This window comes from Vibrio hippocampi (assembly GCF_921292975.1).
GTDB lineage: Bacteria > Pseudomonadota > Gammaproteobacteria > Enterobacterales > Vibrionaceae > Vibrio > Vibrio hippocampi.
In genome coordinates this window covers 115,344-173,014 of record NZ_CAKLCM010000002.1, presented here as the reverse complement: position 1 = coordinate 173,014, position 57,671 = coordinate 115,344, and the positions used below count along the sequence as shown (strand labels likewise).

49 protein-coding genes are annotated in these 57,671 nt (G+C 46.4%); 15 read left to right on the top strand and 34 right to left on the bottom strand.

Annotated features, from left to right (window positions below; all coding sequences use genetic code 11):
* Positions 1-4: 4 nt before the first annotated feature.
* Genes arsC through L9Q39_RS03250 form a run of 3 tightly spaced genes read left to right on the top strand, consistent with a single transcriptional unit; the run spans position 5 to position 1,406 of the window.
* Positions 5-352 (top strand): arsenate reductase (glutaredoxin), encoded by a 348-nt coding sequence (gene arsC / locus L9Q39_RS03260; protein ID WP_237483693.1) that lies wholly within the window; start codon positions 5-7, stop codon positions 350-352.
* Complete coding sequence (gene wrbA / locus L9Q39_RS03255; RefSeq protein ID WP_237483692.1) at positions 349-993, top strand: NAD(P)H:quinone oxidoreductase; 645 nt, start codon at positions 349-351, stop codon at positions 991-993. The genes arsC and wrbA overlap by 4 nt, the downstream gene beginning before the upstream one ends.
* Positions 990-1,406, top strand: a complete 417-nt coding sequence (locus tag L9Q39_RS03250; protein ID WP_237483691.1) for a DUF2069 domain-containing protein — start codon at positions 990-992, stop codon at positions 1,404-1,406. Before wrbA ends, L9Q39_RS03250 begins: the two co-directional genes overlap by 4 nt.
* A gap of 30 nt (positions 1,407-1,436) precedes the next feature.
* On the opposite strand, the gene L9Q39_RS03245 is transcribed toward L9Q39_RS03250, so the two are convergent.
* Positions 1,437-2,675 (bottom strand): DUF2066 domain-containing protein, encoded by a 1,239-nt coding sequence (locus L9Q39_RS03245; protein WP_237483690.1) that lies wholly within the window; start codon positions 2,673-2,675, stop codon positions 1,437-1,439.
* Between the two features lie 348 nt (positions 2,676-3,023).
* Between L9Q39_RS03245 and L9Q39_RS03240 the strand changes: the two genes are divergently transcribed.
* Positions 3,024-4,265 (top strand): uracil-xanthine permease family protein, encoded by a 1,242-nt coding sequence (locus L9Q39_RS03240; protein ID WP_237483689.1) that lies wholly within the window; start codon positions 3,024-3,026, stop codon positions 4,263-4,265.
* Between the two features lie 145 nt (positions 4,266-4,410).
* Here the strand turns inward: L9Q39_RS03240 and upp are convergent, their stop codons facing one another.
* Positions 4,411-5,037 (bottom strand): uracil phosphoribosyltransferase, encoded by a 627-nt coding sequence (gene upp, locus L9Q39_RS03235; RefSeq protein ID WP_237483688.1) that lies wholly within the window; start codon positions 5,035-5,037, stop codon positions 4,411-4,413.
* Between the two features lie 281 nt (positions 5,038-5,318).
* On the opposite strand from upp, the gene purM reads away from it, so the two are divergent.
* Together purM and purN are read left to right on the top strand one after the other, a co-directional pair.
* Entirely contained in the window at positions 5,319-6,359 is a 1,041-nt protein-coding gene (gene purM, locus L9Q39_RS03230) for a phosphoribosylformylglycinamidine cyclo-ligase (RefSeq protein WP_237483687.1), read from the top strand.
* Positions 6,360-6,362: 3 nt separating this feature from the next.
* Positions 6,363-7,001, top strand: coding sequence for a phosphoribosylglycinamide formyltransferase (gene purN / locus L9Q39_RS03225; protein ID WP_237483686.1), 639 nt, complete (start codon positions 6,363-6,365; stop codon positions 6,999-7,001).
* Between the two features lie 166 nt (positions 7,002-7,167).
* Here the strand turns inward: purN and L9Q39_RS03220 are convergent, their stop codons facing one another.
* On the bottom strand, positions 7,168-8,010 hold the full coding sequence (locus L9Q39_RS03220) for a class II glutamine amidotransferase (protein ID WP_237483685.1): 843 nt from the start codon (positions 8,008-8,010) through the stop codon (positions 7,168-7,170).
* 46 nt (positions 8,011-8,056) lie between these two features.
* Positions 8,057-8,635 carry a D-sedoheptulose 7-phosphate isomerase gene (gene lpcA / locus L9Q39_RS03215; protein WP_237483684.1) on the bottom strand — a complete coding sequence of 193 codons (579 nt, stop codon included), beginning with the start codon at positions 8,633-8,635 and terminating at the stop codon, positions 8,057-8,059.
* Between the two features lie 426 nt (positions 8,636-9,061).
* On the opposite strand from lpcA, the gene fadE reads away from it, so the two are divergent.
* The gene (gene fadE, locus L9Q39_RS03210; protein WP_237483683.1) at positions 9,062-11,515 is read left to right on the top strand and encodes an acyl-CoA dehydrogenase FadE; all 2,454 of its coding nucleotides are present in this window, start codon (positions 9,062-9,064) and stop codon (positions 11,513-11,515) included.
* A gap of 204 nt (positions 11,516-11,719) precedes the next feature.
* On the opposite strand, the gene L9Q39_RS03205 is transcribed toward fadE, so the two are convergent.
* Both L9Q39_RS03205 and dnaQ read right to left on the bottom strand, forming a co-directional pair.
* Positions 11,720-12,964: a TIGR03503 family protein gene (locus L9Q39_RS03205; RefSeq protein ID WP_237483682.1), complete on the bottom strand. Its 1,245-nt coding sequence runs from the start codon at positions 12,962-12,964 to the stop codon at positions 11,720-11,722.
* A gap of 9 nt (positions 12,965-12,973) precedes the next feature.
* Positions 12,974-13,720: a DNA polymerase III subunit epsilon gene (gene dnaQ, locus L9Q39_RS03200; protein WP_237483681.1), complete on the bottom strand. Its 747-nt coding sequence runs from the start codon at positions 13,718-13,720 to the stop codon at positions 12,974-12,976.
* A 57-nt stretch (positions 13,721-13,777) separates the two neighbouring features.
* Between dnaQ and rnhA the strand changes: the two genes are divergently transcribed.
* Complete coding sequence (gene rnhA, locus L9Q39_RS03195; RefSeq protein ID WP_237483680.1) at positions 13,778-14,242, top strand: ribonuclease HI; 465 nt, start codon at positions 13,778-13,780, stop codon at positions 14,240-14,242.
* Here the strand turns inward: rnhA and L9Q39_RS03190 are convergent.
* Entirely contained in the window at positions 14,235-14,978 is a 744-nt protein-coding gene (locus L9Q39_RS03190) for a class I SAM-dependent methyltransferase (RefSeq protein WP_237483679.1), read from the bottom strand. The two genes, rnhA and L9Q39_RS03190, sit on opposite strands and share 8 nt — an antisense overlap.
* A gap of 38 nt (positions 14,979-15,016) precedes the next feature.
* On the opposite strand from L9Q39_RS03190, the gene gloB reads away from it, so the two are divergent.
* Positions 15,017-15,775: a hydroxyacylglutathione hydrolase gene (gene gloB, locus L9Q39_RS03185; RefSeq protein WP_237483678.1), complete on the top strand. Its 759-nt coding sequence runs from the start codon at positions 15,017-15,019 to the stop codon at positions 15,773-15,775.
* A gap of 77 nt (positions 15,776-15,852) precedes the next feature.
* Positions 15,853-17,448 carry a LysM peptidoglycan-binding domain-containing protein gene (locus L9Q39_RS03180; protein WP_237483677.1) on the top strand — a complete coding sequence of 532 codons (1,596 nt, stop codon included), beginning with the start codon at positions 15,853-15,855 and terminating at the stop codon, positions 17,446-17,448.
* A gap of 148 nt (positions 17,449-17,596) precedes the next feature.
* On the opposite strand, the gene L9Q39_RS03175 is transcribed toward L9Q39_RS03180, so the two are convergent.
* The 21 genes from L9Q39_RS03175 to rpsB all read right to left on the bottom strand — a co-directional run bounded on the left by L9Q39_RS03175 (position 17,597) and on the right by rpsB (position 40,615).
* Positions 17,597-18,439 carry an endonuclease/exonuclease/phosphatase family protein gene (locus L9Q39_RS03175; RefSeq protein WP_237483676.1) on the bottom strand — a complete coding sequence of 281 codons (843 nt, stop codon included), beginning with the start codon at positions 18,437-18,439 and terminating at the stop codon, positions 17,597-17,599.
* Positions 18,440-18,514: 75 nt separating this feature from the next.
* The gene (gene glnB / locus L9Q39_RS03170; RefSeq protein WP_237483675.1) at positions 18,515-18,853 is read right to left on the bottom strand and encodes a nitrogen regulatory protein P-II; all 339 of its coding nucleotides are present in this window, start codon (positions 18,851-18,853) and stop codon (positions 18,515-18,517) included.
* Between the two features lie 272 nt (positions 18,854-19,125).
* Positions 19,126-19,428, bottom strand: coding sequence for a c-type cytochrome (locus L9Q39_RS03165; protein WP_237485491.1), 303 nt, complete (start codon positions 19,426-19,428; stop codon positions 19,126-19,128).
* 130 nt (positions 19,429-19,558) lie between these two features.
* A complete protein-coding gene (gene tilS / locus L9Q39_RS03160; protein WP_237483674.1) occupies positions 19,559-20,893 on the bottom strand; it encodes a tRNA lysidine(34) synthetase TilS in 1,335 nt (444 codons plus the stop codon).
* Between the two features lie 188 nt (positions 20,894-21,081).
* The gene (gene accA / locus L9Q39_RS03155; protein ID WP_237483673.1) at positions 21,082-22,041 is read right to left on the bottom strand and encodes an acetyl-CoA carboxylase carboxyl transferase subunit alpha; all 960 of its coding nucleotides are present in this window, start codon (positions 22,039-22,041) and stop codon (positions 21,082-21,084) included.
* Positions 22,042-22,086: 45 nt separating this feature from the next.
* The gene (dnaE, locus tag L9Q39_RS03150) at positions 22,087-25,566 is read right to left on the bottom strand and encodes a DNA polymerase III subunit alpha (protein WP_237483672.1); all 3,480 of its coding nucleotides are present in this window, start codon (positions 25,564-25,566) and stop codon (positions 22,087-22,089) included.
* 59 nt (positions 25,567-25,625) lie between these two features.
* Positions 25,626-26,255 carry a ribonuclease HII gene (gene rnhB, locus L9Q39_RS03145; protein WP_237483671.1) on the bottom strand — a complete coding sequence of 210 codons (630 nt, stop codon included), beginning with the start codon at positions 26,253-26,255 and terminating at the stop codon, positions 25,626-25,628.
* Positions 26,252-27,394 (bottom strand): lipid-A-disaccharide synthase, encoded by a 1,143-nt coding sequence (lpxB, locus tag L9Q39_RS03140; protein ID WP_237483670.1) that lies wholly within the window; start codon positions 27,392-27,394, stop codon positions 26,252-26,254. Before lpxB ends, rnhB begins: the two co-directional genes overlap by 4 nt.
* Positions 27,395-27,501: 107 nt before the next feature.
* Complete coding sequence (gene lpxA / locus L9Q39_RS03135; protein ID WP_237483669.1) at positions 27,502-28,290, bottom strand: acyl-ACP--UDP-N-acetylglucosamine O-acyltransferase; 789 nt, start codon at positions 28,288-28,290, stop codon at positions 27,502-27,504.
* A 1-nt stretch (position 28,291) separates the two neighbouring features.
* Positions 28,292-28,723 carry a 3-hydroxyacyl-ACP dehydratase FabZ gene (fabZ, locus tag L9Q39_RS03130; protein WP_435532823.1) on the bottom strand — a complete coding sequence of 144 codons (432 nt, stop codon included), beginning with the start codon at positions 28,721-28,723 and terminating at the stop codon, positions 28,292-28,294.
* 190 nt (positions 28,724-28,913) lie between these two features.
* On the bottom strand, positions 28,914-29,945 hold the full coding sequence (lpxD, locus tag L9Q39_RS03125) for a UDP-3-O-(3-hydroxymyristoyl)glucosamine N-acyltransferase (RefSeq protein ID WP_237483667.1): 1,032 nt from the start codon (positions 29,943-29,945) through the stop codon (positions 28,914-28,916).
* 17 nt (positions 29,946-29,962) lie between these two features.
* On the bottom strand, positions 29,963-30,460 hold the full coding sequence (locus L9Q39_RS03120) for an OmpH family outer membrane protein (RefSeq protein WP_435532822.1): 498 nt from the start codon (positions 30,458-30,460) through the stop codon (positions 29,963-29,965).
* Between the two features lie 48 nt (positions 30,461-30,508).
* Positions 30,509-32,944 (bottom strand): outer membrane protein assembly factor BamA, encoded by a 2,436-nt coding sequence (gene bamA / locus L9Q39_RS03115; protein ID WP_237483665.1) that lies wholly within the window; start codon positions 32,942-32,944, stop codon positions 30,509-30,511.
* Between the two features lie 47 nt (positions 32,945-32,991).
* Positions 32,992-34,350, bottom strand: a complete 1,359-nt coding sequence (rseP, locus tag L9Q39_RS03110; RefSeq protein WP_237483664.1) for a sigma E protease regulator RseP — start codon at positions 34,348-34,350, stop codon at positions 32,992-32,994.
* A 14-nt stretch (positions 34,351-34,364) separates the two neighbouring features.
* Positions 34,365-35,564, bottom strand: coding sequence for a 1-deoxy-D-xylulose-5-phosphate reductoisomerase (gene ispC / locus L9Q39_RS03105; protein ID WP_237483663.1), 1,200 nt, complete (start codon positions 35,562-35,564; stop codon positions 34,365-34,367).
* 58 nt (positions 35,565-35,622) lie between these two features.
* On the bottom strand, positions 35,623-36,465 hold the full coding sequence (locus L9Q39_RS03100) for a phosphatidate cytidylyltransferase (RefSeq protein ID WP_237483662.1): 843 nt from the start codon (positions 36,463-36,465) through the stop codon (positions 35,623-35,625).
* A gap of 12 nt (positions 36,466-36,477) precedes the next feature.
* The gene (gene uppS / locus L9Q39_RS03095) at positions 36,478-37,233 is read right to left on the bottom strand and encodes an undecaprenyl pyrophosphate synthase (RefSeq protein WP_237483661.1); all 756 of its coding nucleotides are present in this window, start codon (positions 37,231-37,233) and stop codon (positions 36,478-36,480) included.
* Between the two features lie 96 nt (positions 37,234-37,329).
* Entirely contained in the window at positions 37,330-37,887 is a 558-nt protein-coding gene (gene frr, locus L9Q39_RS03090; RefSeq protein WP_237483660.1) for a ribosome recycling factor, read from the bottom strand.
* A 78-nt stretch (positions 37,888-37,965) separates the two neighbouring features.
* Positions 37,966-38,697 carry a UMP kinase gene (gene pyrH / locus L9Q39_RS03085; protein WP_237483659.1) on the bottom strand — a complete coding sequence of 244 codons (732 nt, stop codon included), beginning with the start codon at positions 38,695-38,697 and terminating at the stop codon, positions 37,966-37,968.
* 219 nt (positions 38,698-38,916) lie between these two features.
* On the bottom strand, positions 38,917-39,759 hold the full coding sequence (gene tsf, locus L9Q39_RS03080; protein ID WP_237483658.1) for a translation elongation factor Ts: 843 nt from the start codon (positions 39,757-39,759) through the stop codon (positions 38,917-38,919).
* Between the two features lie 124 nt (positions 39,760-39,883).
* Entirely contained in the window at positions 39,884-40,615 is a 732-nt protein-coding gene (gene rpsB / locus L9Q39_RS03075) for a 30S ribosomal protein S2 (protein ID WP_237483657.1), read from the bottom strand.
* A 558-nt stretch (positions 40,616-41,173) separates the two neighbouring features.
* On the opposite strand from rpsB, the gene map reads away from it, so the two are divergent.
* From map to L9Q39_RS03060, 3 genes are all read left to right on the top strand, one after another.
* Positions 41,174-42,052, top strand: a complete 879-nt coding sequence (gene map / locus L9Q39_RS03070; RefSeq protein WP_237483656.1) for a type I methionyl aminopeptidase — start codon at positions 41,174-41,176, stop codon at positions 42,050-42,052.
* Positions 42,053-42,302: 250 nt separating this feature from the next.
* Positions 42,303-44,927 (top strand): bifunctional uridylyltransferase/uridylyl-removing protein GlnD, encoded by a 2,625-nt coding sequence (gene glnD / locus L9Q39_RS03065; RefSeq protein WP_237483655.1) that lies wholly within the window; start codon positions 42,303-42,305, stop codon positions 44,925-44,927.
* A 199-nt stretch (positions 44,928-45,126) separates the two neighbouring features.
* Complete coding sequence (locus tag L9Q39_RS03060; RefSeq protein ID WP_237483654.1) at positions 45,127-45,510, top strand: DUF3461 family protein; 384 nt, start codon at positions 45,127-45,129, stop codon at positions 45,508-45,510.
* Positions 45,511-45,574: 64 nt separating this feature from the next.
* On the opposite strand, the gene L9Q39_RS03055 is transcribed toward L9Q39_RS03060, so the two are convergent.
* Entirely contained in the window at positions 45,575-47,161 is a 1,587-nt protein-coding gene (locus L9Q39_RS03055; RefSeq protein WP_237483653.1) for an AbgT family transporter, read from the bottom strand.
* A gap of 384 nt (positions 47,162-47,545) precedes the next feature.
* On the opposite strand from L9Q39_RS03055, the gene tsaA reads away from it, so the two are divergent.
* Positions 47,546-48,250, top strand: a complete 705-nt coding sequence (gene tsaA, locus L9Q39_RS03050; protein WP_237483652.1) for a tRNA (N6-threonylcarbamoyladenosine(37)-N6)-methyltransferase TrmO — start codon at positions 47,546-47,548, stop codon at positions 48,248-48,250.
* Positions 48,251-48,358: 108 nt separating this feature from the next.
* On the top strand, positions 48,359-50,077 hold the full coding sequence (locus L9Q39_RS03045) for a proline--tRNA ligase (RefSeq protein WP_237483651.1): 1,719 nt from the start codon (positions 48,359-48,361) through the stop codon (positions 50,075-50,077).
* A 76-nt stretch (positions 50,078-50,153) separates the two neighbouring features.
* On the opposite strand, the gene L9Q39_RS03040 is transcribed toward L9Q39_RS03045, so the two are convergent.
* From L9Q39_RS03040 to purL, 5 genes are all read right to left on the bottom strand, one after another.
* The gene (locus L9Q39_RS03040) at positions 50,154-50,498 is read right to left on the bottom strand and encodes a DUF4870 family protein (protein ID WP_237483650.1); all 345 of its coding nucleotides are present in this window, start codon (positions 50,496-50,498) and stop codon (positions 50,154-50,156) included.
* A 198-nt stretch (positions 50,499-50,696) separates the two neighbouring features.
* Complete coding sequence (locus tag L9Q39_RS03035) at positions 50,697-52,385, bottom strand: glycoside hydrolase family 9 protein (protein ID WP_237483649.1); 1,689 nt, start codon at positions 52,383-52,385, stop codon at positions 50,697-50,699.
* Positions 52,386-52,519: 134 nt separating this feature from the next.
* The gene (locus tag L9Q39_RS03030; protein ID WP_237483648.1) at positions 52,520-53,014 is read right to left on the bottom strand and encodes an HAD family hydrolase; all 495 of its coding nucleotides are present in this window, start codon (positions 53,012-53,014) and stop codon (positions 52,520-52,522) included.
* A gap of 38 nt (positions 53,015-53,052) precedes the next feature.
* Positions 53,053-53,343, bottom strand: a complete 291-nt coding sequence (locus L9Q39_RS03025; protein WP_237483647.1) for a putative quinol monooxygenase — start codon at positions 53,341-53,343, stop codon at positions 53,053-53,055.
* A 420-nt stretch (positions 53,344-53,763) separates the two neighbouring features.
* Complete coding sequence (purL, locus tag L9Q39_RS03020; protein ID WP_237483646.1) at positions 53,764-57,663, bottom strand: phosphoribosylformylglycinamidine synthase; 3,900 nt, start codon at positions 57,661-57,663, stop codon at positions 53,764-53,766.
* Positions 57,664-57,671: the final 8 nt, after the last annotated feature.

Genomic DNA, 57,671 nt, shown 5'->3' with positions numbered 1-57,671 from the left:
GTTTATGTCGGTCACTATTTACCATAACCCGCGCTGCTCAAAAAGTCGTGAAACCTTAGCACTTGTTGAAGATAAAGGTTTCTCTCCAGAGATCGTTAAATATCTCGATACACCGCCAACGGTTGAACAACTGCAAACCTTGTTTCAACAGCTTGAGCTGACGGCGGTTCGTGACATGATGCGTACCAAAGAAGCCCTCTATAAAGAACTGCAACTGGCGCAAGCCTCTGATGAAGCGCTATTTGCCGCCATGGCCGCCAATCCTAAATTAATTGAGCGTCCAATCGTGGTTCATCAAGGTAAAGCCAAGCTAGGTCGCCCTCCTGAGCAAGTGCTTGAGATTTTGGTATGAGTCCATGCCGAGTATTGGTGCTGTATTACAGTCGCCATGGCAGTACCCAACAACTCGCAAGAGCCATCGCAAGAGGCGTCGAATCTGTCGAGGGTTGCCAAGCGATGCTGCGCACGGTTCCCGAGATAGCGCTTGCGGATAAAGTAGTTGCAGAGAAAGAAGTGGCTGAGGGAGAGACGCGTCGCACGTCGTCCGATGATGCTTGCGTCACGCTGGATGAACTGAAACAGTGTGACGGTTTAGCCATGGGCAGCCCGGTTTGGTTTGGTAATATGGCCGCACCGCTGAAACACTTTTGGGATCAAACCACCACGCTGTGGGTCTCTGGTGACCTAATTGACAAGCCCGCTTGTGTGTTTACCTCTTCCTCATCACTGCATGGGGGACAAGAAAGTGTCCAGCAAAGTTTGTTACTTCCTCTGCTGCATCACGGCATGCTAATTATGGGCATTCCATACAGTGAACCAGAACTGCACCACACTCACTCCGGTGGCACACCTTATGGCGCTTCGCACGTTGCAACCGCAGAACAAGGTTCAGCGCTCACTGCGGAAGAAAAGCGACTGGCGCAAGCACTAGGCGCACGTTTGGCCAATACCGCGCTTAAGCTTCGCCAAACGACGATTAAGGGGGATCGATGATCCTAAATAACGTCAAATATCTTCGACACCTCGCCCTATGGAGTCATGTCGCCCTGCTGGCTTGGGTCATCATCTGGCACGGTTATCTCTCGCCGCATCCACATGTCAATGCAGTGGGAATGACTATCGCTTGGGCACTGCCTCTGCTGTTACCACTACCGGGCATGCTGAAAGCAAAACCCTATACTCATGCCTGGGCCAACTTTATCTTGATGCTCTACTTTCTGCATGGCTTTACCCTGCTTTGGGTCAACGAAGGAGAAAGAGGACTAGCAGCGGTGGAATTACTGCTGACGACGATGTCTTTTGTCTGCAATATTCTCTATGCACGAACCAAAGGTAAAGAGCTAGGCTTAAAGTTGCCAAGGCTATCTAAGGTCGAAAAGCAAGAAAAAGCCACATTTGAAGAGTAAAAAAAGGGACGATAATTCGTCCCTTTTCTATTATTTAACGTTAAATATCAAGCTCGGTACCGCAACCAATCCTGAACTCTGCGATTCGTTTGGTAAGCCGTTTACGTCTTTTGATGCGGTTTGGTTTTCTGACACAGGTAACGTGTCACTGTTTACTTCTGTCTCACCAGCAGAGAGCGAAGCGTCAGTCGCGGCAGAGTCCGAACTCTGACCTTCAAGGGCGGGAGCGGAAGTTTCACCGGAAACTCCATTACTCTCCCCTAAAGGCGCAACAATGGACTCACTTTCCAATTCCACCATGCCCGATTTAAGCACTTCCTGCTTAAAAGACTCGACTGAACCAATCAAATAGACACGCACAATAACTGTATCACCACGCACCTCGGCGATTTCTGCTTTTGCTGTAGAGGAAAATTGTGTCAGTTGTCTTTCGAGATTAAAGAATGAAGAAGCGTCACTCATTTGATTAAACTGAACCGCAATCATCCCAGCACTTTCGCCTGATACCACTGGACTCGCATGTTGGTTGGCGAAATAGTCACTTATCTGATCGATAACCAGTGCCATTGCGTCTTCACCTGAAACTTTAGCTTGTATCGGTTGCTGCTGAGATTGAAGCAACTGCTGCGGCGTTTGATCATACAGCGTCCAACGCAAACCCGAGCTATCGGCTCTTATTACCGCCACCGCATCCACTGGGTATCTTTGCGTTGCGCTTGCCACTGGATTGACAAATCCACCCCATAAATCCGTCGCCTGCACGCCGGTCATGTCATCAAAGTCACCAATCGGCAAAGTTACTGGCAAGCCCCGACGCTGCGCCTCTTGTTTGAGGTCTGCAATCAAAGTCGAATCACTGTGTTCCCATAAAATCTCGCGATCATAACCGGAATCTTGCACCAGCCATACCATGACGTTTTTACGCTCTGCCGGCCAAGTAGATTGCTCTGCTTGTTTTAGCAGCACCTGAATTTGATCGCTATTAAACCGGACGCGCAGCGCTTGCTGACCTTGCTTTTGGGTATAGCCCAGCTGGCTGATATAACGTGAACTTTGGCCTAACGCTTTCTTGATCACCGCGTTACTTGCAATGTTTTGATTACCACTGGCGCGTACCAATACTTCTGTCATGCCTTGCTGACGTGCCACTTCATCGGAATTTGGCGCCTCTGGCTCAACAATCACAACCGTGGAGTACACATCTACGTTGGTTAGTGCCAATGCTGGTAGTGAAGTCAAAGCCACCAACAACCAAGTTAAATTACGCATAAGGTTCCTAAATCACCAAGATATAAGTAGAAATGATAAGCAAGTCTACACCACTGAGCAAGCCAACATGTTCAAGCTTGTGTGATTTATCGCTCACTAAACCAGTAATAACCCACTGAAAAGGCAATTCGTTAGGCGTATTTTTTCGCCGTATTGACGCGGTGTCTTTCTCTCTCACGGTGCGACGCAAATCGCACCGATTCATTTTTGGCAATATTGTTGAACATTCTGTCATTTATTTTCAATTTCCGAATCAAAATCAATCGCGCAAACGTTTCAAGGTGTTAAAATAGCGCCAATTTGTCCAAATTTCGTGGGCAATATCATTAACAACATGGATATTGAATTATGAAGACGATCATTCAAGGTTCTCAAATGCTGTTTGTCGCATTTGGCTCCTTGGTTCTTGTACCGCTATTGACTGGCCTTGACCCTAACGTTGCACTATTTGGCGCAGGTGTCGGTACCTTGTTATTCCAACTAATGACCAAACGAAGTGTGCCCATCTTTCTCGCTTCCTCTTTTGCCTTTATTGCACCCATTATGTTTGGTGTGCAAACTTGGGGCGTAGGCGCAACTATGGGTGGTCTTATGGCTGCTGGTGTGGTTTATGTCATTCTTGGTGCAGTGATCAAAGTGAAAGGGGTGGCAATCATTCATAAACTGCTACCACCGGTTGTTGTGGGTCCCGTTATCATGGTGATTGGTCTTGGACTTGCGCCAGTCGCAGTAAACATGGCGCTAGGTAAAACCGGTGACGGTGCGGTTCAGTTAGTGAATGGCGATGCGGCACTATGGATTTCTGGCATCTCTCTACTGGTCACGATTGGTGTGAGCGTATTTGCTCGCGGTTTCCTAAAGCTACTGCCAATTGTGAGTGGTATCGCCTCAGGCTATGTGACGGCACTGTTTTTCGGTGTGGTTGATTTTACTCCGATATATGAAGCCGCTTGGCTTGCACTGCCAAACTTCACCGCTCCAGAATTCAATATCAATGCTATTTTGTTCATGTTGCCTGTAGCGATCGCACCCGCGGTTGAACACGTGGGTGATATGTTGGCAATCTCAAATGTAACGGGTAAAGACTATCTGAAGAAACCGGGTCTTCACCGTACTATTGCTGGTGACGGGGTTGCGACTATCGCCGCTTCTATGATGGGCGCGCCACCTAACACAACTTATAGTGAAGTTACCGGTGCAGTTATGCTGACTAAAGCATTCAACCCTGTGATTATGACTTGGGCTGCCGTTACCGCTATCGTACTTGCATTGGTAGGTAAACTGGGCGCGATTCTACAGACCATTCCTGTACCAGTCATGGGCGGCATCATGATTCTGCTATTTGGTTCTATTGCGACCGTCGGTCTAAATACTCTGATTAAGAACCATGTTGACCTGCATAAATCACGCAACCTTGTGATTGTGGCAATTACCCTTGTGTTTGGTATTGGTGGGATGGCATTTGGCATCGGCGAATTCAGTCTACAAGGTGTCAGCCTTTGCGGTATCGTGGCGATTCTCCTCAACCTGATCCTACCGCACGATCTTGGCGAAAATCGCGTTGTTGATAACACGCAAATCGAAGATTAATCTCGAACTCAGCAAATAAAAAATGGCTGCCTATTTGGGCAGCCATTTTTATTCGTATCTTGCGCTTAATCGTCTAACGGATAAGCACCTGACTTATAAACCGTCGCTATTATTTACACAATCGCTATTATTTATACAGTCACTATTATTGAGTACCGAAGATCTTATCGCCCGCATCACCAAGACCAGGAACGATATAGCCTTTGTCATTGAGGCATTCATCGATAGCCGCTGTGTACATCTCTACGTCTGGGTGCGCTTTCTCTAACGCTTCAATCCCTTCTGGAGCCGCCACTAGCACTAATACTTTGATCTGCTTACAGCCTTTTTCTTTCAATAGATCGATAGTGGCGATCATTGAGCCGCCAGTGGCTAACATTGGGTCCACAACCAGTGCGATACGCTCATCAATGTTCGACGCAAGCTTGTTAAAGTATGGAACAGGCTCTAGCGTTTCTTCGTCACGGTAGATACCCACGACACTGATACGCGCACTTGGCACATGCTCAAGTACACCATCCATCATGCCAAGACCAGCACGCAAGATAGGAACCACCGTTACTTTTTTACCTTTGATCTGATCCACTTCAACGGGACCATTCCAGCCATTAATGGTGACTTTTTCAGTTTCAAAGTCAGCGGTTGCTTCGTAGGTTAAGAGGCTACCTACTTCTGTCGCTAATTCACGAAAACGTTTGGTGCTGATGTCTCCTTCGCGCATTAAGCCAAGTTTGTGCTTAACGAGGGGATGTTTTACTTCAACAACTTTCATGTCCTACTCCGGGAAATATTTTACAAAACTTGAGGATTATATACCCAAACTTACTCAAGATGCGAATTTCAGCGAAATTTGCTTGGTTTATAAACAGTAAAACCGCTTGAAGATTAAGTGGTTCTTAATGGAAAGTCATTCACGCCAGCGACTAGCGAAGCAAACGTTACCTTGGCACGATATTAGTTTGAATTTTCTTACGCAAACGTTTTCCTTTTTAGTTAAACCCCTGTTAGAATAGCGCCGCTTTTCACATCCATTTAGATATCGAGGACTGTCCCGTGAGCGGAAATAACACTTCCCTAAGCTATAAAGACGCTGGTGTAGACATTGATGCAGGCAACGCATTAGTAGACCGTATTAAAGGCGCGGTTAAGCGCACTCGTCGCCCTGAAGTGATGGGAGGCATCGGTGGTTTTGGTGCTTTATGTGAGCTGCCAACTAAATACAAGCAACCTGTTCTCGTATCTGGCACTGACGGTGTTGGAACGAAGCTGCGTCTTGCTCTTGATATGAACAAACACGACACCATTGGTATCGATCTAGTGGCAATGTGTGTTAATGACCTGATTGTTCAAGGTGGCGAGCCGCTATTTTTCCTAGACTACTATGCAACAGGAAAACTAGACGTAGATACTGCGGCTGACGTAGTCACAGGTATCGCAGAAGGCTGTGTACAGGCAGGTTGTTCGCTCATCGGTGGCGAAACCGCTGAAATGCCAGGTATGTACGAAGGCGAAGATTACGACGTAGCCGGTTTCTGTGTTGGCGTTGTGGAAAAAGAAAATATCATCGACGGCACCAAAGTCGCCGCGGGTGATGCACTTATCGCGGTTGGTTCAAGCGGCCCTCACTCAAACGGTTACTCACTTATCCGTAAGATCCTAGAAGTATCGGGCGCAGATAAGAACGAAGTTTTGGGTGAGCGTACCATTGGTGAACACCTATTAGAACCAACCAAAATTTACATTAAGTCAGCACTTAAAATGATCGAGCAGCATGATATCCACGCTATCTCGCACATCACTGGTGGCGGTTTCTGGGAAAACATCCCTCGTGTACTTCCAGAAGGTACTAAAGCCGTTATTGATGGCAACAGCTGGGAATGGCCAGCGATCTTTAATTGGCTGCAAGAGAAAGGCAACGTAGACACATTCGAAATGTATCGCACCTTTAACTGTGGTGTTGGTCTTATCGTTGCCCTGCCAAAAGATCAGGCACAAGCCGCCGTCGACCTGCTCAACGCAGAAGGTGAAAATGCTTGGATCATTGGTGACATTGCAACTGCCGAAGCTGGCGAAGAGCAAGTAGAGATCAATTAATCAATGAAGAATATCGTTGTTCTAGTCTCGGGAAACGGAACCAATTTACAGGCCATTATTGATGCTTGTGAATCGACAATAGAAAACGCAAAGGTAAGCGCTGTATTCTCAAATAAAGAGTCAGCGTTTGCACTGGAACGTGCCAAAAAGGTGGGCGCTGAAGCCGCTTTCCTTGACCCTAAGCTTAGTGAGACCAGAGAAGCCTTTGATGAAGCATTAATGCGCCGCATTGATGCTCATGAACCTGACTTGGTGGTACTAGCGGGTTATATGCGTATTTTAAGTGGCGACTTTGTGCGTCACTACATGGGGCGTATGCTTAACATTCACCCATCGCTATTACCCAAGTATCCGGGGCTTCATACTCACCAGCGTGCAATCGACAACTGCGATGAACATCATGGAACCACCATCCATTTTGTGACCGAAAAGCTCGATGGCGGTCCTATTGTGTTGCAAGCTAAGGTGCCAGTATTTGATGATGACACCGTGGAAACACTAGAACAGCGTATTCAAACTCAAGAACACCAGATTTACCCACTCGTGGTGAAATGGTTTGTTGAGGAGCGATTGACTATGGTCGATGGCAAAGCTTGTCTTGATGGTAATGAACTTGGTCCACAAGGTCATGCTAGCAACTGATTAGCTATTCGCTGAATCGCATCATTTTATTAAAAAAGCGATAACCCAAGGGTTATCGCTTTTTGTTTATTTGGTTGTTTGTTTATTTGGTTGTTTATTGTTGGGAGAGTTTGCTTGTGAGAGTGCTGACTACTTATTGAAGTGCTGACTTGTAGAAGCGCAACCGTTACAACTTTTCGGTCGGAGCCTGATTACCCGGTTTCGCTGCTGCAAAGGCGACATCTTTTAGCTGTTCAACATTGCTCAATACCAAATCGCCGTGATGGAACAGGTTAAATTCCCTCGGCTTCATTCGGCTCCAAGATTCATTACCCGTTAAAGGCTGGGTAGCAATCACGGACACCACATCGTTGGAAGTGGTTTCCTCTTGAAAGTTAATCGTGACATCTTCATCAAGCAGCGTCGCTTTGCCAAATGGGGCTCGGCGCGTGATCCAGTAGAGATGATTGGTACAATACGTCATCACATACTCCCCATCACTGAGCAGCATGTTATAGACGCCCATATCGTGCAACTCATCACAGCAGGTCGCAACATATTGGAACATGGCTAACATATCCGTTGGCGGCTCTGGGAACTTTTGCTCTAGCTTATTTAGCAACCAACAGAAAGAGAGTTCGCTATCGGTCTGCCCTACTGGGCGGAAACGTCCCGTTTCCAGAGAATGATAATCGGATAATTGACCATTGTGCGCCAAGGTCCAATAACGCCCCCACAACTCCCGTGTAAATGGGTGGGTGTTTTCTAAATTCACCTTGCCTCGGTTGGCTTGACGAATATGACTGACCACGGATCGGCTTTTTATGGGGTACTTTTGTACCAACTCTGCGATTTCAGAATCACAGCTCGGATTAGGATCTTTAAAGGTTCTAAAGCCTTTTCCTTCATAGAAAGTGATGCCCCAGCCATCCTTGTGTGGACCTGTATTGCCACCCCTTTGAATAAGACCAGTAAAACTAAAACAAATATCGGTTGGCACATTTGCACTCATGCCAAGCAATTCACACATGGTGGACTCTACTCTTGTTATTTAGGATTAAAATAGACAGAAGCGATTACGCTTCCATCTCTTTTTCGACTAACTGAATAATGATATGGATAATTTTGATATGGATCTCTTGAATGCGATCTGCATAACCAAAATGAGGAACACGAATTTCGATGTCCGCCGTACCTGCCATTTTGCCGCCATCTTTACCCGTTAACGCGATGGTTTTCATCCCTTTCGCCTTGGCCGCTTCAATCGCTTTTAAAATGTTGCCCGAATTTCCAGACGTCGATAAACCAAACAGTACATCACCAGAACGACCCACCGCTTCAACATAGCGAGAAAATACATAGTCGTAACCGAAGTCATTACTCACACAAGACAGGTGACTGGGATCAGAAATCGCAATACCAGCGTAACCTGGACGGTTTTCACGGTAACGACCCGTCAGTTCTTCCGCAAAGTGCATCGCATCGCAGTGAGAGCCGCCGTTACCACAAGAAAGGACTTTACCTTCTTGTTTAAACGAGTCAGCAATCGTTTTTGCTGCTGCTTCGATTTGAGCGATATTGTGGTCATCACTAAGAAATTTATTTAGAACTTCAGCGGCTTCTGTTAGCTCACTTCTAATCAAGTCTTGGTACATAGCATTATTCTCATTTTATTCCGTGGGTGAGTCGACTGATCATTGAATGACTCGATATCCATTCGTAATCGCCACCATTATCAACGAATCCAGTTAGCTCTCTAATGGCGACGTCTCAAATGACGACGTATGTCGCTCAACCCTTTCATTTAAGGCTTTACCGAGTGTACCCAGAAAACAAAGACCCTGTCGAGTGACTTGGTGTGGCTTTCATACCTAAGCAGATTATTTTTATTAAATCGAGCTTTGATGGCTATCCAATCTTTTTATCTTGTCGGTAAAACGAGATCGCACATTGTAATTTTAAACATAAATTTTACATTTATAGAGTATTTAATTTACAATTGCACTGGTTAGACCTCTTACCTTACAAGAAAAATAATCGGTCAACACTATCAGTCCTAAACGTGATTAAAAGGAAACATTATGGATATGCTGCTCGCACTGATACTCCTGACGGGTGCTTTTGCCGTCAGTCTCTACCGACGATCTTCACTGCCTATTACACTGGCGCTCACCACCTTCGCCATGATTGTTGGCACGTTACTGGGTGGCTTTGCGATGTTCTCTTGGCTACTTTATATCGCGATCGTTGCCATCGCCTGTGTGCCTCCCATTCGACAAGCGCTTGTCACTCAAAGGGCATTGACGATGTTTAGGAAAGTGTTACCCGCTATGTCAAAAACTGAAAAAGAGGCACTCGAGGCGGGTACGGTTTGGTGGGAAGCGGAGTTGTTTACCGGTAAGCCTCAATGGCAAAAACTGCAACAGATATCGCGGGCCAAACTCAGCGAAGAGGAACAGGCTTTCTTAGATGGCCCCGTCAATACGGTGTGTGAGATGGTCAATGACTATCAAGTTACCCATGATCTCGCTGATTTACCTCCCGAAGTTTGGCAGTATCTGAAACAACATAAATTCTTCGCCATGATCATTAAAAAACAATATGGTGGTTTGGAGTTTTCTGCCTACGCTCAGTCTTTGGTACTGCAAAAGCTCACCGGTGTCTCTAGCGTATTAGCTTCGACCGTTGGGGTACCAAACTCACTCGGTCCGGGCGAATTGCTACAGCATTATGGAACACAGCAGCAGAAAGACTACTACTTGCCGCGCCTTGCGGTCGGCAAAGAAATCCCCTGCTTTGCATTAACCAGCCCTGAAGCTGGCTCAGATGCAGGCGCGATCCCAGACTTTGGCATTGTGTGTGAGGGGACTTGGGAGGGCAAAACCGTCTTGGGTATGAAGCTCACCTGGAACAAACGCTACATCACCCTTGCCCCTGTCGCTACTGTTTTGGGGTTAGCGTTTAAACTAAGAGATCCGGACAAACTGATTGGTGATACCGACGATCTTGGCATCACTTGCGCGCTGATCCCAACCCACCTTAAAGGGGTAGAGATTGGTCACCGCCACTTCCCGCTTAATGTGCCGTTCCAAAACGGTCCCACTCGCGCCAATGAACTTTTTGTACCATTAGACTTTATTATTGGCGGCGCGGAAATGGCTGGGCAAGGTTGGCGTATGTTAGTGGAGTGTCTCTCTGTGGGTCGCGGTATTACCTTACCGTCCAATACCACCGGAGGGTTAAAATCAGCCGCTTTGGCAACGGGTGCCTATGCCCGTATCCGCCGTCAATTCAAGCAGCCTATTGGCAAGATGGAGGGTATTGAAGAACCACTGGCACGAATTGGTGGCAATGCTTACATGATGGATGCGGCGAGTGAACTGACCGTCACAGGTATCGACCTTGGCGAAAAACCGTCAGTCATCTCTGCGATCGTCAAATACCACTGTACTCACCGAAGCCAGCGCGGGATTATCGACGCGATGGATATTGTCGGCGGCAAAGGCATTTGTCTGGGTCCATCCAACTTCCTCGCGAGAGGCTATCAAGGCTCGCCTATTGCCATTACCGTTGAGGGTGCCAACATTCTCACTCGCTCGATGATCATCTTTGGTCAAGGCGCGATACGTTGCCATCCTTTTGTACTGAAAGAGATGCAAGCCGCACACTCCAGCAGCGCAACGGCAATGAGCGATTTTGATCAAGCCTTGGCGGGTCATATCCATTTTGTGTTGAGCAACTTTGTCACCAGCTTGTGGCTTGGAGTGACCGATGGTCGCGGCTCCGCGACACCACATCGTGATGCCACGGCACGCTACTATCAACAGCTCAACCGCTATAGCGCCAACCTCGCCCTACTGGCTGATATTTCCATGGCAGTACTGGGCGGATCGTTGAAGAAAAGGGAACGACTCTCCGCTCGATTGGGAGATATTCTGAGTCAGATGTATCTTTGCAGTGCGGCGTTAAAGCGTTTTGATAATGAAGGTCGCAATAGTGAAGACTTGCCACTACTACATTGGTCAATGCAAGACAGCTTGTTGCAAATTGAGCAAGCATTGGATGAATTTACCACCAACTTCCCCAATCGTGTTATCGGTAAACTGCTACGCTTAGTCACTTTACCCCTTGGTAAAACAAGAAAAGCGCCATCGGATAAACTCGATAGCCTAGTGGCTCGCATACTGCAAACTCCTTGCGCCGCACGTAGCCGATTGGGACGCGGTCAGTATCTTGAACCCACCGAGCACAACCCAGTTGGTCGCATTGAACAAGCGCTGCATGTCATCCTCGAAGCCGAGCCTATCTTCTTACGAGCTTGTAAAGAACTTGATATCCGACGCCCATTTACCCAACTGGATAAGTTTGCCGACGAGGCGTTACAACAAGGCGTGATCGACCAAGAAGAAGCGAAACGACTGGTTGAAGCGGAAGCTCATCGACTCTACACCATCAACGTCGACGACTTTGCACCGCAAGAGTTAGCGGCAAACCCCGTTTATCCAAGTCCAAGAGCGATGGATGAAGTGGCTTAATTTTAATCTTAATATATTGAAGGTTTTAGGCTTTAGGGTATAGATATCTAGGGTCTAGGCTCTAGGGTCTAGGCTCTAGGGTCTAGGCTCTAGGGTCTAGGCTCTAGGCCCTAGGCTCTAGGCCCTAGAGTCTAGGGGACCCCGTTAACTTTTGCGGGGTCATATCAGCCTAGCACCTAGCACCTAGCACCTCAACCCTACCCCCTAACCCGGCATCTTCAATTGCATTTCCGGGACACTGGCTTTTACCGCCAGTTTTCGTCTAATTATCCACCAAATCAGACCGACTAACAGCAGAACAACTAAATTACCGACAGCGATCATCAATACCGCTTTCTTCTTGGCACTGTCTCTATGCGCTAAGATCTGCGCTTCTTGCTGTGCCTTTCTTCTGGCTTCCAGTGCTTCTAAGCGCATTTTCTCTGCTTGCTCTAGACCAAGATCACCGACAATACTAAAGCTGCGATTGAGTAAATCAAAAGTGAGCGCTCTGCCTGTCTTAGCTTCATTGGCAAATACTTCTCCAGACCAGTAATAGGTGCCTATTTTATTTAGGTCAACGAACTCAGACACCACTTCTTCTAATTCTTGTTTTGACTGACGCTGCACGTATTGTTGCGTTTTATCTGGTGAGGTCAACACAATTGAGGTCGCTAGGCTGCCCTCTTCTATTGCACCGGGTTCACCACGCACTATCACCTTATGGGGAGCATCGTCTTTAGCCTGAATAAAATGGCTAACAATCGGTGTGGGGTAGACGAACACTTGTTGCTCTGTTGCGCGTAAAAACACACCATTACCAGTGCTAATGTGGACTCGGTAGCGTCCCGGCTCAATCGAAATTGGGAGTTCAATAGTAAAATGACCATCTCCCGCCCTCTCATCTAACCCTTTACCATCATCATGAAAAACCCCTAGTTCAGTCGGTACTGAGCTCTCGGAGTAAGCAGTACCCTCTTGGTTTTCAAAATAGCGAGTTAACACCACTTTTAGAGTGGTATGGTCAAGAAGGTTCGGCACTAAAAGCGCCTGTCCATCCGATTCTAGATTGGCAGTAAACTTGAGGCGTTCTCCCTGATATAAGCGCTCTGGTAAGCGCTGAGCATTGAGAGACAATTCTGAAATAAGACGAATGCTATTTTTAGGGGACACCTTACCAATCGCCTGCCAAGGCCCCGGCATTGGGTTAACAATCGTGATAATATCGGCCGCCTTCTCCTCCATCCAAGTGACATGCTCTGGATGATGTGAAGAATAGTACTTTTCTCCATCAGGTCGAACTAAGGTGACCGGACCAGAGCCTTGCTCTCTATAGATTAAAAAGCTGATCTGCTTGACCGTTTCATCGACTCGAAAGCGATTGTCTAAAAAAGGCATCGTCGATTCACTTGCACTGGCTCCCGACACAACAACGAGCCACAAAGCTAATCTCAACAACACCTTTATCATGCTAATCTCCTACTGGCGCCATAAACAGCTGCCGGCTTTTTCGACAATATCTAAACGCGAATTATGCGCTTCTATTTCATCGGCAGTAGCATGCAAAACCTTTAATGATTTTCTTTCAGTTGCGAGGCGTTTAATGTTTTCTGCGCCGCCATCCGAGTCAGACGACTGACCCGCATTAAATTGCAATGCGGTTTGACCACCGGTCATTGCCAGATAAACATCCGCCAAAATTTCCGCATCGAGCAATGCGCCGTGAAGCACACGAGCCGAGGTATCAATAGTGTAATGTTTCGCAAGCGCATCAAGGTTTTTGCGGGCGGGCATGTTGGGCATGCGCTTCGCCATCGCGAGCGTATCGGTCACTTTGCAATATTGCTCGGTGTTACCGATTGAGCTATCTAAAAGGGCAAACTCTTGATCCATAAAGCCCACATCGAAGGGCGCGTTATGGGCGACTAATTCGGCACCATCAATAAATTCGATAAACTCCTGATGCACTTGCTTATATTCTGGTTTATCCAGCAAGAACTGATCGGTAATACCGTGAACATCAATCGCATCGGGCTGAATTTCACGATCCGGTTTTAGGTAAACATGAAAGTGACGACCGGTTAGCTTACGGTTGATGATCTCTACCGCACCAATTTCAATAATCCGATGCCCCTGATAATGCGGGCCACCCTCACGGTTCATACCTGTTGTCTCGGTATCGAGAACGATTATTCTGCGCTGCTGCGAATTCTGGCTAGTATTCATGTTATTTTGTGTGTCAGACTATAAAGATAAATTTTAGAAAGCATATAGTAGCAAATCATGACGAAGCAGGTTGAAATTTTCACTGATGGTTCTTGTTTAGGTAATCCCGGTCCTGGCGGATATGGCGTTGTCCTTCGCTATAAAGGGACAGAAAAAACCCTAGCCAAAGGCTACACCCTGACGACGAACAACCGCATGGAGATGTTGGCGACCATCGTCGCACTGAAAGCACTCAAAGAACCCTGTCAGGTTATTTTAACCACGGACAGCCAATATGTTCGCCAAGGCATCACCCAGTGGATCCATAACTGGAAGAAGCGTGGTTGGAAAACAGCGGACAAAAAACCGGTAAAAAATGCCGACTTGTGGCAAGCGCTCGATACCGAAACGGCTCGCCATAACGTTGATTGGCGCTGGGTAAAAGGACACGCTGGACATAGGGAAAATGAAATGTGTGATGAACTCGCACGTACCGCCGCAGAAAACCCGACCGAAGAAGATACCGGCTACCAACCTAGCTAGAGCGTTTATGGGTTTCTGAGGTTCGATAATTGACACTCACGGGTGTCAATTTTTTCTTTAGTTGCCAATGGGGTTTAATCGGCTTCAACGGATAGGTGCGCTTACGCGCAACAATAAAATACAGACTCCCCATAGGAGATGCCCAATCACCTAGACTGCCTTCCAGCCAAGTCCATAAGGCTCTATTACGCTTCATGGGAAACTGCGCATAACTATCACAATGGATCACTTGATAGTTCAGTAAACCCAGCCAGTCTTTGATGCGATTGGTGGTAAACATTCTTCCGCACCAAGGTAGATTCTTTTTACGCCAAGGCATGAGACTCGACAAGCCAACCAAACTGAATGGATTAAAGCCAGTGATGATCAGATAACCATCATCGATCATCACTCGGTCAACCTCTCGTAATAGTCGGTGTGGGTCGTCAATAAACTCCAACTGATGAGAGAGGATCACCACATCAAAACTCTTTTCTAAAAATGGCAATTGATAGCGGTCAGCGATAACATTGTGAAGTGGGTTTTTGGTATCCAGATTGACCTGATGCTGTATATTGCAGTTACAACTGACTAACTCGCAACTTAGGCCGCCCAACTTTAATAGATGGTAACCAAACAGTTTTGGACACCACTCATCAAGTCGGGTTTGAATAGATTCAGAGACCCATTGACCATGAGCAAGCTCATCCCAAGAGTGGGGATGGACAATTTTTTTCTTGCTGAGCGCTGGCTTCATAGACTGGCGACCTTCCAAATCAAGATGGAGAGACAACAATGTTACATATCAAAAGCATACCCGCATTTGATGATAATTACATCTGGCTAATTCAAAATAACCAGAACTTATGCGCTGTTGTTGATCCAGGTGATGCTGCACCTGTTTTAGACTACCTGCAGTCGCACAAATTGGAACTTACCACCATTTTAGTGACTCATCATCACAACGACCATACGGGGGGGATTGAAGCCCTACGTAGAAAATTCCCATCAGTGTGCGTAGTGGGTCCAGAGGTGTCGCCTTACCCAAGACTTACCCATCGGGTGTGCGAAGGTCATAAAATAAACCTGTTTAATCATGAGTTACTGGTTATTGATCTACCCGGACATACCCTTGACCACATTGGCTACGTTGGTGACGGTAAGCTTTTTTGTGGCGATGCCCTATTCTCGGCTGGGTGCGGTCGAATCTTTGAAGGTACAGCGGAGCAGATGTATCACTCGTTGCAAAAATTGGCGCTGCTGGATGAAGAGACTCAAGTATTCTGCGCCCATGAATATACGCTCAGTAATCTTGCGTTTGCGCTCGCGGTTGAACCTCACAATGTAGAACTTCAACGGTATCGTGATGATGCTAATCAAAAACGGGCACATGGACTGGCTACGCTACCGAGCACCATTGGGCTGGAGAAACGCATCAATCCATTCCTGCGAACCGAGCAAGCAGAAGTGATGCAATCGGTTGCAACAAGAGTGAGCAATAATAATCCCTTATCAACTTTTACCGCTCTGAGGGAGTGGAAAAATGAGTTTTAATGTATTTTTGCTTGAATTTTGCCCAACCGACTTAGTATCATGCACCCCCATACAAGTAAGAGGTTGTAGCAAACACAATGCATAAGAAACACAGTTGGGCACTCGCCCTGTTGTTGGCGGGATGCCAATTAACCCAGCCAGAATCAAGCAGTACCACAACAGAGCCGACCAACTCTCCTGCAGAAACAGTGTCTACAACACCGCCTGTTTCAGCACCTTCGGATACCGCTGAAATCAAGGATGACAAAACTCAAAGCGCCATTAAGGAAGTAAAGAAAACCACGCCTCAAGATCAGGAAGATGTTTGGCAACGTATCGCTATGCAATTAGAGATGCAGATCCCAGACAACAAAAAGGTCGATTACTACCGTAAATGGTATATCAAGCACCCACAACACCTTAAAACAGTCTCTGAGCGTGCTAAGCCATTCCTTTATCTGATCACTGAAGAAATCGAAGCGCGTGGTCTTCCGATGGAACTGGCACTGCTACCCGTGGTAGAAAGTTCATTCGATGCGTTTGCTTATTCTCACGGCAGCGCTGCCGGTCTTTGGCAGTTTGTTCCAGCAACGGGGAAAGCCTTTGGTCTTGAGCAGACCTATTGGTATGACGGCCGTCGCGACGTCACCGCTTCGACTGAAGCCGCCCTCGACTATCTGACCCAATTAAACCGCCGCTTTGATGGCAACTGGCATCATGCGATTGCCGCATACAACAGTGGAGGTGGTCGAGTATCGAGTGCCATCCGTAAGAATAAAAAAGCCGGTAAACCGACGGACTTCTTCTCACTTGATCTGCCGAAAGAGACCAGCAGCTATGTTCCTAAATTACTGGCACTTGCCGATATCCTAGCTCACCGTGACAAGTATGGTGTTGATATTCCGGCGATCCCTAACCATCAAGCGCTAGCAACCGTTGACCCTCAAGAGCAACTGGATCTTGCTATTGCGGCAAAATACGCAGGGATAAGCACTAAGGAACTACAGAGCTATAACCCGGCTTATAACCAATGGGCAACCGCGCCGAGTGGTCGTCAGTCTTTACTGCTGCCCGTCGCCAGTGTCGATAACTTTAACAAAGAGCTAGAGAAAAACCGAGGTCAAGGTCTGAAACTGGCTCGCTATAAGGTGAAGTCAGGGGATTCATTAAGTGTGATTGCGGCACGCCACAACACCACTGTGAATGTGATCAAAACGGCGAATGGTCTAAAGAATAACAACATTCGTATCGGTCAACATTTGCTTATCCCAAACTCCGCACATGACAACTCAAGCTACAGTCTAACGGCGTCGAACCGACTAGCAAAAACCCAGTCGAAGACGCAAGGCAACTACAAAATTAACCACAAAGTAAAAAGTGGCGAGAGCTTGTGGACCATCGCCAAGGCCAACAAAGTCTCTTATCAATCGCTCGCAAAGTGGAATGGTATGGGACCACGCGATACATTGCGCATCGGTCAAGAGTTAGTGATCTGGAAGAGCGCCAGTGACGGTGCCATCATTCGCACTATTTTTTACTCAGTAAGAAATGGCGATACGGTGAGTGGTATTGCGCACAAGTTTAAAGTTCGCACTAATGACGTTGTGAAATGGAACAGCCTTGAGAAGCAGAAGTATCTTAAGCCTGGGCAAAAACTTAAGTTGTACGTGGATGTCACCAAGACCAGCGCGTAACCGCTAGAAATAAAAAAAGGCGATGTCTGAACAGACATCGCCTTTTTTATTGCCTCAACTTTTTATCCAATTAACATTTATTCTATTAACGTCTTTATGCTATTCATGTGTTTATTCTACTCATGTTTTTATTCTGCGGTCGAACGCGTTATTGGATGGAGAACTCGGCGACCAGAGGATTATGATCGGAAGCTTGAGTCTCCGGCGCGACAGAGTGGCTGAGTGTCATGCCGCGATAGTAAACATGATCTAACGGTCTGTTGTAAAAGCGGGTGCGGTTATCTTGAGCAAACGAGACTTCTTGCAACTGCAACAAAGAAACGACTTCATCAATCACATCTTGCCTCGCTTCACTCCAAGAGTTGAAATCCCCAGCAATCAACAGTGGACCTTGATGCTGCTGTAAATCGTGTATCAGCGAAGAGAGTTGCTGCTGATACTCTTCGGTTCCTAGGGTGAAGTTAATCGCATGGAGGTTCACTGTTTTTAGAGTCTGGCCGTTACTTAAACGATACTCTGCGTACAGTCCTGATTTGGGTAACCTTAACCAAGGTTCAATCTGCAAATTGGCGCATGCGGTGACCGGCATGACTCGGCTAAGATTTAATACCCCAGACGAGATATCAAAAGCCTTAAAAGCGCTAACTTGATTGCTGCTCCAATCCGACTTTTTTATCCAGCTCAGCAGTTGATCATCCAATTTGGCTTCCTGAAGCAGAACCAATGTCTTATCCACGGAAAGCTGGCTAAGCATCTCAAACAGTTGTGGGCGGTTTTGCTTGTAGATATTCCAGACTAACACCCGTAAAACACCCTGCTCATCCAGAACTAGCGGCGAATCGTTGTGAAAACATTTTAATTGGGTATCGACCATTTGCTGCTCGATCGAGGTGATTTCCGGCTGCTCATCAACAGAAAAGACCCATTGAAAGCTGCCAAGCGCAATGCCTAATGTGGCAACGGCGGCCGACCCAAACCATTTCAACTTCATAGTTATTCTCTTCAAAGCAAAAAAAAGAGCAGTCACCTACTCCTTTTTCAATTCTGATTACCGATTACCGATTGATTAAATCGCGTCTTCGTCTTCTTCACCCGTACGGATACGGATAACACGCTCAACGTCAGTGATAAAGATTTTGCCATCACCGATTTTGCCCGTTTGCGCCGTTTCGATAATAGTTTCAACGCACTGATCAACCACATCACTAGCAACGACGATCTCTAGCTTCACTTTAGGAAGGAAATCGACCATGTACTCTGCGCCACGATAAAGCTCGGTGTGACCTTTTTGACGACCAAAGCCTTTGACTTCTGATACCGTCATACCTGTAATACCGACTTCCGCTAGCGCCTCGCGCACGTCATCAAGTTTGAACGGCTTGATAATAGCTTCAATTTTTTTCATGTTAATCCCTTACATTAATGCTCTATCAGGCTATTATCTGGCAGCGATGCGAAACAATCAACGAAAACACGACCTATTAAAAAAAAAGTGAGGATAACCCCACTTTGTTGCTTGAATATAAGCTCAACACTAGAGCAATCGCATTATCTTATTGAGTTTATTGTCATTTCACTCAGGCAAGCCTGATTGGCTGCCATCGCTCCATGTGGCTGTAGATGATGTCTTCGCTGCTATTTCTTCGCACCAGCGCTGCTTATTTAATGCTAGCGCTTCTACTTCATATTGGCGTAGTAAGCCGCCAAGTTAGCGATGTCCTGATCACTTAACATGGAAGCTTGCGCTTGCATCAAGACCGATAATCCACCGTTACGCTCTTTGCTCTTGTAAGCATTCATCGATGAAATAAGATACTGCTCGTTCTGTCCCTTAAGGTTCGGATAGCCTGGAATAATGGCAATGCCGTCCGTACCATGACAGGCGGCGCATACCGCAGATTTAGCCTTTCCAGCAGCAGCATCTCCGGCAGCCATCGCTGGCATGCCGACAAGACTCACTATGAGCGCAGTGCTCAACATTAATCGTTTTTTCATTGCTTCTCCTTGCTTTATTTTCGTTTATTCTCTACTTCAATCCCGCGCCTAAGGCATCAATGACTGTCGATTTATACGCTAAACCGAAGCGTTAGTATCAGCTCGAGTATCCATTCTAAGTAGCGACAGGCTTATCCCACAGCAATTGGTAATCCTCACCATAATAGTCTTTATCAACAAACAGACCCGCAACTGCGACCACTTTATCTTGATGCATCACAATCGGTATTCTTCGCCTTTGCCAACTTGGTACTCCTAATTCTTGATAGAGTTTCTTCATCTTGCGCGAACCCACTCTCCCATAAGGATGGGCAGAAAGTCCCTCAGGTTCAAATATGACTTGCAAAGAGTGAGGCAGGTTCTGCCTGCTGATTGATAGCACCGAAGATATTGGTTTATCCAATGAAGACAACGATAAAGTACCTAGAGCGTCTGGTAACGCGAGACAAGCGTCGAGCGTCAACGCCCCTTGCCATTGTGATACATCATGATGATTCGATACCCAAAACAGTCGCTGCTTAAAACGACGAACGCTTCCTTGTGCCAACTGCAGTTCTGGATTGGCATCATCTCTAGCACAAGCGACTTCAAACCAAAGCTTGTTTAATTGAATCTCTGAGGGCAGCCATTGCGTATGCTGCTCAAGCCAAAGTCGAATAAGGTAGTCACGTTTTAGCTGAGAATAAGCGGCAAGTTCCACGATACTCAAGCCACCAAGTTCATCACATAGTTTTGTGAGTTCTGGCTGCAAAAGCTCGGTCAGCAATTGCTCTTGGGCGGCGCATAATCGGGCGCTTCTCGCTACCGATGAGGTAAAGCTTGGCCAGCGCTGCTTGATTGATGGGATCACTTCCTGTCGTAAGAAGTTACGGTCAAAACGGGTGTCTTGATTACTCTCATCTTCCACCCACTCAAGTTTTTCTGAAATCGCGTAGCGCTCGATGTCACGCCTTGATACAGCAAGCAGAGGTCTGAGAATATAGCCCAACCCAAAGGGCATGCTTTGCGCCATCGAAGAGAGTCCTTTGGGACCACTACCTCGCTTTAAGGCAAGAAGAAAGGTCTCGGTTTGGTCATCGAGGTGCTGACCGGTGACGAGTACGTCGCCGGGTTCGATATAGTCATTGAGCGCCTGATAGCGAGCATGGCGTGCAACCTGCTCTAGGCTTTCACCCGCTTTAGACTTCACCTCTACCAAGCGATAATCAAAGGCGATGCCTTCTTTTTGCGACCAACGTTGGCACTGGGTTTGCCACTGATCCGCATTTGAACTCAAGCCATGATGAATATGCACAGCGATAATATTGCGCTCTGGATAATCGCTTTGAAAACGCCCTAAAAGGTGCAGTAACACGCGCGAATCCATGCCACCACTCAGTCCCAATACCACTTTGTTGTGGGCATTGAGGTGCTGAGTCAGTGAAGATTCGAACTGTTGATAAATATCCATAAAGTAGTGACGCTACCGACTAAGCAAAATTGCACATAGAATGAAGGCATTATGAGCCAAAACGGCACAAATTGGCTAGCAAACGGTAAAAAAATAAGGTGAGTTTGCACTCACCTTATCTCTATCGACTGATTCGATCATCGCTTATCCCGCTCATTAAAGCGCGATAACGCAGAGTTTTTATCGAATTAGCAGTAACCGTAGCTCATCAAACGCTGGTAGCGACGCTCAAGCAGCGCTTCCTCTTCAAGCTGATCCAGCTCATCAAGTTGACGCAGCAATGTCGCTTTCATGTTTTCAGCCATCTGCACAGGATCGCGATGTGCGCCACCTAAAGGCTCTTCGATGATCTCGTCAATCAACTCCAGCTCTTTCAGTCTTGGCGCAACTAAACCCATCGCCTCTGCCGCCTGCGATGCTTTATCAGAATCACGCCAAAGAATAGACGCACAACCTTCAGGAGAGATCACTGAGTAGGTTGAATACTGAAGCATGTTCACATAGTCACCAACGCCGATTGCCAATGCGCCACCAGAGCCGCCTTCACCAACAACGTTAACAATCACAGGTACTTTAAGCCCCGACATGACCTTTAGGTTTTTTGCAATCGCCTCAGACTGTCCACGCTCTTCTGCGCCAACACCTGGGTAAGCACCTGCGGTATCAATAAAGGTGATGATTGGCATCTTGAAACGTTCTGCCATCTCCATCAGACGCAACGCTTTACGATAGCCTTCAGGCTTAGGCATACCAAAGTTACGCTTTACTTTTTCTTTGGTTTCACGACCTTTCTGGTGACCAATAATCATCACTGGACGACCGTCAAGACGAGCAATGCCGCCAACGATGGCTTTATCATCAGCAAATGCGCGATCACCCGCTAGCTCATCGAACTCCGTGAACACGTTCTCGACATAATCTAGGGTGTAAGGACGCTGAGGATGACGGGCAAGTTGTGCCACTTGCCAAGCGCCTAGGTCACTAAAGATTTTCTTTTTAAGCTCTAAGCTTTTCTTCTCTAGTTGTGCTATCTCTTTGTCCAGATCAATTGCACTGTCACCACCGTGGCGAGTCACGTCACGTAGTGCTTCAATCTTTGCTTCTAGCTCTGCAATTGGCTTTTCAAATTCAAGAAAGTTCAAGCTCATCAATGAATCCTTTTCGATTCAGCCTTGGCGTTTAGCTAAGGCTGATTAGTTAAATTCGAGTTCTACCTGGTCTTTACCAAGTAACTGTTGTAATTCTTCTAGCAACGCGTCGTTCGGTGTCACGCGCCACTCTGTCCCTAATGTCAATTTCGCTCGTGCATCCACGCGCTGATAGTAAATATGTACCGGCACTGTTCCTGCTTTGTGCGGGGTAAGTATCTCGGTAAATCGCTCATAAAACGAACCCGTTATCTGCGATTCATGGAGAGAGATAGAAAGCCCACGAGTAAATTTTTCTCTCGCGCTGCCCAAATCCATCACTTCGCGGGCAGACATTTTAAGCCCACCATTGAAGTCATCAAAGCTGACCTGTCCAGATACCACCAAAATTTTATCTTTTTCAAGTAGATCGGCGTATTTATCTAGGGCATCGGAGAACAACATAACCTCCATTCTGCCAGAACGATCATCTAGGGTCATCAAGCCGATACGTGTCCCACGTTTGGTGGTCATCACGCGAGCTGCAATCACTAAACCCGCGACAGTGAGCGATTGATCTCGGCGTGTTGGCGTCGCATCCTTTAATCGGCAACTTGTATATTTTGTCAGCTCTCTAAGATAGGCGTTTATAGGGTGTCCCGTCAAATAGAGACCGAGGGTTTCTCGCTCTCCCTCTAACCAAACTTTCTCTGGCCAAGCAGGTACTTGAGTATATTTGTGCTCAACTTCCTCTGGCGCATCCGTTAGCACACCAAACATGTCGGTTTGCCCGGAGGCTTCAGCTTGGTGGTGTTGACTCGCCGCTTTTACCGCATCGGCAAGTGAAGCCATCAACGCGGCACGGTGCGGTCCTAATCGGTCAAGTGCACCCGCCAAAATCAATTTTTCGATCACGCGTTTATTGACTTTCTTGATGTCAATTCGCGCACAAAAATCAAACAGATCTCTGAAGTAGCCACCTTTGTTGCGCGCTTCGATAATCACGTCAATCGGACCTTCGCCCACACCCTTGATGGCACCAATGCCGTAAACAATCTCGCCATCTTCATTGACGTTAAAGCGATACAGCCCAGCGTTAATATCCGGTGGCAATACTTTTAGCTTCATGCGCAGACATTCGTCCACTAAACCCACCACCTTTTCGGTGTTGTCCATATCCGCTGTCATTACCGCCGCCATAAACTCGGCAGGATAATGGGTCTTAAGCCATAAAGTCTGATAAGAGACGAGCGCGTAAGCCGCTGAGTGCGATTTGTTAAAGCCGTAGCCGGCGAACTTCTCAACCAAGTCGAAGATCTTCATCGCCAGTTCGCCATCAACGCCGTTATTCACCGCGCCATCTTCAAAGGTAGCACGTTGCTTAGCCATCTCTTCCGGTTTTTTCTTACCCATTGCACGACGAAGCATGTCGGCACCACCCAAGGTGTAGCCGGATAGCACCTGCGCAATCTGCATTACCTGCTCTTGATATAAGATAATGCCGTAAGTAGGATCGAGGATCTCTTGTAAGGAGTCGTGCTGCCACTTCTCATCCGGATACGATATCGCTTCGCGACCGTGTTTACGGTCGATAAAGTTATCCACCATGCCGGATTGCAGAGGACCGGGACGGAATAAGGCCACCAATGCGATGATATCTTCAAAACAGTCAGGCTGCAGGCGCTTAATCAGGTCCTTCATCCCTCGGGATTCAAGCTGGAACACCGCTGTCGTTTCCGAGTTTTGCAACAATTTGAATGACGCAGTGTCTTCCAGTGGAATTGACTCAATACGCACGGGCTCTTTGCCCTCGCGTTCCAGTCTTGGGTTAATCAAGCCCAACGCCCAATCAATAATGGTGAGCGTTCTTAGACCTAAGAAGTCGAACTTAACCAAACCTGCGGTTTCTACATCGTTTTTATCAAACTGAGTCACTGGGAAGTGACCTTCAGAATCGGCATAGATCGGAGCAAAGTCGGTAATCGTGGTCGGAGAAATAACCACACCACCCGCGTGCTTGCCCGCATTACGCGTACAACCTTCAAGAATACGACACATGTCAATCAGATCGCGAACTTCTTCATCGCCATCATAGAGCTGAGCTAATGCGGGCTCTGCCTTAAAGGCTTTTTCAAGCGTCATGCCCGGATCGGGCGGAATCAACTTCGAAATACGATCAACAAAACCAAACGGATGACCCAGTACACGACCCACATCGCGGATCACCGCTTTAGCGGCCATCGTACCAAAGGTGATGATCTGCGATACCGCATCACGCCCATACATCTCGGCAACGTGGTCAATCACCTGATCGCGTTTATCCATACAGAAATCGACGTCGAAGTCGGGCATAGAAACACGTTCAGGGTTGAGGAAACGTTCAAACAGTAAGTCATATTCCAGCGGATCAAGATCGGTGATTTTAAGCGCATACGCCACCAATGAGCCTGCACCTGAACCACGCCCCGGACCCACGGGAATAAAGTTATCTTTTGACCACTGGATAAACTCCATAACGATCAGGAAGTAACCTGGAAATCCCATCTGGTTAATAACGTCGAGTTCTATCTGTAGACGTTCATCATATTCTGGACGTTTTTCGGCACGTTGTTGCTCATCAGGGAACAGGAACTCAAGACGCTCTTCCAGACCTTCACGAGACTTCATCACAAGGAAGTCGGTCTCTGCCATTCCATCCGTTGGGAAAGCGGGTAGGAAGTATTCTCCTAAGCGAACAGTAACATTACAGCGCTTAGCGATTTCAACTGAGTTTTGTAGCGCCTCAGGGATATCAGCAAACAACTCACACATCTCTTGCTCACTGCGCAGATATTGTTGATTACTGTAGCGCTTGGGACGTCTTGGGTCGTCAATGGTATAGCCGTCATGAATTGCCACGCGGATTTCATGGGCATCAAACAACGTTTTATCAACAAACACGACCTCATTGGTCGCCACCACAGGTAAATCCGTTTGCTGAGCCAGTTCAATGGCAAAGTGCAGGTAACTCTCTTCATCAGGGCGACCCGTGCGCACTAACTCGATATAGAAACGGTCTGGGAAATGGGTTTGATAAAAACTGACGCATTGACGAGCTAAACCACTATTGCCTTTTAGAAGTGCTTTGCCCACTTCACCGTCTTTGGCACCAGAAAGTACGATTAGCCCTTCGGATAGCTCGGCTAACCAAGCTTTATCAATCACGGGCTGATGCTGTACGTGACCTCTCAGGTACGCTTTGGAAATCAATAACGTTAGGTTGTTGTAACCCGTGTTATCCATCGCGAGAACGGTTAACCGAGTCAACTCTTCACCCAGTTCATCAGACTGCATGGCGAAGTCAGCACCAATGATCGGCTTCACCCCTGAAGAGTGAGCGTTACCGTAAAACTTCACCAAGCCACAGAGGTTGGTGAAGTCGGTCAGTGCCATGGCGGGCATCCCCATTTCAGCCACTTTATTGACCAACGGCGGCACTTTGGAGAGACCGTCGACCATAGAAAAGTCACTGTGTACGCGAAGATGTATGAACTTTGGGTCTGACATAAATGGATCCTAACTTGTCACGACGAATATTGAGCAAAGGGTGTGGCGATCAACGAGCACTAAACATCTAACCCTAACGCTCTTTTTACCGGTTTAAAACTTTTACGATGCTGGTCAATCACGCCATGTTTTTCTATTGCCTCAAAGTGAGCTTTGGTTGGGTAGCCTTTGTGCTGGGCAAAGCCAAATTCTGGATGCTGTTTATCGAGCTCTTCCATCTCTTGGTCACGCACTACCTTAGCGATGATAGAGGCCGCGCTGATCTCAGCCACTCGCATGTCCCCTTTCACCACCGCGCTGGCTGCCATCGGCAGATCAGGCGTGCGATTACCATCAATCAAAACATACTGTGGCTGGATAGTTAAACCCGCTACGGCGCGCTGCATTGCTACCATGGTTGCCTGAAGGATATTGAGTTGATCGATCTCCTCTGGGGAGCAGCGACCCACTGCCCAAGCCAGCGCTTTCTGTTTGATCTCTGGGTAAAGCGCTAACCGTTTTTTTTCAGAGAGTTTCTTGGAGTCATTCAGCCCTTCAATCGGGTTTGCTGGGTCTAAAATCACCGCGGCGGTCACCACGTCGCCCACTAAAGGACCGCGCCCCACCTCATCCACTCCAGCAAATAATTGATGGCCTTGTGGGTACTCAAAAGGAGGAAGTTCTTTTACGGGTGTTTTTTTCGTTGTCATAATTTATCAATCAATTTTAAAACTGCGCTCGCGGCTTGTTCGTCGGCATTTTTGCGGATCCAGTGATGCATTTCAGTAAATCGCTCAATGATGGCGCTGTTGTCACTCTGCATCAAACGGCTAAGTTCTTGATATAGGTTATCGGCAGTGCATTGCTCCAAAAGGAACTCTTTGACTATCTCTTCATCCGCCAAAATATTAGGCAGTGACACATATTTCGTCTTTACCAAACGCTTAACAAGAAACGCAGTGATCGCATTCACGTTGTAGCCCACGACCATTGGACGCTTGAGTAACATACATTCAAGCGCAACCGTACCGGAGGCCAATAACACATAATCCGCCGCCGTGATCACGTTGCGTGCGGTATCTTCTACGATATGAAAATCCAATTCTGGTGCATGCTGTTGCCAAGCTTCGACAAACTGCTGTTTGCGTTTGCTGTTCACTGCGGCAACCAAAAAGCCCAGTTCTGGGTTGTCTTGATGGAGTTTCTTACAGGTTTCGATAAACGGCTGAGACAGCAATTTTAATTCATTGCCTCGACTGCCGGGCAGTACCGCTAACCATTGCTTGTCATCATCAATGCCCAGTAACTCTCGAGCCGGTGACTTTTCTGATTGCAATGGAATGGCATCCGCTAGCGTATGACCTATAAACTCACAAGGCACATTAAACTTATCATAGAACGCTTTTTCAAAGGGTAGAAACGCCAGCACTAAATTGGTGGCTTCTGCGATACCATAGATGCGTTTCTGCCGCCATGCCCAAACGGATGGACTCACATAGTGAACCGTTTTGGTCCCAGATTTCTTTAGGTCCTTCTCTAGCCGCAGATTGAAATCAGGCGCGTCAATACCGACAAACACGTCTACTGGGTTTTGAGTGAAATAGTTAACCAATTCCGCTTTGACGTGGAACAAACGACGCAGTCGCCCAAGAACTTCGACGATGCCCATCACCGCAAGCTCTTCCATATCAAACAGTGACTCGCAGCCTTGAGCGATCATTTTTGGACCCCCAATGCCGACAAATTCCGCATCGGGATAACGGGCTTTCACCGCTTTGATAAAACCCTCGCCAAGGGTATCTCCAGAAAGCTCTCCGGCTACTATGCCAATACGTAAAGGTTGCCCCATATTGTCGTCCTAATATCCTAAATGCCGATGGCTTACCGTTGTCCTAAAAACACAAAAAGACCGCTCTTTGATGAGAGCGATCTTTATGGGATGAACTCAGCCAAGTATTAACGAATAATACCACGCTCAGAAGTATCTAGCAGGTCAATAAAACGTTGTACTGATGACCACTCTTGAGCCAGCTCGATCAAGACTTCACGCGCTTCGGCTAACGTTTTACCTGAACGATAGATCTCTTTGTACGCTTTCTGTAGTGCACGGATTTCAGGCTTTTCGAAACCATTGCGTTTTAAGCCAACAAGGTTGAGACCAAATGGCGTCGCATGGTTGCCTTGCGCCAAGACGTAAGGAGGAACATCTTGCACCACTGCTGAGCAGCCACCGACATAAGCGTAAGCACCGACATAGCAGAATGGATGGATAGCAGACAACGCCATCACGCCAGCATGATCACCGACCGTGACATGACCGCCAAGAATCGCGTTATTACCAATGTGGGTATGGTTACCAACAATCACATCATGAGCGATGTGGGCATTGACGCACAGTAGGTTATCGTCACCCACCACGGTTTGGCTCTTATCTTGTGTTGTTCCACGGTGGATCTGCACACTTTCTCGAATCACGTTGCGATCGCCAACGATCACAGTGGTCTTTTCACCACCGTACTTCTTGTCTTGGTTTTCTTCGCCAATCACAGCCTGTGGGAAGATGCGGTTATCTTTACCGATTTTGGTGTGACCTTTGATCACGACATGAGACATGATTTCGGTGCCTTCACCAATCTCAACATGCTCTGTAATGTAAGTGAATGGACCAACAACGACATTAGCGCCAATCTTCGCGCCAGGCTCAACAACGGCACTTGGGTGGATCTTCGCGGATTCATGAATCATATTAAAACTCTCGACGTGCACACTTAAGCTCAGCTGAACATACTACTTCACCATCAACCTTGGCAACACCGTTAAAGGCTGCAATACCGCGACGCTCTTTCAAAAATTCCACTTCAATCACCATTTGATCACCCGGGGTGACGGGTTTACGGAATTTGGCGTTGTCGACACTGGCAAAATAGTACAGCTCATTTTCGGCTGGGGCACCGAAAGATTTAAATGCGAGTAAGCCAGTGGCTTGCGCCATCGCTTCAAGAATCAGTACGCCAGGAAATACTGGCAGTTGCGGAAAGTGACCAGTAAATTGCGGCTCGTTAACTGATACATTTTTGATTGCGGTAAGAGATTTCTTTTCTTCATAAGAAATCACGCGGTCAATCAGCAGGAAAGGATAACGGTGAGGCAGTAACTCTCTGATCTCAGTGACTGTCATTGTTTTAGTATCAGTACTCAAAGTCAAAATCCTATTTAAATTTATTCTGTTATAAAAGCAATTATATACCTAAGCGCAATTAAGATGAACCTTGAGGTAAATTTGAATGATTGCTTTGCTCTTTTCGCTTATGGCTAATGAGAAAAGACTCGCATTAAGCGAGTCTCTATTTATTTAGCTTGCTCAACAACTAGTCTTGTTGCTGCGTTAGCGTTTTCTCTAGCGACTTAAGTCTTTTGTTCATATCGTCAATGCGATGGACTCGAGCCGCGGTTTTACGCCACTCTTTATTGGTCTGAAGTGGGATACCTGACGAATACAAACCTTTGTCTGTAATACTTCGCATCACCATCGCCATGCCAGTAATAACCACACCATCGACGATTTCGATATGACCATTAATGACCGCAGCGCCACCAATCTGGCAATATTTACCAATCTTGGTGCTTCCAGCGACCACTGTACCACCCGCCATGGCGGTACCATATCCGATGTGTACGTTATGAGCGATCTGCAATTGATTATCGAGAATCACATTATCTTCAATAACCGTATCGTCTAGCGCACCTCTGTCGATAGAAGTACATGAACCAATCTCTACACGGTTACCAATGCGTACAGTACCGACTTGTGGGATCTTCACCCACTCGCCTTTTTCGTTAGCATAACCGAAGCCATCAGAACCAATCACAGTGTTCGCTTGTACCAGACAGTGCTCGCCGATCACGACATCATGATAAATAGACACATTCGACCACAGTTTCGTGTGTGCGCCTAGCTTGGCGCCTTTACCAACGAAACAGTTCGCGCCAATAACCACGCCGTCACCTAACTCAACACCCGATTCGATCACCGCATTTGCACCGATACAAACGTCTTGACCGAGTACGGCATCGGTTGCGATCACCGCACTTGGTGCTATTGAGCTTGCTGGCGCTGGAGAGGTATCCAGCGCTTGAGCCACCTTTGCATAAGCAATATAAGGATCGGCAACAACAATAGCATTAGTAGAACAAAGCTCCGCTTCTGCCGCTTTTAACATCACCGCAGAGGCCTGGGATTCTGCAAGATGTTTGGCATATTTTGCATTGGTAAGGAACGTAATATCGCCCTCACCTGCGGTATCCATCGCAGCGACTCTGGTTACAGTTACAGATTCATCGCCACGAACTTCACCACCGGTGATTTGTGCGATATCAGCTAATGTTAATGCGACTGTCATTGTTCCCCCACTTATGCTTATTTTAGCGCTTTGATAACTTGCTCAGAAATGTTGAACTCATCCTTCGCGTAGCCGATAGCTTGAGCGTCAAGAACGATGTCATAACCTTGCTGTTTCGCAACTTTATCAACCGCATCTTGGATAGTTTTTAGCATTTTTTTGTGCTCTTCAGCTTCACGACGCTGACCTTCTTTTTCGAAAGCTTGAGCCTTAATTTTAAATTCGCTTTGCAACTGACCGATTTCAATGCGAAGTTTTTCCACTTCGTCAGCACCCAGTAGCTCGCCATCGCGCTTTAGCTTCTCGATTTTTTTGCCTGCACTCGCTTCGATAGCTTTAAGTTCAGCACTTTTATCTTTGAATTCATTTTGCAGCTTTTTAGCCACCGCTTCACGTTGTGGCAAAGCTTGGAAAACCTGTAACGTGTTGATATAGCCAATTTTTTGCGCAGCTTCCGCTGCGTTGGCAAACAGTGACGATGTAAGGATTACTAGGCCAAGCCCTGCTGCCTGCATAAATTTTTTCAAGGTCGATTCCTCTATATAACTAGTATTTGGTTTAAATTAGAATGTGTTGCCAATCGTAAATGTGAAGACCTCTGTATCGTCGCCTTCGTACTCTTTAATTGGCGTCGCTAGTGAGAACACCAGTGGACCCATTGGAGACATCCACTGTAGCGCGACACCAACTGAAGCTCTGTAATTCGTTGGGTCTGAGTAATCGTAGTAGTACTCTGCACCCGACATGTTTGGATCCTGAGATACATAGCTGAACTCAGTGTCCCATACACTTGCCGCATCCAAGAAGATACTGGTACGAACTTGGTTTCTAAATTCGTCCGAAGCAAATGGCGTCGGAACGATCAACTCAAGACTCGCCAATGCCACGGCATTACCACCCACCGAGTCATCCGTCGCCGAGTAACAAGGGTTGTTGGTACCCGGGTTGCTGGCACATCCGTTTGGATCATCATAGACCGCTTTCGGACCTGCTGAGTTTTGACTAAAGCCTCGTAAGGTAGAGAAACCACCCGCATAGAAGTTCTCATAGAATGGCAATAAGTTATCGTTGCCATCTGTCTGTCCATAACCGTTACCATAGCCTAAACGTCCTTTAAACAATAAAGTAAAGTTATGGCTCTTGGTTAGAGGCAAGTACTGACGCACATCATATTGGGCTCTAAAGTACTGAACATCAGAACCCGGTATTGTGATCTTCGAGTATAACTTCTGATGATTACCCGCGGTTGGGAAACGTCCACGGTTCAGGTTATTTCGTGTCCACGATGCGGTCAGGTGGAAGTCATCTGTGATTAAGTTACCATCTGAATCGCGATTTTTGTCTTGAGCCTGTAAAAATTTCTCAATCTGTACATACTCTTTAATATTACCCAACTTACTGTGAGTATAACCGCCACCGAATTCAAGATAGTTCAATTCATCAACCGGGAAACCCCAAGTCAATGAGCCGCCATAGCTTTCATCGGTATAGTCAATAATACCGGCGTTAGACGCTTCAAACTCGTTGTAGAAAACCTGTCCACCAAAACTGACACCATCCAAGTTCCAGTATGGATCACGGTAGTCTAGCGTCAAACTTTTCGAGTAGTCGTTTACTGTCGCACTAATACCGACCTTGTCACCACTACCGGCAAAGTTATCTTGCTGAAGACCCACCTGGAAACTCACACCTGATTCGGTACCGTAACCAACACCAAAGTTGACGCTACCTGAGTTGGCTTCTTTCACCTGATAAACAAGATCAACCTGATCATCCGTACCCGGCACACGCACGGTTTGTACATCCACCGTTTCAAAGAAACCAAGACGGTTTAGACGACCTTTACCCGTTTCTATCGCTCTCGAGTTCAACCAACTTGACTCCATTTGACGCATCTCGCGGCGCAAAACTTCATCTTTGGTTGAGTTGTTACCTGTAAAGCGAATATCACGTACATAAATACGCTTGCCCGATTCAACGTTGACAACTAATGACACCTTGTTGTTTTCATCGTCAAATTCAGGAATGGTTGTCACCTGAGGATACGCATAACCCGATTCACCAAGTTCACGCTTGATGGACTCCTCAAGAGAGGTCACACGCGAGCCATTGTATATATCACTTGGCTCGAAAGGCACCATGTCTTTAAATTGTTGCTCTTTGCCGATCAACTGACCTCGGAACTTCACCTCATCTACTTCATAAGCGCTGCCCTCATCAATACCAAGCGTGATATAGACGCCCTTCTTGTCGGGAGAAATAGAGACTTGTGTCGTATCGACTTTGAACTTGAGGAAACCACGATCAAGGTAGTAGGAACGAAGTGCCTCGATATCGGCAGCGAGGATCTGTTTCTGATATTTATCATCAGCAAGGAAGTTCCACCATGAAACTTCCGTGTTTAGATTAAAGCGTGACAATAATTCATCGTCAGAGAACACCTCATTACCAATGAAATTAATCTGCTTAATCGTTGCAGAAACGCCCTCAGTGAAGACAAACTTCAAATCCGAACGGTTACGTGGCAAAGGAGTCACAACCGCTTGAACCTTGGCATTATATTTACCAACGCTATAGTAGAAGTCTTCCAAGCCTTTTTCGATGTTACTGAGAGTAGTGCGATCGAGTGCTTCACCGATTTGAATACCGGAGGCATCAAGGTTCTGCTGTAGTTGCTCTTCTTTGATGGCACTATTGCCAGAGAAAGAGATACTGGCGATCGTTGGGCGTTCACGCACCCTAACAACCAAGGCATCTTGGTCTCTCAGTACTTTGATGTCTTCAAAGTTACCTGATTTATAGAGGGCATTGATGATCTCGGAGATATCACGACTATCTACCGTATCACCAATACGTACAGGCATTTTCAACAGGGCAGCACCCAGTGCTACTCTCTGTAAACCTTCAATGCGAATGTCCTGTACAACAAAATTCTCAGCTCCATTCACCGACACACTGGTCGCTAATAGAGATGCGAATAGAATATGTTTTATCGCCATACCTGCTCTGATTTATCCTTGCTGATACTGCCGCCAAAATGAGTTGTTTAGAGGCGAGTAAAATCGTTAAATATTGCTATTGCCATTAGTGAGAATATGATCGCACCGCCAAAGCGGTAGCCCATCTCTTGTACTTTTTCCGGTACTGGCCTACGAATCACTGCTTCAATAGCAAAGAACATTAAATGTCCGCCATCGAGCATCGGTAAAGGTACCAAGTTGATGATACCTAAGTTAACACTAATAAGCGCTAAAAAACCTAAGAAATAAACTAACCCGAAATCCGCCGTCGCTCCCGCGCCCTTAGCGATAGAGATAGGACCGCTCAGATTGTTTATTCCAACATCCCCAACGATCAGCTTTTTCAGCATGGTGATCGTCAGTTCTATAATTTGTCCTGTTTTTACAATCGCTTTGCCAACGGCCTCCACTGGACCGTATTGTAAATCAAAACGATAATCTGCCGGCCACTCGCCGACTTCAGGCGCAACTCCGGCAAAACCAATCACACGACCGTCGTTTAGCGTTTTAGCATTCGGGGTCAGTGTCAACTGAAGTTCATTACCCTGTCGCTCTACCCGCATAGGAATAGGCGTATTCGGGCTATCTTGGATGACCTCAACCACTTGCTGCCACTCGGAAATGGCTTGGTTTTTCATCGTAACGATGATGTCACCCGCTTCTAATCCGGCTTCAAACGCGGCACCACCTTCACTGATATTCGCCAATGTGGTGGAAATTTGCGGTGAATACGGTTTAAAACCAAGAGTACCCATAGCAGACTCTGTTTCTGGGTCAAAGTTCCAGCCTGCTAGGTCGATTGCCAGTTTTTTGTCCGTTCCCAACGAGTTATTCGGCGAAACTGTGATCACCATTCGATTATCACCGATATGGGAAACCAAGCCTAAGTTCACCGATTCCCAGTCGAGTGTTTGCTTTCCATCAATCGATTTAATTTCCATTCCTGACTGCAAACCAGCTTGCGCCATAATGGAGTTTGGCGTGACTTCACCAACAACAGGTTTGACGGCTGGGACACCTATAAGAAAGACCAACCAATAGGCGAAAATCGCAAAGATAAAGTTAAATGCAGGACCCGCGGCCACGATTGCTGATCGCTTCCACAACGGTTTTTTATCGAATGCTTGCGGATATTTTGACTCTGGGATCGCTTCAATACGGCTATCAAGCATTTTCACGTAGCCGCCCAGAGGGATCATAGAAACACTGTATTCAGTGCCATCTTTGCCTTTCTTTGACCAGATAGACTTACCAAAACCGATAGAAAATTTTTCGACGTATACACCACAGCGCCTAGCGACCCAAAAATGGCCAAATTCATGTACCGCGACTAGAATACCCAGTGCAACGATAAATGAGGCAAAGTTCCATATAATACCCGTCATATTCACAAACTCTCTTAAGACAAAGCACGCACATATTCGTGCGCATAACTGCGAGCCATTCTATCTAGCTCAAGAATAGTTTCCAAGTTATCTAATTGCCTAAATTCATTGGATGTGCAGAGTTTAGACATCACACGCTCACTTACCGCACAAATATTTGTAAATGGTAACCTTCCGGCAAGGAAAGCATCCACTGCAATTTCATTCGCTGCATTCATGGCTGTTGTTGCATGCTGTCCCTCGTAACAGGCATTAATCGCCAATTCGAGGCAAGGATAACGCGCAAAGTCAGGCTCTAAAAAGGTAAGTTCGCCTAACTTCATAAAATCTAAGGGCTCAACACCCGCGATGATACGTTCAGGGTATGACATGGAATACGCAATCGGGGTCGCCATATCTGGGTTGCCCATCTGCGCTAACACTGAGCCATCGCAATACTGAACCATTGAGTGGATAACAGACTGAGGATGAATGATCACCTTTAGCTGCTCACGAGAAGCATTAAACAACCATTTCGCTTCGATAAACTCCAACCCTTTATTCATCATAGTGGCTGAGTCTACAGAAATTTTCGGTCCCATCGACCAGTTTGGGTGCGCGATGGCTTGTTCTGGCGTGACGCTAGCCAGTTGTGACACGTCAGTATAGCGAAAAGGACCGCCAGAACCCGTCAGGAGAATATGGTTAATACCCGCTTGCTGAAGATCGCAATGCCCTAGTTGGGTTTGAATGTCAGTTGGCAAACATTGGAAGATAGCATTGTGCTCACTATCGACCGGCAAAAGTTGCGCGCCTGAGTGCTTAACCGCATCCATAAATAGCTGACCAGACATCACGAGCGCTTCTTTGTTTGCCAACAGCACTTTTTTACCGGCTTGAACGGCGGCCATTGTCGGCATCAGCCCAGCGGCACCGACGATGGCGGCCATCACGGTGTCGACATCGGTTGCCGATGAGACCTGACACATGGCTTGCTGCCCAAATAACACTTGGGTTGGTAAGTGGCGAATACGCTGACGGAGTTCACCTGCCTGCTGCTCGGACTCTAATACCGCAAACTTAGGCTGCCACTGCTCACACAGGGAAACCATTTTTTCAACATTTTGTCCGGCGACCAAAGCGTAAATACTGAATTGATCTGGGTTTTGTGCCACGACTTTAAGCGTGCTGGTCCCTATCGAACCTGTTGCACCTAAAATGGTTAAATTTTGCATGCTACTAACCGCTATTCACCCTAATTTAAAACTCGTCATAGTGACTAAAAATCGTTTATCACAGTGTAAAATACAGCAGTGCGAAAATCGGAAATGCCGCGGTTAAGCTGTCAACACGGTCTAAAATGCCGCCATGACCGGGAATGATGTTGCTACTGTCTTTAATTGCCGACACACGCTTAAACATACTCTCAACCAAGTCACCTAAAACTGAGATCACAACCGTCGCCAATGTAATTACCATCATGCTAGCAAAGCTAGAGAACCTAATATCAAGCAACTCCGAGCTACCCCAAGCGACAATAAGTGCTGTCACTATGCCACCAATCAAACCCTCAATGGTTTTATTCGGGCTCACCTTAGGTGCCATCTTATGTTTACCTAAACTTTTACCTGCAAAGTAAGCGCCGCTGTCTGCAGCCCAAACAATCAAACAGACAAAGAGCACCAATTTAGCGCCGTAGAAACTATCAATAGGGTATTCATGACCCCGTAAGATCAAAATACTCCACAAAAATGGCAGCAAGGTCAGCACACCAAACAAGTGACGTAAGAAGTTAGAGTGTTGCCAAATGGCGCTCGACTTGGGATAGGTGAGCGTTAATGCGCTGGCAAATAACCACCATCCGGTGCCGATACCAAGGATACTCAGGTGAGTGGCATTAATTTGGTTGAGGGTGACAACATCCGTTGGAATAAAGACCAAGGAAGCCACCGTAACAACCGTGATCGGTATCAAGGCGGTTATGCGAGATTGATTAAGAGTGAACTGTGTCCATTCCCAAGCACCCACTAACGTGATACCGGCAAGGGCTAACAGAAACCAAGTTAATGGCAGAGAGAAAATGCCCCAAACAACTAGCGGCGCTAGTATCAAGGCAGTAATAATTCGTTGCTTCAAACTAATTCGTCCTTAGTCGGCTTCCATTAATGCTTTTACTTGCTCTCCGGTGCAACCAAAGCGCCTTTCGCGATTCACATACCAAGTAATCGCCTCGGCAAAACTGTCTTCGTCGAATTCAGGCCAATACTGCTCAGTAAAGTACATTTCGGCATACGCCATTTGCCAAAGCATAAAGTTGCTGATTCGGCACTCGCCACTAGTGCGAATCATCAGATCAACATCGGGTAAATCAGACATCGTCACAAAGCGACCTAACATATCTTCGGTGATATCGGACGATCTCAATTCCCCATTCTCAACCAAGTTAGCCAGTTTCTGAGTGGCTTGGACAATATCCCATTTGCCGCCATAGTTCGCAGCAATGTTGATCACCGTTCCTGTATTGCCGGCGGTCAGTTGTTCTGCTTCAGAGATTTTTTTCTGTAACTTGTCGTTGAAGCGCGTGGTATCGCCAATGACTTGCAGCTTGAGATTGTTTTTATGCAGTTTTTTAACTTCGCTCGACAAAACAGTGATAAAGAGCTCCATTAAAACACCCACCTCTTCTTCAGGTCGACGCCAATTTTCACTGCTGAATGCAAACAAGGTGATCGCAGGAATGTGGAGTTTTGCCGCTGCTCTGATGGTTTTACGAACAGCATCAACACCTTTTTTATGCCCGAATACGCGTGGTTTACCTTGAGATTTTGCCCAACGCCCATTGCCATCCATGATGATTGCAATATGCTTGGGGAGTGAATCTGTGACTATCTGAGAGTTTGGCATAGAACAGTATAAAAATTTTGAGGTATGACAGAGTAGCACAAAAAAACGCTGTGCTGTGAGCACAGCGCCTATATTTAATTTACGCGCGAGAGAGGATTAAACTTCCATCAACTCTTTTTCTTTTGCTGCTAGAACTTCGTCTACGTTTTTCACAGCGATATCAGTAAGCTTTTGAATCTCGTCTTGTGCTTTACGATCTTCATCTTCAGAGATTTCTTTGTCTTTCAGTAGTGCTTTTAGATCGCCATTCGCGTCACGGCGGATGTTACGGATAGCAACACGACCACCTTCAGCTTCGCCACGAACGATTTTCACTAGATCTTTACGACGCTCTTCCGTTAACGGTGGAAGTGGTACGCGAATAACGGTACCTGCAGACATAGGGTTGAGACCTAAATCTGACATCATGATCGCTTTTTCTACTTTTTGTGTCAGTTCTTTATCGAATACTGTGATCGCCAGTGTACGAGCATCTTCGGCAATAACGTTAGCAACTTGGTTAAGAGGTGTTGGTGCGCCATAATATTCTACTGAGATACCTTGAAGAAGGCTTGGGTGAGCACGACCTGTACGTACTTTAGACAGGTTATTCTTTAGTGCTTCAACACTTTTTTCCATACGCTCTTGAGCGTCTTTTTTGATTTCGTTAATCACAATATCACCTTAATAATATGACCCCGAGAGCATGTCACTCTCGGGTGATGTCCTTAAATAATGTTTTACAGTGTACGCTTATTCTGCTTCGCTGATAAGTGTGCCTTCAGCCTCACCCATCACAACACGGCGCAATGCACCTGGTTTGTTCATGTTAAATACGCGAATTGGCATTTTGTGATCGCGAGCTAGAGTAAACGCGGCTAAATCCATCACTTTCAATTCTTGGTCAAGAACACTGTTATATGACAGCTTATCATATAACTTAGCATCTGGGTTTGCTACAGGGTCTGCGTCGAAGACACCGTCGACTTTGGTTGCTTTTAGAACCAAATCTGCTTCAATTTCAATACCACGTAAACATGCCGCTGAATCTGTTGTAAAGAATGGGTTGCCAGTACCTGCAGAGAAAATAACCACGCGACCTTGGCGAAGTTCACGAATGGCGTCCGCCCAGTTGTAATCATCACAAACACCTTGCAGTGGGATCGCTGACATTACACGAGCATTGACATATGCGCGGTGCAGAGCATCACGCATCGCTAGACCATTCATTACTGTTGCAAGCATGCCCATGTGGTCACCGACTACGCGGTTCATACCCGCTTCTGCTAGGCCTGCACCACGGAACAAGTTACCACCACCGATAACCACCCCTACCTGAACACCCAGTTCAACCAGTTCTTTGACCTCTTGAGCCATACGATCTAGGACTTTTGGATCAATACCAAAGCCTTCCGAGCCTTGTAGAGCTTCACCACTTAATTTTAATAGAATTCGCTGATATGCTGGTTTAGGGTTCGTTGTCATGGAGTATACCTTCCAAAGAGAGTTAACGATTAACGGTCATGAATTGAGACTTAGGTTATAAGGCTATTTAATCTATATAACTATTTAAGTTATAAAAATCTGAGACAAAAGACTTGAATATCAATCTCAATTCATGACGGCTAAAAAATAACACTGGGTCTAATCGTAAAAAGACCGTAGCCATGGCCACGGTCTTTATTACTGACAAATCAAAAGGGATTAACCTTTTTGAGCTGCAGCTACTTCATCAGCGAAGCTCATTTGCTCGCCTTTATCAATACCTTCACCAACTTCTAGGCGAACAAAGGTAGATACAGAAGCGTTACGCTCTTTTAGGATTTCGCCAACAGTTTTCTTAGGTTCCATTACGAACGCTTGACCTGTTAGAGAAACTTCGCCAGTGAACTTCTTCATGCGACCAACAACCATCTTCTCTGCGATTTCTGCTGGTTTGCCTTCGTTCATAGCGATTTCAACTTGAACAGCTTTCTCTTTTTCAACTACGTCTGCAGGTACGTCTTCTGGGTTAACGTAATCTGGACGAGAAGCCGCTACGTGCATTGCAACGTGCTTAAGAGTTTCAGCGTCGCCTTCACCAGCAACAACTACACCGATTTTCTCGCCGTGGCGGTAAGAAGCAATAGCAGCACCTTCAACGTACTGTACGCGACGGATGTTGATGTTTTCGCCGATCTTAGCAACAAGCGTAACACGCTCGTCTTCAAACTTAGCAACTAGCTCTTCAACAGTCGCTTTAGTTGCTAGTGCATCGTCAGCTACTTTGTCAGCAAATGCTGTGAAGTTAGCATCTTTAGCAACGAAGTCTGTTTGGCAGTTAACTTCAAGAAGAACAGCCACGCCGTTTTCTTCTTTGATGATGATTGCGCCTTCAGCAGCAATGTTACCTGCTTTCTTAGCAGCTTTAGCAGCGCCAGACTTACGCATGTTTTCGATTGCTACTTCAACGTCACCGTTAGTTTCAACAAGCGCTTTCTTACATTCCATCATGCCTGCGCCAGTGCGTTCGCGCAGTTCTTTAACTAGAGCAGCAGTAACAGCCATTCTCTATTCCTCGGTAGATTCTGATTAAGGTAAAAATCAGGGGCACTTAATTCGGCCCCTGATGCAAACTATAGCTTAGTGTATATGAAAACCTAGGTTTTCAACAACCAGCTTAAAGCCGCTATTATTCAGCTTCTTCTACGAAACCGTCTTTGTCAGCTACAGCTGCAACGTCTTTGTTACGACCTTCTTTAACCGTTTCTGCAACAGCGTTTAGGTATAGCTGTACTGCACGGATAGCATCGTCGTTACCTGGGATAACGTAGTCAACGCCGTCTGGGTTAGAGTTAGTATCAACAACAGCAAATACTGGGATACCTAGGTTGTTCGCTTCTTTGATTGCGATGTGCTCGTGATCAGCATCGATTACGAATAGAGCGTCTGGAAGACCGCCCATGTTCTTGATACCACCAAGAGATTTCTCTAGCTTCTCCATTTCGCGAGTACGCATTAGAGCTTCTTTCTTAGTGAGTTTCTCGAAAGTACCGTCTTGAGCTTGAGCTTCAAAGTCTTTTAGACGTTTGATTGACTGACGAACAGTTTTGTAGTTTGTTAGCATACCGCCTAACCAGCGGTTGTTAACGTAGAACTGGTCGCTGTTGATAGCAGCTTCTTTAACAGCTTCAGATGCAGCGCGTTTAGTACCAACAAATAGAACTTTACCTTTTTTCTCACCGATTTTAGCTAGCTCAGCTAGTGCATCGTTGAACATTGGTACTGTTTTTTCTAGGTTGATGATATGTACACGGTTACGAGCACCAAAGATGAATGGCTTCATTTTTGGGTTCCAGTAACGAGTCTGGTGACCGAAGTGTACACCAGCTTTTAGCATGTCGCGCATTGATACAGTTGCCATTTTAAATTCCTCTATGGGGTTAGGCCTCCACATTTCCCATGCGTCCGACTTAGAGTTTGACTCAAGCACCCCGGAACATGTGACGAAATGTGTGTGATTTAAATTAAAGTGAGTGGAACTCAGCTAATTCCGCCTAGTTGGAGAAAATTAGTCCGGATTCCGGCGCGCTTTATACCATATTTTGCCGCATCATTTCCAGTGAATTTACAACAAACCATCCAAAATTGATGGAAATTAAACCGTATCAACCTGCCCCCTTGCGATGGCGAACAAGGTGCTTTTTTATGTCCTTACTATTTTTAGCGCTTTTATTCGCTGACTTTGGTCTTAATGAGTCGCTTGCTACGTATCGGATAACTAAAGAAAATGTTTTTATCAAAATGACCTTACAGCGCAAGTTTTAACAGAATGGCAGCGATTGGAGACTTAGACACGCAGTCTCTAATCTAAAGTCATGCTGCCACGTTCAACTAAGAAGCAAACAATTCCTATTCTTGTTGTTGCGCTCTATCGCCGCACTGGTAAAATAAGCCGTCAATTAACGAGTCGAGAACACAGATGTCTATCAAAATCAAAACTGAAGCTGAAATCGAAAGAATGCGCATTGCCGGTAAGCTAGCGGCTGAACTGCTAGAAATGATCGAACCTTACGTAAAAGAAGGGGTCACTACCGAAGCGCTTGATAAGATCTGTGCCGACTACACTCGTGAAAAAGGCGCTTACTCAGCGCCATTGGATTACCATGGTTTTCCAAAATCTATCTGTACTTCAATCAACCACATCGTTTGTCACGGCATCCCAGCCAGCGAAGACGCGATGGGTACAACGGGTAAGCTAAAACCGGCTGTATTGAAAAGCGGCGATATCGTTAACGTTGACGTAACGGTCATTATTCCTAACGACGACAATGCCGATCTCGACACTCGCCCAGAAGGCTACCACGGTGACACCTCTAAGATGTTCCTGATTGGCGACGTTGCTCCGAATGACAAACGTCTCTGTATGGTGGCACAGGAAGCACTGTATATCGGTATGAAAACTGTTAAGCCGGGTTCGACCGTCGGTGATATCGGCACCGCAATCGAGAAGTACATCAAGCTGAACAACAAAAAAGATCCTCGCGCTAAATTCTCTATCGTCAAAGACTTCTGTGGTCATGGTATCGGCGCTGAATTCCATGAAGAACCGCAAGTGGTTCACTACAAAAACAACGACCGTCGTGTATTGAAAGAAGGCATGGTGTTTACCATTGAGCCAATGATTAACGCCGGTAAATTTGGCTGTAGCATCGATACTGAGGATGATTGGACCGTTTATACCGGTGACGGCAAAAACTCTGCACAGTGGGAACACACGATTGTGGTCACTAAAACAGGTTGTGAAGTTTTGACTCTGCGTAGCGATGACACGGTTCCTCGCCACATGAACAACCTGTAAACCGGTATCTTTACTGTATTAAATCGACGCCATACTCACGTATGGCGTTTTTTTATTGCTGCCATTTTGATATAACCTTGTTTATGAAGCAAAACTGCTTTGTGACTCTTTAAATTTTGTTGCTCAATATAGACACCTTAATCAGTCACCATAAACTCATTTATCATAAACTTAGTTACCATAAGCTTAGTCGCACTAAACTTAGTCACACAAAAAATCGCTATTAATTTTCGCTGCATGGATTGCAACTATGACATTTCAAAGCCCAAGCCTCTTCGCTGACGACCAACTCACCATTGCTGAGCTTAAATCTCAGCTCGACAACTTTTCCGAACACCAGAAGAGTGATTTTCTTAATCATCACCCTATTGATGAGTTAGTCATGGGGCGCTCAGATTATATTGACCAATTACTGCAACGTTTATGGACTTCAACAGGGCTTAGCGAGCATATCGGACTGTCTCTTGTTGCGGTTGGCGGCTATGGACGGGGCGAACTGCATCCTCTGTCTGATATTGATATTCTTGTGGTATCGAGAAAAAAATCACCGCAAAACCTCGAAACCACCATCAGCGAGTTTATTACCTTACTTTGGGACCTAAGATTAGAAGTCGGTCACGCTGTTCGTACCATCGACGAGTGTATTGAGATTGGTAAAGCGGATCTCACGGTTGCCACCAATTTACAAGAAGCAAGACTGCTCGCAGGCAGTGAAGATACGTTTACCAGCTTGAAGCAACAAATCGATGCCAAGGAATTCTGGTCCTCTGAAGATTTTTATCGCGCTAAGCTTGAAGAGCAACGCGCTCGTCACGCGAAATACCACGATACCACCTACAACCTAGAACCTGATATCAAATCGACTCCTGGTGGTCTGCGCGATATCCATACTCTGAGTTGGGTGGCAAGAAGGCATTTTGGTGCGACTTCCCTGCTCGAAATGAGCCGCTATGGCTTCCTTACCGATGCGGAATATCGTGAACTGGTTGAGTGTCAAAATTACCTTTGGCGTGTTCGCTTTGCCCTTCATCTGCAACTAAGACGCTACGACAACCGACTCACCTTTGCGCATCAAGCCAATGTTGCTGAGAGTCTTGGTTTTGTCGGTGACGGCAATGTGCCAGTCGAAATGATGATGAAAGAGTTCTATCGTACCCTGCGCCGAGTCGCAGAGTTAAACAAGATGTTACTCAAACTCTTCAACCAAGCCATTATCAATAAAGGTAAACTCGAACCCGCACAAATTTTAAGTGACGATTTCCAACGACGAGGCAGCTTGATTGAGGCGCGAAAACCAGCCTTATTCCAAGCCAGACCTGAAACTATCTTAGATATGTTTATCCATATCGCGAACGACTCGAGTATTGAAGGCGTCAGCCCGGCAACACTCCGTCAACTCAGAACCGCCCGACGACGACTCAACAAGTTTTTGCATACCATCCCCGAAGCTCGAGAAAAGTTTATGCAGTTGGTTCGCCATCCCAATGCGCTGCATCGCACCTACCGCTTGATGCATAAGCTCGGAGTATTTTCTTCGTATCTGCCGCAATGGAGCCAAATCGTGGGTCAGATGCAGTTTGACCTGTTCCACGTCTATACCGTTGATGAACACAGCGTGCGTTTGTTGAATCATATCTATAGCTTTAGTTTGGAAGAGAACCACTCAAAGCATCCGATCTGCTGCGAGGTCTTCCCTAAGATGCAGAAGAAGGAACTGCTGATCCTAGCGGCGATATTCCATGATATCGGTAAAGGACGAGGGGGTGATCACTCTGAAATTGGTGCGGTAGAAGCCTATGATTTTTGTATTGAGCATGGGCTATCGAAGCCAGAGGCCAACCTCGTCTCTTGGCTGGTTCAAAACCACCTACTGATGTCTGTGACTGCTCAGCGCCGTGATATCTATGATCCCGACGTCATCGCCGAGTTCGCCAAAAAAGTGCGTGATGAAGAATATTTAGAGTTCTTAGTTTGCTTAACCGTTGCGGATATTTGCGCCACCAACCCTGAACTTTGGAACAGTTGGAAACGTACTCTACTGGCTGAACTGTTTTACTCGACGCAACGAGTCCTTAGACGTGGACTTGAAAACCCTGTCGATGTACGTGACCGTATTCGCCATAATCAACAGCTTTCATCCGCATTGCTGCGTAAACAAGGGTTTTCTGCCCGTGAAATTGAGGTGCTATGGCAGCGCTTCAAAGCCGACTATTTTTTACGTCACACTCATAAACAAATCGCTTGGCATTGCGAGCATATCTTAAATACCGACGCTCCCAACAAACCGCTAGTCTTGATGAGTAAAAATGCCACCCGTGGCGGGACAGAGGTGTTTGTTTACTCGCCGGACCAACCCGCGCTTTTTGCTAACGTGGTCTCTGAGCTAGACCGTCGTAACTTTAACGTCCATGACGCCCAGATTATGACGAGTAAAGATGGGTTTGTTCTCGATACCTTCATGGTGTTAGACCACAACGGTCAGGCGATTGCCGTCGATCGACACGAAGAGATTATTGAACAGTTAGTCCAGTTACTCGAACAAAATAAAGCCAGAAAAATCAGAGCCAGACGAGCGCCAAGAGTGCTTAAACATTTCAATGTTAAGACCAAAGTTGATTTCCTCCCCACAAAAGGCAAGAAACGTACGTTGATGGAACTGGTGGCTCTCGATGCACCGGGCTTGCTTGCTAAGGTCGGCACCACCTTTGCCGAGTTAGATATTCACTTACATGGTGCCAAAATCACTACGATTGGCGAACGAGCAGAAGATTTATTTATCCTAACAAGCCCAACCGGTGGTCGGTTAACTGAGCAAGAAGAGCTGGAATTAAAGCAAAAGCTACAAGATACCATCTCAGAACAAATTACTAGCTAATCGACCGATTGACGTATCAATCACTAGCTTAAAACTTACAACGCAAAATATTGCAAAGTGGGAAAGATTGAATCCGCGATCTTTCCCACAAAACTCCCTCTTTCGGGCACAAATCAACTATCTCCCCTCCACATAGCCTGCTACATTTGTTATCTAAGCACATGATAATTATAAGCACATAATAATTAGAGGTAAGCCTATGTATCCAAACCTCACGGGTCTAGGAATCACAGATCCTAAACAAATTGAGCGTTACTCATTAAGACAAGAAGCGCACAAGGATGTGCTAAAAATCTACTTCCACAAACAAAAAGGCGAATTGTTCGCTAAAAGCGTTAAATTTAAGTATCCGCGCCAGATGAAAAACGTGCGCGACAATAGCAGCAGCCAAACCTATAAACAGGTCACCGAAATTAACCGCAACCTGACTCTGGTTATTGATGAGCTTAACCTAATCACTAAACCCATTACATCGACAGAAACCGATATCAAGCAGAAAATTCTCTCGGATCTAAAACATCTCGAAAAAGTGGTGACGTGTAAAATTGCAGAAATAGAAGCGGATTTAGAAAAGCTAAAATAAGTCGCGAACCATCAAAAAACGCTCCCATTTTGGGAGCGTTTCTTATTTGTTATGCCATGCAAAATTATGGCGTATAGAACGTCGCTGCGCCCGGACCAACAGGCAAACCAAGTAGGAATACCCAGAGGTAGAACAGCACACTCCAACCCACTAGGAAGCAGAGTGAATACGGCAACATCGTCGCGATAAGCGTACCAATACCTAGGTTCTTCATATAACGAGTGGCAACCGCCAAGATCAAGCCGAAGTAGCTCATCATTGGCGTGATGATATTTGTCGTTGAGTCACCGATACGGTAAGCCGCCTGAATCGTTTCTGGCGCATAACCCACCAACATCAGCATAGGTACAAAGATTGGTGCGGTCACTGCCCACTGCGCTGATGCAGAACCAATCATTAAGTTGATAAAACCACACATCAAGATGAATGCAAAGAACAGTGCAGGACCCGTCAGACCGATAGTCTGCAGGAAGTCCGCGCCTGCAACCGCAAACACCTGACCAAAGTTAGTCCACTTAAAGAAAGCCACAAACTGAGCCGCGAAGAATACCAATACAATGTACATCCCCATTGATGACATCGACTTAGACATGGCGTCGATAACATCACGGTCGTTGTTCATTGTGCCTGTTACTTTACCGTACACAAAACCGGGAATGGCAAAGAATACAAAGATAAATGCAACAATACTCTTAAGGAATGGAGAACCTGCAATCTGACCATCAGCGGTACGAAGCACACCACTTTCTGGCACAACCGTAGAGGCAATCACGGCACTCACAATCAGTACTGCAATACCTGCCGCTTTTAGACCTTTTTTCTCAATATCTGTGAGTGAACCCATTTTATCTTGAGAGAGGTCTTCTGACGCTTCTTCATCGTTATACTTGCCTAGTTTTGGCTCAACGATCTTCTCAGTGACAAATGCACCCATAAAAGAGATAAAGAACGTCGATGCAAACATGAAGTACCAGTTTACTTCTGGACCGACTGAGTAGTTTGGATCGATCATCTGCGCCGCAGTTTCAGTAATACCTGACAACAATGGATCGACAGTACCAATCAATAAGTTAGCCGAGTAACCACCCGACACACCAGCAAATGCAGCCGCTAAACCCGCCAGCGGATGACGCCCTAGAGAGTGGAACAGCATCGCTGCCAGTGGAATAAGAACCACATACCCAAGCTCAGACGCGGTGTTAGAAATGATACCTGCGAAAACGACGGTAACGGTGACCATGCGCTTTGATGCGCCCATCACTAGACCACGCATTGCAGCAGAGAGCATACCGGAGTGTTCAGCAATCGCGACACCTAGCATCGCAACCAGCACGGTTCCTAGCGGTGCAAAACCGGTGAAGTTTTTAACCAGATTGGTCACGATCAGCTGTAAGCCTTCTGCATTCAGCAAGCTGACCACTTTTATCATTCCATCCGCGGCACGACCCGCAGCACCTTCTGGTCGAGGATCGGCGACGGCAACATCGAAGTAACCAGCAATACCAGACATCACAAGGATAGCGAGACAGAAGATAGCAAAAAGTGTAATTGGGTGCGGTAGTAAGTTACCTAGATACTCGACAGAATCGAGGAAGCGTGTAAATAACGGCTTCTTTGGTTTGTTGTGTTTCATAGTGGCAGACGAACTCATCTGACCCTCCCTTTAATGTTATTGTCCTAGCTTTTTCTAGCTCAATTTTTCCGTCAAAGCGGCGGATTCTATAGACTAGAAACGCAACATTCAAGTGATAAGCCGAATTTTTAACCGTTAGATGACAGTTATTTCAGAATAATTCGCTACCATTCGTAGCATTTAGCAACATATACAGCCAGTTTAAATGTAGCTAATCCTCTGATTTTAAAGTAATCCATATGCCGCACCGAAAACAATAGAGCACCGAAAATAATAAAGAGATACACCTCCGATAATTAGTTTTGTATCAGGCTTTGTGTCACTTGGTCTTTCCTCTGTTGCTGTTGATTGAATTATTTCCGCTGTTCTGAAATGATAAACACAAATAAACCACCACTTTTGATGTCTGTGAAATTCGATATTTCCCCTATTGGGCACATCCAGTCGCCTTACAAAGAAAAGTTTGCCGTTCCCCGTCAGCCTAGATTGGTTTCTTCAGCCACAGCCAGCATAAAGCTCTGCGGCGATAGTAACTGTATCGAAGCGGTAAGAGGGATTGAACAATTCTCTCACCTCTGGCTACTGTTTATGTTTGATCAAAACCTCAGCGCGGGTTGGAAGCCTACCGTTAGACCGCCACGTCTAGGAGGAAATGAACGTATTGGTGTCTTAGCCACTCGCTCCTCTTTTCGTCCCAATGGCATTGGTATGTCCGCAGTAGAGTTTCGAGGCATTAAACAGAAAGGCAGTCAAATCTATTTGCAGCTCGGCAGTGTTGACCTTGTCGATGGCACTCCCATAGTCGATATCAAGCCTTATATTCCCTACTCCGATTCTATTTCTCAAGCCGCCGGAGGTTATGCCGAGGCCGAACCTGAACTCGTCGACGTTTGCTTCTCGGAACAAGCCGTAAATAAGCTGAATCAAGCGAGCAACGGCGAATATAAGCAACAAGTAATTCAAGAAATCTTGGCGCAAGATCCACGCCCCGCCTACAAGAAAGGCAAGCCGGATACAAAAGAATATGGTGTTTGTTTATTCGATTGGAACGTCAAATTCCAAATGATCGACAATACTATACTGGTCACAGACATCGTCCTTTTATAAGGGCGCCTCCGAGCAATCGCCTGTTGTAGATAGCTCTTTGTAGATAATCAATTGGCTGATATCATAGGCGGCTTAACTTATTTTCAACATGATGAATGGATAGCATAAATGCGTACCAGTAATTACCTTCTCTCTACTCTGAAGGAAACACCAAACGACGCGGAAGTAGTGAGCCACCAGCTCATGCTACGTGCGGGTATGATCCGTAAATTGGCATCAGGTCTTTACACATGGTTGCCAACCGGTCTTCGCGTACTGCGTAAAGTCGAAAACATTGTTCGCCAAGAAATTGACAACGCTGGCGCAGTAGAAACTCTAATGCCCGTTGTTCAACCCTTTGAGCTTTGGGAAGAGACTGGTCGTTCAGAAAAGATGGGCGCAGAACTGCTTCGTTTTACTGACCGTCATGAGCGTCCTTTTGTATTGAGCCCGACGGCGGAAGAGGTAGTGACTAGCCTTGTTCGTAACGAAGTGAGTTCTTACAAGCAACTACCACTCAACCTATATCAGATCCAAACGAAATTCCGTGACGAACGCCGCCCACGCTTTGGTGTTATGCGCGCACGTGAATTTTCAATGATGGATGCATACAGCTTTGATATCGATAAAGACGGTCTACAAAAGTCTTATGATGTGATGCACGACGCTTACTGCAAAGCTTTCGATCGTATGGGTCTCGACTACCGTCCAGTTCTTGCTGACACGGGCGCTATCGGTGGTAGTGGTTCACATGAATTCCACGTATTAGCAGAAAGTGGTGAAGACCTCATCGCATTCTCTAGCGAATCTGACTATGCCGCCAACATCGAGAAAGCGGAAGCACTTGCGCCAGCTTATGAGCGTGCAGCGCCAAGCGAAGCGATGACGCTAGTTGATACCCCGAATGCGAAAACAATCGCTGAATTGGTAGAGCAGTTCGAACTACCGATTGAAAAGACGGTTAAAACCCTATTTGTTAAAGCATCCGATGAAGTTGACGCCGAGCTAATTGGTCTCATCATCCGTGGCGACCATGAACTGAACGAAATCAAAGCAGAGAACCTACCTCAAGTCGCATCTCCACTTGAAATGGCGACAGAAGAAGAAATTCGTGCAGCCATTGGCGCTGGTCCGGGTTCACTGGGTCCAGTCAATCTAGCACTGCCATTTATTGTTGATCGTACTGTGGCTGCAATGAGCGATTTTGGCGCGGGTGCTAACATCGATGATAAACATTACTTCGGCATCAACTGGGGTCGCGATGTAGAACTTGGTCAAATTGAAGATCTACGCAACGTGGTAGAAGGTGATCCTAGCCCATGTGGTCAAGGCACAATCTTGCTTAAGCGTGGTATTGAAGTCGGTCATATCTTCCAACTCGGTACCAACTACTCTGAGAAGATGAACTGTGGTGTGCTAGGTCCAGATGGCAAAAACGTCATCTTGGAGATGGGTTGCTATGGTATCGGTGTTTCTCGTGTCGTGGCGTCTGCTATCGAGCAAAATAACGATAAATACGGCATTATCTGGCCGGACGCACTTGCCCCATTCCAGATTGCTATCGTGCCAATGAACATGCACAAATCTGAACGCGTTAAAGAAGCGGCAGAAAAGCTATACGCTGAACTGACAGCTGCTGGCTTTGAAGTACTGTTTGATGACCGTAAAGAGCGTCCTGGTGTGATGTTCTCTGATATGGAACTGGTTGGTATTCCTCATACTGTCGTCATTGGTGACCGTAGTATGGATGAAGGCAATTTCGAGTATAAAAATCGTCGCAACGGTGAAAAAACCCCCGTCGCTATCGATGACATTATTGCTCATCTGCAAGCACAAATTAGCGCTTAATCGCAACGATTAAAAAAACGCCCAAGAGTTAAGGCTCTTGGGCGTTTTTGTTTATTCATTTTTTGCCGCGGGTAAATTAGGCGTATGCCTTGCGATCAATAGTACGAATAATGCCTTTGATGAAGCGGTATAAACAGTAAATAGCCGCTGCTATCGCAATCAAATAACCCACAACAAACACTAGAGTCACAACCGCTATAATCCCTAAAACGAGACCAATCCAGAATGTGCTAATAATATTGGCAAAGTGTGACTCATAGATAGTACCTACTGCGTCACCCTTTTTCACATATGCCCAAATCAAGCCAACAATCCCTGCAATACCACCCGTTAACATACTAAGTACCATAAGCCCATAACAGACTAATGCATGAGTACGAACTGAATCTGCTTCTACATGACTACCCACATCTTCACTCATTGTTTATTTCCTTATCGCTGAGACTATAAAATATGAACAACAATTTATAACAATAAATACAACAATTTGCACTGGTATACTGTAAAAATAGCGATAATATCAAAATAATTTTACGTCAATGATAAAAATAATCACGCTGACTAATTAGTTTCGACTTTTTGTCTGTTTTGTTAATGCATATTTTTTAGCGCATATTTTTTAACGCCTATTCTTTAACGCATGGTGAGCGGCAATCAAGCCTATTAACGCCGCGTTATAATCAATAGAAAATTCATTGACTGCATAAGCACGAGGATCATCAATATAGCTCAACATGCCCATGTCTTTTGGAGCAATATTCGCCTGAGCGATACTATTTGGTCCTCCCACCAAATAACCTGGCAGACTCACTCCTGTACTAATTTGGTAAAGATGATGTTGATTACGCACACTGTAAGTACCAAAGTGAGTGACAAAACTCAGATTAAATGCATTGGCACCCAGTAGATAGTCTAACTGAGACTGCACCGAAGCTCGAAAGTTGTCATCCGGAGACAACTTCGCTCCGAGGGCAATCACAATTCCCGCTTCTGCCGTCATTTTATTGGAACCCCAGACAAACCTTTGATTGGCGACATAAAATGGCGACGCCTCTGCTTGCAGTACATAGCGAATAGCCAAGTTGTGCAGGTCTTTTTCCATGGTTTGAGTCAATGGGGTATCAAGGGATTCAACTAAGTGCCAAAGACCTAACAGGATGGGATTTTTCCACTCAAAGATATCCAACATACCATCATCCTGCTCCATCATCTTTGGATAGTGCGTTTCGATATATTGATAGAACTTAGGAGACTGTGTGGCGAGATAGAGCTCAGAAGCGGCCCAAATTCTATCATCAACATCCGTCGCTAAAGCCGCCTCTTGATCATATTCATTGCGAATATAAGGTCCCGAACCGGAGTCATCTTCATTTCTCCAATCGATAAATTGCTGCGACTGAGTGGCAAGAAATCCCCACGCCTTCTGTGCTGATGCTAAAAATCGCCCTGCCAGTTGATCGTCATAACGCTTATATACTCTAGCAGCGAATGCCAACGTTGCCGCATATTTTGCCGTTTCTGGCGTGCTGACACCATAGACATAACGCGGCTGACGATCCAACCATGGCGGGATTTGTTCTGGCCACTTAGCGCCTGAAATCTTTCGATAAACCGCCCCATCTTCACGTTGCATTTTCTCTAGCCACAACAAACCAAATAACGCTTCATCTAAAATGACCGGCATATTATTGATCTGCTGAGCGTCGAACAGTTCCGGCGCTTGTTGGTACGCTTCTAGCAGTCGAGCGACCGAAATCGTCGTGGTCGCAACATACTTTCCAAAATCTCCAGCATCATACCAACCACCACGACCATCATATTTCTCCCCTTCGGTGTGAAATGCATCACTACGAACGATCACGCCATCCTCAAGATGACTAGCAGGTCTCGCCATTCCGGTGACTGGAGAGTGCACCGCTTCGCCTGAACGCTGCAAGTAGAAAGCGTGCACCAAACTATTGTTTAGCGCTTCATATACCGTTTCGCTGATCTCAAATGGTGTCGATTGTCCCTTGGTGGATCGAAAGTAATACCATCCGGGAACCGTTAGGCTAGAGAAGTCGGCCTCGTAAACTTGTCGACCATCAGGTAACGAATTATTTTCGATTAATGGATAGCTGGCGACCGCGCTGTTATCACGCATAGAGACTAATTCTATCTGCTTTTCTTGATCACCAATCAGGTAAGCTTTTTTGTCCGCGGAAGGATAATAACCCAGTTGGTTGGTGACTAAAGCATGACTAACTAAAGAACTAGCGGCAAGATTAACGCTAACCATCATCAACAATAAGACTAAACATGGCTTCATAAAAGTCCATTCCACACAAGCGAGGTATGTAAACAAGTCTAGTCGTACTGTCCCTATTCTCTAGTTATTTTATTGATTTAGCTGTTTTCATTGAAAGTGATGCAAAGACAAACCGACTAAGATTTAAGCAAGACTCATAATGAGTGTTCAATTAGCTCACTCAATGTCGCTATTTGTGTTCCAGTGAAGTCATCAGTAACCGTTTGACTAGGGTTGAACCAGATAGCAGATAGACCCGCTTCAAGAGCAGGATAGACATCTTTTGATAGGGTGTCGCCGATCATCACCACTTGGCTTGCTTCAACACCAAGTCGCTCAACAATGGAGAGGAAAAACTCGGCGCTTCCTTTGGCAATACCAAGGTTGGCAAAGCAAAAATAACCGGAGATAAACCGATCTAACCCCACCGCTTGGAAAGCTTGGGCTATTTCCGATTCATTTGAGTCAGCGGCATTAGTGGCAATATAGATAGGATGTTGCTTGGAGAGATGGGATAACAGACTATCAGCATCCGCGACTGCCTCAATACGAGACCAGTCACACATTTTCCCTTTCTGATTGGGAAAATCCACCATCAAAGTGTCGCCCCAATCAAAAAGATAAATAGTCTGTTGAGTTAGATTGCCCATTGCGTTACTGATACTGAGCTAAGATTGCGCGTTGCAAGTTAACGCTGTTCAGAGACGACCGACACGCTATAGTGACGGCTCGCATTCGACGCAACTTTACTCCACGGTGACGCTTGCGTTCTTGCTTGATGTGCTTCAAACGCAGCTTCGTTGGCAAACGCTTTACAGACATCAAAACGATTGGCGATGCTTTCATGCTTATTCACATAAAAAAGCAGACAACCCGGTTCATCTCTTGTGAGTTGAATATGCTCCTCAAGCGCTTGATCAATGGCTTGAACATCTTGATTAGGCACTATCAAATAGCCTGTTAACATTACTTTTGCCAACTTTCACTCCTTGTTTCGTTACTTTCTCCATACAGAGCTTGTCGCTATCAAATATCACTCTATATAAATACTAAAATAATACAAATAGGAAGGGTATTTTACCCTGTTCGTTCTGCCATCGCACTAACTTATTGCAATATTAAACGTTACTCATGGTTTACATTCTACTGGCGTGATTTTGCTCAAATCTCAAAACGCAAAATCTCGATCTATCCCACATTCCATCTATTTTCGCTTCATTTTCTATTCATATTTAAGCGATTACACTCGCAATCCTACTAAAGCTAACACCAGAATTAATCCCCTACCTCCACCAACAGCTAAATTAAAGCCAAAAAAAAGGCTTAGGTACGAATACCTAAGCCTCAAATTTTCAAATTCCTAGCGCCTATAACCTAGCGCCTAGTACCTGATTTATACTTATTTACCCACATTAACCCGTGCATTACGGAACATACGCATCCAAGCACTATCCTCACCCCAAGACTCTGGCGCCCAAGAGTTAGCAACAGTACGGAATACACGCTCAGGGTGCGGCATCATAATCGTCACACGACCATCACGAGTCGTCAGACCGGTAATCGCGTTTGGTGAGCCATTCGGGTTGTTCGGGTACTGCTGAGTTGGATTACCTAGGTTATCAACATAGCGCACCGCCACAGTACCGGATGCTTCAATCGCACTTAGGTGGTCAGCATTACGGACTTCGACACGACCTTCACCGTGAGAAACCGCGATAGGCATGCGAGAACCTTCCATACCATCGAAGAAGATCGAGTCAGACTTCTGAACTTCAACTAGGCTAAAGCGAGCTTCAAAACGCTCAGATTCGTTGCGGACAAAGCGTGGCCATAAGTCTGCACCTGGGATCAGTTCTTTTAGGTTTGATAGCATCTGACAGCCATTACACACACCTAGTGAGAACGTATCTTCACGCTGGAAGAAGCTTTGGAACTGGTCACGAGCTTGGTCATTAAACAGAATAGACTTCGCCCAACCTTCACCTGCACCCAATACGTCACCGTAAGAGAAACCACCACAAGCCACAAGACCTTGGTACTGCTCCAACACCGCTTGACCTGTGAGGATGTCGCTCATATGGATATCGGTGGCTTCAAAGCCAGCACGATCAAACGCCGCAGCCATTTCAACATGAGAGTTCACACCCTGCTCACGCAAGATAGCCATCTTCGGCTTAGCGCCTGTGGCAATGTATGGCGCAGCAATGTCTTCATTGACATCAAAGCTGAGTTTTACATTGAGACCAGGGTCAGAGTTGTCTTTCTTAGCCGCAAATTCTTGGTCTGCACACGCTGAGTTATCACGTAGGGCTTGCATCTTATGCGTTGTTTCTGCCCAGATAGTGCGAAGCTCGATACGAGAACGCTCCAGTACGACAGCATCGCCTGACGTAATCACCAAGCGGTCAGAAGCTTCAACGCTACCTAGAACATGTGAACAGGTCTCCAGACCGTTAGCCGCAAGTACGCTTTGCACCGCTGCTAGGTCATCATTGCTGACTTGAATCACCGCACCCAACTCTTCGTTAAATAGCGCAGCCAGAGTATCTTCACCTAAAGCCGCAATATCCGCTTTCAGACCACAGTGACCCGCAAACGCCATCTCGGCCAGCGTTACAAATAGACCGCCATCGCCCTTATCGTGATAAGCCACTAGCTTGTCATCACGCACTAGCGTCTGCATCGCATCAAAGAAGCCTTTTAGCTGCTCTGCGTTATCAACGTCCGCAGGCTTGTCACCAAGTTGCTTGTAAACCTGAGCCAACGCAGTCGCACCAAGGCGGTTTTTACCGTTGCCAAGGTCGACCAATAGTAGCGAAGTATCGCCTTTGTCTGTGCGTAGCTGTGGCGTTACAGTCTTACGAACGTCTTCAACACGACCAAATGCGGTAATAACCAGTGATAGTGGCGAGGTCACCTCTTTGTCTTCACCGTTGTCATTCCACTTAGTCTTCATCGACATTGAATCTTTACCGACTGGAATCGTCAGACCTAGTGCTGGACATAACTCCTCACCCACCGCTTTAACCGCTTCATAAAGACCCGCGTCTTCACCCGGGTGACCCGCTGGCGACATCCAGTTTGCAGAAAGCTTAATGCGCTTAATATCACCGATATCCGTCGCCGCGATGTTGGTCAAAGACTCACCCACTGCAAGGCGGGCAGAAGCACCAAAGTCAAGCAGAGCGACTGGCGTACGTTCACCCATCGACATCGCTTCACCATGGTAAGTATCATAACTTGCCGCAGTCACCGCACAGTTCGCCACAGGAACCTGCCAAGGACCGACCATTTGATCGCGCGCGACAAGACCTGTTACGGTGCGGTCACCAATGGTAATCAAGAATGTTTTCTCTGCGACGGTTGGCAGACGCAGTACACGTTCAGCCGCATCATTGAGTTCAATACCGTCACGATCAATCGCTGGGCTTTCGACTTTCAATGTTTGCGCATCGCGGTGCATTTTCGGCGTTTTGCCTAGCAGGATGTCCATTGGCATATCAATCGGCGTGTTCTCGAAGTGCGAGTCTTCTAGTTTCAAATCACGCTCTTCAGTGGCAATACCAACAACGGCATAAGGTGCACGCTCACGCTGACAGATAGCGTCAAATTCCGCCATCTTCTCTGGCGCTACCGCTAATACATAACGTTCTTGAGATTCGTTACACCAGATCTCGAGCGGGCTCATGCCCGGTTCGTCATTAGGCACATCACGTAACTGGAAAATACCGCCACGTTCACCGTCATCGACCAACTCTGGTAATGCGTTTGAGATACCGCCTGCGCCCACATCGTGGATAAAGGCGATAGGGTTTTGTTCACCCATCTGCCAGCAGCGGTCAATAACCTCTTGGCAACGGCGTTCCATCTCAGGGTTTTCACGCTGTACCGAAGCAAAATCTAAATCTTCAGCCGATTGACCCGACGCCATTGAAGACGCAGCACCACCACCAAGACCGATGTTCATTGCCGGACCACCCAGTACAATAAGGCTTGCGCCCACTGGGATCTCTTTCTTCTGAACATGCTCATCACGGATATTACCCATACCACCCGCAATCATGATTGGCTTGTGGTAACCACGGATCTCTTCACCCGCATGAGAGGTCACTTTTTCTTCATAAGTACGGAAGTAACCGAGTAGGTTTGGACGACCAAATTCGTTGTTGAATGCCGCACCGCCTAAAGGACCCTCTAGCATAATATCTAGCGCATTAACGATACGACCTGGCTTACCAAAGTCCGTTTCCCAAGGCTGTTCGAAGCCCGGAATACGCAAGTTAGAAGTGGTAAAACCAACAAGACCTGCTTTTGGCTTACCACCAATACCGGTTGCGCCTTCATCACGGATTTCACCGCCTGAACCTGTTGACGCACCCGGCCAAGGAGAAATCGCGGTTGGGTGGTTATGGGTTTCCACCTTCATGAGAATATGCGCTTGCTCTTGGTTGTAGCCATACTGACGTGTTTTTGGATCTGGGAAGAAACGACCCACTTGAGAGCCTTCCATAACCGCTGCGTTATCTTTATAAGCGGACAGTACATGGTCTGGTGTCGTTTCAAAGGTGTTCTTAATCATCTTAAACAGAGACTTCTCTTGCTTGACGCCATCGATAGTCCAATCTGCATTAAAGATTTTGTGGCGGCAGTGTTCTGAGTTAGCCTGCGCAAACATCATCAGTTCGATATCTGTCGGATTGCGCTCTAGCTTAGTCACAAAACTTTCGAGCAAGTAATCAATTTCATCTTCAGCCAGTGCAAGACCCAGTGTAACGTTGGCTTGCTCTAATGCTTTACGACCGCCGGTCATAAGATCAACATCGGCAACTGGTGCTGGTTCTGCGACTTGAAATAGTGCTTGTGCTGCTTCAAATTCGCTAAACACCACTTCCATCATGCGGTCATGCAAGACAGCTTTTAACTCGACCAGTTGCAGTTCCGTTAACTCCGCAGAGCTTTCGACATAATAAGCGGTACCACGCTCCAAGCGAGCCACTTTATTGAGACCACAGTTACGAGCGATGTCAGTCGATTTAGATGACCATGGAGAGATAGTGCCAGGACGAGGCGTCACAAGAAGCAGAGTGCCATTTGGCTCATGCTCTTCAATCGTTGGACCGTAAGTCAGCAACTTTTCTAGCTTTTCTAGCTCAGAGGCGTCTAGATCAGCGGTAAGATCGGCGAAGTGGGTAAATTCAGCGTAAATACCAGTGACTGGTAAGCTTAATTCACGACAAAGCTCTAGTAGCTTGTTAACACGAAACTCAGAAAGAGCTGGGGAGCCACGCAAAATTCTCATGTGCTTAG

Bases quoted from the DNA above. Each gene is read 5' to 3' on its own strand.
- glnB (WP_237483675.1), bottom strand. From the start codon at position 18,853: ATGAAAAAAATTGAAGCTATTATCAAGCCGTTCAAACTTGATGACGTG.
- lpxB (WP_237483670.1), bottom strand. From the start codon at position 27,394: ATGGGGCAACCTTTACGTATTGGCATAGTAGCCGGAGAGCTTTCTGGA.
- rpsB (WP_237483657.1), bottom strand. From the start codon at position 40,615: ATGGCAACTGTATCAATGCGCGACATGCTAAAAGCTGGTGTACACTTC.
- rnhA (WP_237483680.1), top strand. From the start codon at position 13,778: ATGACGAAGCAGGTTGAAATTTTCACTGATGGTTCTTGTTTAGGTAAT.
- rseP (WP_237483664.1), bottom strand. From the start codon at position 34,350: ATGACGGGTATTATATGGAACTTTGCCTCATTTATCGTTGCACTGGGT.
- dnaE (WP_237483672.1), bottom strand. From the start codon at position 25,566: ATGTCAGACCCAAAGTTCATACATCTTCGCGTACACAGTGACTTTTCT.
- tsf (WP_237483658.1), bottom strand. From the start codon at position 39,759: ATGGCTGTTACTGCTGCTCTAGTTAAAGAACTGCGCGAACGCACTGGC.
- tsaA (WP_237483652.1), top strand. From the start codon at position 47,546: ATGTCTGTGAAATTCGATATTTCCCCTATTGGGCACATCCAGTCGCCT.
- fabZ (WP_435532823.1), bottom strand. From the start codon at position 28,723: ATGACAGTCACTGAGATCAGAGAGTTACTGCCTCACCGTTATCCTTTC.
- bamA (WP_237483665.1), bottom strand. From the start codon at position 32,944: ATGGCGATAAAACATATTCTATTCGCATCTCTATTAGCGACCAGTGTG.
- map (WP_237483656.1), top strand. From the start codon at position 41,174: ATGTCTATCAAAATCAAAACTGAAGCTGAAATCGAAAGAATGCGCATT.
- L9Q39_RS03030 (WP_237483648.1), bottom strand. From the start codon at position 53,014: ATGGGCAATCTAACTCAACAGACTATTTATCTTTTTGATTGGGGCGAC.
- arsC (WP_237483693.1), top strand. From the start codon at position 5: ATGTCGGTCACTATTTACCATAACCCGCGCTGCTCAAAAAGTCGTGAA.
- L9Q39_RS03190 (WP_237483679.1), bottom strand. From the start codon at position 14,978: ATGAAGCCAGCGCTCAGCAAGAAAAAAATTGTCCATCCCCACTCTTGG.
- L9Q39_RS03045 (WP_237483651.1), top strand. From the start codon at position 48,359: ATGCGTACCAGTAATTACCTTCTCTCTACTCTGAAGGAAACACCAAAC.
- L9Q39_RS03040 (WP_237483650.1), bottom strand. From the start codon at position 50,498: ATGAGTGAAGATGTGGGTAGTCATGTAGAAGCAGATTCAGTTCGTACT.
- L9Q39_RS03175 (WP_237483676.1), bottom strand. From the start codon at position 18,439: ATGAAGTTGAAATGGTTTGGGTCGGCCGCCGTTGCCACATTAGGCATT.
- L9Q39_RS03055 (WP_237483653.1), bottom strand. From the start codon at position 47,161: ATGAGTTCGTCTGCCACTATGAAACACAACAAACCAAAGAAGCCGTTA.
- rnhB (WP_237483671.1), bottom strand. From the start codon at position 26,255: ATGACAACGAAAAAAACACCCGTAAAAGAACTTCCTCCTTTTGAGTAC.
- dnaQ (WP_237483681.1), bottom strand. From the start codon at position 13,720: ATGAATACTAGCCAGAATTCGCAGCAGCGCAGAATAATCGTTCTCGAT.
- ispC (WP_237483663.1), bottom strand. From the start codon at position 35,564: ATGCAAAATTTAACCATTTTAGGTGCAACAGGTTCGATAGGGACCAGC.
- pyrH (WP_237483659.1), bottom strand. From the start codon at position 38,697: ATGACAACGAACCCTAAACCAGCATATCAGCGAATTCTATTAAAATTA.
- lpxD (WP_237483667.1), bottom strand. From the start codon at position 29,945: ATGACAGTCGCATTAACATTAGCTGATATCGCACAAATCACCGGTGGT.
- L9Q39_RS03060 (WP_237483654.1), top strand. From the start codon at position 45,127: ATGTATCCAAACCTCACGGGTCTAGGAATCACAGATCCTAAACAAATT.
- L9Q39_RS03250 (WP_237483691.1), top strand. From the start codon at position 990: ATGATCCTAAATAACGTCAAATATCTTCGACACCTCGCCCTATGGAGT.
- L9Q39_RS03165 (WP_237485491.1), bottom strand. From the start codon at position 19,428: ATGTTGAGCACTGCGCTCATAGTGAGTCTTGTCGGCATGCCAGCGATG.
- fadE (WP_237483683.1), top strand. From the start codon at position 9,062: ATGGATATGCTGCTCGCACTGATACTCCTGACGGGTGCTTTTGCCGTC.
- L9Q39_RS03120 (WP_435532822.1), bottom strand. From the start codon at position 30,460: ATGCAGGCAGCAGGGCTTGGCCTAGTAATCCTTACATCGTCACTGTTT.
- purN (WP_237483686.1), top strand. From the start codon at position 6,363: ATGAAGAATATCGTTGTTCTAGTCTCGGGAAACGGAACCAATTTACAG.
- L9Q39_RS03205 (WP_237483682.1), bottom strand. From the start codon at position 12,964: ATGATAAAGGTGTTGTTGAGATTAGCTTTGTGGCTCGTTGTTGTGTCG.
- L9Q39_RS03240 (WP_237483689.1), top strand. From the start codon at position 3,024: ATGAAGACGATCATTCAAGGTTCTCAAATGCTGTTTGTCGCATTTGGC.
- L9Q39_RS03035 (WP_237483649.1), bottom strand. From the start codon at position 52,385: ATGAAGCCATGTTTAGTCTTATTGTTGATGATGGTTAGCGTTAATCTT.
- lpxA (WP_237483669.1), bottom strand. From the start codon at position 28,290: ATGATTCATGAATCCGCGAAGATCCACCCAAGTGCCGTTGTTGAGCCT.
- purL (WP_237483646.1), bottom strand. From the start codon at position 57,663: ATGAGAATTTTGCGTGGCTCCCCAGCTCTTTCTGAGTTTCGTGTTAAC.
- upp (WP_237483688.1), bottom strand. From the start codon at position 5,037: ATGAAAGTTGTTGAAGTAAAACATCCCCTCGTTAAGCACAAACTTGGC.
- wrbA (WP_237483692.1), top strand. From the start codon at position 349: ATGAGTCCATGCCGAGTATTGGTGCTGTATTACAGTCGCCATGGCAGT.
- lpcA (WP_237483684.1), bottom strand. From the start codon at position 8,635: ATGTACCAAGACTTGATTAGAAGTGAGCTAACAGAAGCCGCTGAAGTT.
- glnD (WP_237483655.1), top strand. From the start codon at position 42,303: ATGACATTTCAAAGCCCAAGCCTCTTCGCTGACGACCAACTCACCATT.
- L9Q39_RS03180 (WP_237483677.1), top strand. From the start codon at position 15,853: ATGCATAAGAAACACAGTTGGGCACTCGCCCTGTTGTTGGCGGGATGC.
- uppS (WP_237483661.1), bottom strand. From the start codon at position 37,233: ATGCCAAACTCTCAGATAGTCACAGATTCACTCCCCAAGCATATTGCA.
- L9Q39_RS03220 (WP_237483685.1), bottom strand. From the start codon at position 8,010: ATGTGTGAATTGCTTGGCATGAGTGCAAATGTGCCAACCGATATTTGT.
- gloB (WP_237483678.1), top strand. From the start codon at position 15,017: ATGTTACATATCAAAAGCATACCCGCATTTGATGATAATTACATCTGG.
- L9Q39_RS03245 (WP_237483690.1), bottom strand. From the start codon at position 2,675: ATGCGTAATTTAACTTGGTTGTTGGTGGCTTTGACTTCACTACCAGCA.
- accA (WP_237483673.1), bottom strand. From the start codon at position 22,041: ATGAGCTTGAACTTTCTTGAATTTGAAAAGCCAATTGCAGAGCTAGAA.
- tilS (WP_237483674.1), bottom strand. From the start codon at position 20,893: ATGGATATTTATCAACAGTTCGAATCTTCACTGACTCAGCACCTCAAT.